At 66.1% G+C, this 42992-nt stretch carries 37 protein-coding genes, 1 other RNA gene and 2 pseudogenes; 13 read left to right on the forward strand and 27 right to left on the reverse strand.

The features are described 5' to 3' along the window. Both AC1RVW_RS08040 and AC1RVW_RS08045 read left to right on the forward strand, forming a co-directional pair. Positions 1-420 (forward strand): hydroxyacylglutathione hydrolase C-terminal domain-containing protein (locus AC1RVW_RS08040; protein WP_493199170.1); only part of this gene is annotated, 420 nt, incomplete at its 5' end. Then, positions 417-2006: a transglycosylase SLT domain-containing protein gene (locus AC1RVW_RS08045; RefSeq protein WP_493199172.1), complete on the forward strand. Its 1590-nt coding sequence runs from the start codon at positions 417-419 to the stop codon at positions 2004-2006. The genes AC1RVW_RS08040 and AC1RVW_RS08045, both read left to right, overlap by 4 nt. 12 nt (positions 2007-2018) lie before the next feature. Here the strand turns inward: AC1RVW_RS08045 and AC1RVW_RS08050 are convergent, their stop codons facing one another. The 8 genes from AC1RVW_RS08050 to dnaX all read right to left on the reverse strand — a co-directional run bounded on the left by AC1RVW_RS08050 (position 2019) and on the right by dnaX (position 9429). Beyond that, the gene (locus AC1RVW_RS08050; RefSeq protein ID WP_106934289.1) at positions 2019-3203 is read right to left on the reverse strand and encodes a low temperature requirement protein A; all 1185 of its coding nucleotides are present in this window, start codon (positions 3201-3203) and stop codon (positions 2019-2021) included. A gap of 75 nt (positions 3204-3278) precedes the next feature. Then, the gene (locus AC1RVW_RS08055; RefSeq protein WP_493199174.1) at positions 3279-4121 is read right to left on the reverse strand and encodes an ABC transporter permease; all 843 of its coding nucleotides are present in this window, start codon (positions 4119-4121) and stop codon (positions 3279-3281) included. Next, complete coding sequence (locus AC1RVW_RS08060) at positions 4121-4936, reverse strand: ABC transporter ATP-binding protein (RefSeq protein ID WP_081266268.1); 816 nt, start codon at positions 4934-4936, stop codon at positions 4121-4123. The genes AC1RVW_RS08055 and AC1RVW_RS08060 overlap by 1 nt, the downstream gene beginning before the upstream one ends. Before the next feature lie 55 nt (positions 4937-4991). Then, entirely contained in the window at positions 4992-6029 is a 1038-nt protein-coding gene (locus AC1RVW_RS08065; RefSeq protein WP_081266267.1) for an ABC transporter substrate-binding protein, read from the reverse strand. Positions 6030-6165: 136 nt separating this feature from the next. Next, a complete protein-coding gene (locus AC1RVW_RS08070; RefSeq protein WP_081266266.1) occupies positions 6166-6558 on the reverse strand; it encodes an MAPEG family protein in 393 nt (130 codons plus the stop codon). 27 nt (positions 6559-6585) lie between these two features. Further along, positions 6586-7176 carry a recombination mediator RecR gene (gene recR, locus AC1RVW_RS08075; RefSeq protein ID WP_493199178.1) on the reverse strand — a complete coding sequence of 197 codons (591 nt, stop codon included), beginning with the start codon at positions 7174-7176 and terminating at the stop codon, positions 6586-6588. A gap of 7 nt (positions 7177-7183) precedes the next feature. After that, positions 7184-7516 (reverse strand): YbaB/EbfC family nucleoid-associated protein, encoded by a 333-nt coding sequence (locus AC1RVW_RS08080; RefSeq protein WP_007836669.1) that lies wholly within the window; start codon positions 7514-7516, stop codon positions 7184-7186. 56 nt (positions 7517-7572) lie between these two features. Then, a complete protein-coding gene (gene dnaX / locus AC1RVW_RS08085) occupies positions 7573-9429 on the reverse strand; it encodes a DNA polymerase III subunit gamma/tau (protein ID WP_493199180.1) in 1857 nt (618 codons plus the stop codon). A gap of 184 nt (positions 9430-9613) precedes the next feature. Here dnaX and ffs point away from each other — a divergent pair. Then, positions 9614-9710: signal recognition particle sRNA small type (ffs, locus tag AC1RVW_RS08090), an RNA gene on the forward strand. 87 nt (positions 9711-9797) lie between these two features. On the opposite strand, the gene AC1RVW_RS08095 is transcribed toward ffs, so the two are convergent. The 3 genes from AC1RVW_RS08095 to AC1RVW_RS08105 are packed head-to-tail and all read right to left on the reverse strand — an operon-like array spanning position 9798 to position 16845. Beyond that, positions 9798-11036, reverse strand: coding sequence for a TIGR03862 family flavoprotein (locus AC1RVW_RS08095; protein ID WP_493199182.1), 1239 nt, complete (start codon positions 11034-11036; stop codon positions 9798-9800). Next, positions 11033-14293 (reverse strand): UvrD-helicase domain-containing protein, encoded by a 3261-nt coding sequence (locus AC1RVW_RS08100; RefSeq protein ID WP_493199184.1) that lies wholly within the window; start codon positions 14291-14293, stop codon positions 11033-11035. The genes AC1RVW_RS08095 and AC1RVW_RS08100 overlap by 4 nt, the downstream gene beginning before the upstream one ends. Beyond that, positions 14290-16845, reverse strand: coding sequence for a PD-(D/E)XK nuclease family protein (locus tag AC1RVW_RS08105; RefSeq protein WP_493199186.1), 2556 nt, complete (start codon positions 16843-16845; stop codon positions 14290-14292). Before AC1RVW_RS08105 ends, AC1RVW_RS08100 begins: the two co-directional genes overlap by 4 nt. A gap of 157 nt (positions 16846-17002) precedes the next feature. Between AC1RVW_RS08105 and trxA the strand changes: the two genes are divergently transcribed. Both trxA and rho read left to right on the forward strand, forming a co-directional pair. Continuing rightward, on the forward strand, positions 17003-17335 hold the full coding sequence (gene trxA / locus AC1RVW_RS08110) for a thioredoxin TrxA (protein WP_042578306.1): 333 nt from the start codon (positions 17003-17005) through the stop codon (positions 17333-17335). A gap of 183 nt (positions 17336-17518) precedes the next feature. Beyond that, positions 17519-18784 (forward strand): transcription termination factor Rho, encoded by a 1266-nt coding sequence (rho, locus tag AC1RVW_RS08115; protein ID WP_081266259.1) that lies wholly within the window; start codon positions 17519-17521, stop codon positions 18782-18784. 58 nt (positions 18785-18842) lie between these two features. On the opposite strand, the gene AC1RVW_RS08120 is transcribed toward rho, so the two are convergent. Further along, positions 18843-19910, reverse strand: a complete 1068-nt coding sequence (locus AC1RVW_RS08120) for an oxidoreductase (RefSeq protein ID WP_493199188.1) — start codon at positions 19908-19910, stop codon at positions 18843-18845. A gap of 176 nt (positions 19911-20086) precedes the next feature. Between AC1RVW_RS08120 and AC1RVW_RS08125 the strand changes: the two genes are divergently transcribed. The 3 genes from AC1RVW_RS08125 (at position 20087) to AC1RVW_RS08135 (ending at position 23520) form a co-directional block, all read left to right on the forward strand. Beyond that, positions 20087-20356, forward strand: coding sequence for a type B 50S ribosomal protein L31 (locus tag AC1RVW_RS08125; RefSeq protein WP_019653042.1), 270 nt, complete (start codon positions 20087-20089; stop codon positions 20354-20356). Between the two features lie 78 nt (positions 20357-20434). Next, positions 20435-22171 carry a DUF2339 domain-containing protein gene (locus AC1RVW_RS08130; RefSeq protein WP_081271680.1) on the forward strand — a complete coding sequence of 579 codons (1737 nt, stop codon included), beginning with the start codon at positions 20435-20437 and terminating at the stop codon, positions 22169-22171. Next, positions 22168-23520 carry an MATE family efflux transporter gene (locus tag AC1RVW_RS08135; protein WP_253820070.1) on the forward strand — a complete coding sequence of 451 codons (1353 nt, stop codon included), beginning with the start codon at positions 22168-22170 and terminating at the stop codon, positions 23518-23520. The genes AC1RVW_RS08130 and AC1RVW_RS08135 overlap by 4 nt, the downstream gene beginning before the upstream one ends. Positions 23521-23539: 19 nt before the next feature. Here the strand turns inward: AC1RVW_RS08135 and phoR are convergent, their stop codons facing one another. The 7 genes from phoR to pstS are packed head-to-tail and all read right to left on the reverse strand — an operon-like array spanning position 23540 to position 30188. Beyond that, positions 23540-24880, reverse strand: a complete 1341-nt coding sequence (gene phoR / locus AC1RVW_RS08140; protein WP_199851911.1) for a phosphate regulon sensor histidine kinase PhoR — start codon at positions 24878-24880, stop codon at positions 23540-23542. Positions 24881-24924: 44 nt separating this feature from the next. Further along, complete coding sequence (phoB, locus tag AC1RVW_RS08145; protein WP_007836652.1) at positions 24925-25617, reverse strand: phosphate regulon transcriptional regulator PhoB; 693 nt, start codon at positions 25615-25617, stop codon at positions 24925-24927. Between the two features lie 27 nt (positions 25618-25644). After that, positions 25645-26346 carry a phosphate signaling complex protein PhoU gene (phoU, locus tag AC1RVW_RS08150; protein ID WP_081271677.1) on the reverse strand — a complete coding sequence of 234 codons (702 nt, stop codon included), beginning with the start codon at positions 26344-26346 and terminating at the stop codon, positions 25645-25647. Between the two features lie 16 nt (positions 26347-26362). After that, on the reverse strand, positions 26363-27142 hold the full coding sequence (gene pstB / locus AC1RVW_RS08155; RefSeq protein ID WP_021007056.1) for a phosphate ABC transporter ATP-binding protein PstB: 780 nt from the start codon (positions 27140-27142) through the stop codon (positions 26363-26365). A gap of 17 nt (positions 27143-27159) precedes the next feature. Then, complete coding sequence (gene pstA, locus AC1RVW_RS08160; protein WP_081271676.1) at positions 27160-28044, reverse strand: phosphate ABC transporter permease PstA; 885 nt, start codon at positions 28042-28044, stop codon at positions 27160-27162. Further along, entirely contained in the window at positions 28041-29123 is a 1083-nt protein-coding gene (gene pstC, locus AC1RVW_RS08165) for a phosphate ABC transporter permease subunit PstC (protein ID WP_081271675.1), read from the reverse strand. The genes pstA and pstC overlap by 4 nt, the downstream gene beginning before the upstream one ends. Positions 29124-29153: 30 nt before the next feature. Continuing rightward, positions 29154-30188, reverse strand: coding sequence for a phosphate ABC transporter substrate-binding protein PstS (pstS, locus tag AC1RVW_RS08170; protein ID WP_081271674.1), 1035 nt, complete (start codon positions 30186-30188; stop codon positions 29154-29156). 248 nt (positions 30189-30436) lie between these two features. On the opposite strand from pstS, the gene AC1RVW_RS08175 reads away from it, so the two are divergent. Further along, positions 30437-31957 carry a Ppx/GppA phosphatase family protein gene (locus AC1RVW_RS08175; protein WP_493199194.1) on the forward strand — a complete coding sequence of 507 codons (1521 nt, stop codon included), beginning with the start codon at positions 30437-30439 and terminating at the stop codon, positions 31955-31957. Positions 31958-31975: 18 nt separating this feature from the next. Here the strand turns inward: AC1RVW_RS08175 and AC1RVW_RS08180 are convergent, their stop codons facing one another. From AC1RVW_RS08180 to AC1RVW_RS08190, 3 genes are all read right to left on the reverse strand, one after another. Further along, positions 31976-32437: a SixA phosphatase family protein gene (locus tag AC1RVW_RS08180; protein ID WP_172839987.1), complete on the reverse strand. Its 462-nt coding sequence runs from the start codon at positions 32435-32437 to the stop codon at positions 31976-31978. 19 nt (positions 32438-32456) lie between these two features. Further along, positions 32457-34595, reverse strand: coding sequence for a polyphosphate kinase 1 (ppk1, locus tag AC1RVW_RS08185; protein WP_493199196.1), 2139 nt, complete (start codon positions 34593-34595; stop codon positions 32457-32459). A gap of 179 nt (positions 34596-34774) precedes the next feature. Then, positions 34775-35662, reverse strand: coding sequence for a GNAT family N-acetyltransferase (locus AC1RVW_RS08190; RefSeq protein ID WP_493199198.1), 888 nt, complete (start codon positions 35660-35662; stop codon positions 34775-34777). Positions 35663-35806: 144 nt separating this feature from the next. Between AC1RVW_RS08190 and AC1RVW_RS08195 the strand changes: the two genes are divergently transcribed. Both AC1RVW_RS08195 and AC1RVW_RS08200 read left to right on the forward strand, forming a co-directional pair. Continuing rightward, a complete protein-coding gene (locus AC1RVW_RS08195) occupies positions 35807-37486 on the forward strand; it encodes an FAD-dependent oxidoreductase (protein ID WP_106934277.1) in 1680 nt (559 codons plus the stop codon). 29 nt (positions 37487-37515) lie between these two features. Then, positions 37516-37779 (forward strand): UBP-type zinc finger domain-containing protein, encoded by a 264-nt coding sequence (locus AC1RVW_RS08200; RefSeq protein WP_285410878.1) that lies wholly within the window; start codon positions 37516-37518, stop codon positions 37777-37779. A 182-nt stretch (positions 37780-37961) separates the two neighbouring features. Here AC1RVW_RS08200 and AC1RVW_RS08205 read toward each other — a convergent pair whose 3' ends face one another. Further along, positions 37962-38507, reverse strand: a complete 546-nt coding sequence (locus AC1RVW_RS08205; protein WP_493199201.1) for a hypothetical protein — start codon at positions 38505-38507, stop codon at positions 37962-37964. Positions 38508-38675: 168 nt separating this feature from the next. On the opposite strand from AC1RVW_RS08205, the gene AC1RVW_RS08210 reads away from it, so the two are divergent. Both AC1RVW_RS08210 and AC1RVW_RS08215 read left to right on the forward strand, forming a co-directional pair. Continuing rightward, the gene (locus AC1RVW_RS08210; protein WP_493199203.1) at positions 38676-38888 is read left to right on the forward strand and encodes a hypothetical protein; all 213 of its coding nucleotides are present in this window, start codon (positions 38676-38678) and stop codon (positions 38886-38888) included. A 20-nt stretch (positions 38889-38908) separates the two neighbouring features. Continuing rightward, entirely contained in the window at positions 38909-39694 is a 786-nt protein-coding gene (locus AC1RVW_RS08215; protein WP_493199205.1) for a contractile injection system protein, VgrG/Pvc8 family, read from the forward strand. Positions 39695-39732: 38 nt separating this feature from the next. On the opposite strand, the gene AC1RVW_RS08220 is transcribed toward AC1RVW_RS08215, so the two are convergent. From AC1RVW_RS08220 to AC1RVW_RS08235, 4 genes and pseudogenes are all read right to left on the reverse strand, one after another. Then, positions 39733-40281 carry a hypothetical protein gene (locus tag AC1RVW_RS08220; protein ID WP_493199207.1) on the reverse strand — a complete coding sequence of 183 codons (549 nt, stop codon included), beginning with the start codon at positions 40279-40281 and terminating at the stop codon, positions 39733-39735. A 47-nt stretch (positions 40282-40328) separates the two neighbouring features. After that, the gene (locus tag AC1RVW_RS08225) at positions 40329-41168 is read right to left on the reverse strand and encodes a hypothetical protein (protein WP_493199209.1); all 840 of its coding nucleotides are present in this window, start codon (positions 41166-41168) and stop codon (positions 40329-40331) included. A 120-nt stretch (positions 41169-41288) separates the two neighbouring features. Then, positions 41289-41441: pseudogene (locus AC1RVW_RS08230) on the reverse strand (HNH endonuclease); the annotation flags it as partial. 106 nt (positions 41442-41547) lie between these two features. Then, positions 41548-42909, reverse strand: a pseudogene (locus tag AC1RVW_RS08235) (AAA family ATPase); the annotation flags it as partial. Positions 42910-42992: the final 83 nt, after the last annotated feature.

Raw genomic sequence — 42992 nt, forward strand, 5'->3', positions numbered from 1 at the left:
CCCCCCCCGCCCCCGCTTCTCTTCTGTGGCGACACACTTTTCTCGGGCGGCTGCGGCCGCCTCTTCGAGGGAACGCCCACGCAGATGCTGGCCTCGCTCGACAAGCTCGCGGCGCTGCCCGGCGAAACGCGCGTGTGCTGCGCCCACGAGTACACACTTTCTAACCTGCGTTTCGCCCTTGCGGTGGAACCGGCCAACGCCGATCTGACTCACTACAACGCGCGCTGCGAAAGCCTGCGCGCACAGGGGCAGCCCACGCTGCCTTCGCAACTGGCGACCGAACGCCTGATCAACCCCTTTCTTCGCAGCCGCGAAGCCACTGTCCTTCGAGCGGTGCGTGCCCACGCCGAGCTGGCTGCAGATGCAGCCGAGGCCGACGTGTTCGCCGCACTGCGCCAATGGAAAAACGACTTCCGATGAAACTGATTGCTGCCACCTGCCTTGCAGGTTCACTGGTGCTCGCGGGCTGCGCGGGCACGAACAACAGCTCCACACCGTCTTCCTCCTCCCCCAGAGCCGGCGCCACCGCCGGCGGCAGCGCAAGCCCCGTCTACCCGCGCGACGCCCTCTCCCCGCTTGCCACCAGCCAGGCCCATTCGCAGAGCGTCGTCACGCTCGCCCCGCCCGCCGACATGTGGGACCGCATCCGCCGCGGTTTCAAGATGCCCAACCTGGACAACGACCTCGTGCGCGACCGCGAGCAGTGGTACGCCAGCCGGCCCGACTACATCCAGCGCATGACCGAGCGCTCTAACAAGTACATCTTCCACATCGTCGAGGAGCTCGAGCGCCGCAACATGCCGACCGAGCTCGCGCTGCTGCCCTACATCGAGAGCGCGTTCAACCCGCAGGCCATCTCCAGCGCGCGCGCCGCGGGCATGTGGCAGTTCATGCCGGCCACCGGCACAGACTTCGACCTGAAGCAGAACATCTTCCGCGACGACCGCCGCGACGTGGTGGCCTCCACCCGCGCCGCGCTCGACTACCTGCAGAAGCTCTACGGCATGTTCGGCGACTGGCAGCTGGCCCTGGCCGCCTACAACTGGGGCGAAGGCAGCGTGAGCCGCGCCATCGCCAAGAACCAGCGCCTGGGCCTGCCCACCACCTACAGCGACCTCACCATGCCCGCCGAGACGCGCATGTACGTGCCCAAGCTGCAGGCCGTGAAGAACATCGTGGCCAACCCGCAGGCGTTCAACACCGAGCTGCCGCTGATCGCCAACCACCCGTACTTCCAGACCGTCACGCTCACGCGCGACCTCGACGTGGAGCTGGCCGCCAAGCTGGCAGACGTTCGCCTGGAGGACTTCCGCGCGCTGAACCCGGCCGCGCACAAGCCTGTGCTCATTGCCGCCGGCACGCCGCAGATCCTGCTGCCGTGGGACAACGCGGCCGTGTTCCAGCGCAACTTCGACGCCTACGCGCAAGGCCAGTACGCCAGCTGGACCGCCTGGGTCGTGCCCAACACGATGACCGTGGCCGACGCCGCGCAACGCTCGGGCATGAGCGAAGCCGACCTGCGCGCCATCAACAACGTGCCGCCGCGCATGCTCATCAAGGCCGGCTCGACGCTGATCGTGCCGCGCGGCGCCCGCGTGAAGGAAGACGTGGCCGCCGTGGTGGCCGATGGCGGACACCTGAGCTTCCAGCCCGAGATCGTCACCCGCCGCACCACCGTGAAGGCGGGCCGCGCCGACAACGTGGCCTCCATTGCGCGGCGCTACAACCTCAAGCCCGCCGCCGTCGCCGAATGGAACGACGTGAAGCCCAACCACGCGTTCAAGCGCGGCTACAGCGTGGTGGTGTACCTGCCGATCCGCGCGACCGTCGCGGCGCGAGTGGGCACCGGCATTCCGCCCGCGCGCGGCCATGTGGCGGCATCGTCGAAGCAGGCAGCAAGGCCCACGGCGGCTCGCGGCGCCAACATCGCCAAGGTGCCCGCGAGCAGCAAGCAACAGGTGGTGCGCGAGAAGCGCGGCGGCGCGCCGGCAAAGAAGAAGCGCTGAGAAGCCCTCTCTTCAGTGCGTGGGCGTCGCGGCCCACGCCCTGCGGCGCACCACGGCTTCGAGCGCGGCCACGGCAATCATCACGAGCGTGGTGAGCGTGCCCACCACGATCACCGACAGGTGCGGCGCAAACACCGCGAGCACGGCCAGCAGGCCCAGCCCGTACAGGTGCGACTGCGGCAAGAAGCCGCGCACCACGCGCTTGAACAGCGCATTGCCGAACAGGTAGAGCGCCGGCCCGCCGATCAGCGCGCCGAGGTACTTGAGCTCGGCGTGGTGCGAGCCCTCGTTGATCGTCAGCTCGTCGGCCACCGCGCACACGATGATGCCCGCCACCAGGATCACGTGCGTGTAGTGGAACTTGGCGCCGATGCCGCCGGGGTCGGCCGAATGCTCGATGGCATGGGTCGCCTCTTTGGCGCTGGTGTCGAAGTACATCCACCACATCGCCAGGCTGCCCGAGAAGCCCACCATCAGCGCGAACAGGTCTGCGCCGTGCCATTCGGCGTGGTGCCCGAAGGCGATGCCGGTGGCCAGCACCGATTCGCCCAGCGCCACGATTACGAAGAGCTGGCAGCGCTCCGCCAGGTGGCCGCCGTCGATGGTCCAGTCGCTCGTCAGCGAACGGCCCAGGCCCGGAAAGCGCAGGCCGATCATCGGTGCGACGTACTCGCACAGCACGCCGCAGAACCAGAGCGCAAGGCGCGCCTCGCCTTGCGCGAAACCGCCCGCGATCCAGAACACGCCGGCCACGCAGTTCCATGCCAGCAGGCGGCGGAAGTTGGGCGTGAGCGGGTCGTTGGGGCCGATGGCGATCAACATGCACAGCGTGCGCCCCGCCTGGATCCCCACGAAGCACAGCGCGAACACCAGCCCCCGCTCCGCGAAGGCGCCCGGCAGCGCCGAGGCCATCACCATGGCCAGCAGCATGATCGCGAACAGCACGCCGCGGATGCGCAGCGCGCCGGGGTTGAACCAGTTGGTGGTCCAGGCCGTGTACTGCCAGCCCAGCCATACAGCGAACCACATCACCAGCGTCTGCAGCGCCCCCGGCAGCGTGAGGTGGTCGAGCAGGTAGTGGGACAGCTGGGTGACGGAAAACGCGTAGACCAGGTCGAAGAACAGTTCTTCGTTCGAGACCCTGGCGGCCTCGCTGCGCGAGCGCAAGGTCGTGGCCCGCTTGTTGTCGTGGCTCATGCTCTACCCCTGTGAAGTCGTTGCGGCGCTCCTTGTCGCTGCGGCGCGCCGCGCGGGATCATCGCACGAGGGGTGCTAGAGCTTCTCGGTTTCGCCCGTCTTGGGCTGCCACTTCATGAGGCGCCTCTCGATCAGCCCGACGATGCCGTCGAGCACCAGCGCAAAGGCCGTGAGCACCACGATGCCCGCGAACACCGTGTTGACGTCGAAGGTGCCCTCCGCCTGCAGGATGAGATAGCCCACGCCCCGCGCCGAGCCCAGGTACTCCCCCACCACCGCCCCGACGAAAGCCAGCCCGACCGAGGTGTGCAGGCTGGAAAACACCCAGCTGGTCGCGCTCGGCAGGTACACGGTACGCAGCAGCTGCCGCTGGTTGGCGCCCAGCATCTTCGCGTTGGCCAGCACCACGGGGCTCACCTCGCGCACGCCCTGGTACACGTTGAAGAACACGATGAAGAACACCAGCGTGACGGCCAGCGCCACCTTGCTCCAGATGCCCAGGCCGAACCACAGCGCGAAGATGGGCGCGAGGATCACGCGCGGCATCGAGTTGGCGGCCTTGATGTAGGGGTCGAGTATCAGGCTCGCGGTCGGCGCCAGCGCGAGCCACAGCCCGCACGCCAGGCCCAGCACCGTGCCGATGCCGAAGGCCAGCACCGTCTCCAGCAGCGTGGTGCCCAGGTGCAGGTAGATGTCGGCGTTGCCCTTGAGCCCTTCAGGAAAGAGCACATTGGCCGGCACATCGAACGGCAGGAACCAGCTCCAGATGCGCCCCGCCACCTGGATCGGCTCGCCCACGAAGAAAGCGAACTGCTGGTTGCGCGACGCCAGGTGCCACGCGACAAGAATCATTACCAGCAGCGCCAGTTGCCAGAAGCGCGCATTGCGCTCGTTGAGGCCGAAGTGAGCGCGCGACATCAGGCGGCCTTCCTCAGTTGCTGCGCATAGCCCTTGAGCACCTCGTCGCGCAGCACCTCCCAGATCTGCGTGTGCAGCTCGACGAAGCGCGGCTGCGTGCGCACCTCGGCCACGTCGCGCGGGCGCGGCAGGTCAATGGCGAATTCGCCGATGGGGCGCGTCGCCGGCCCGGCCGAAAGCACCACCACGCGGTCGCTCATCGCAATCGCTTCGTCGAGGTCGTGCGTGATGAACAGCACCGCCTTCTTCTTCGCGCTCCAGAGGTCGAGCACCTCGTTCTCCATCAGCTGGCGCGTCTGGATGTCGAGCGCGCTGAAGGGCTCGTCCATGAGGATGATGTCGGGGTCGAGCACCAGCGTCTGCGCCAGCGCCACCCGCTTGCGCATGCCGCCGGAGAGCTGGTGCGGATAGCGATCGCCGAAGCCCGACAGGCCCACGCGCGCCAACCAGGCGTCGGCCTGCCGGCGCGCGTCGGCGTCGGGCACGCCGCGGTACTGCAGCCCGACCATCACGTTGTCGATGGCGCTGCGCCAGGGCATGAGCGCCTCGGTCTGGAACATGTAGCCCGCGCGCGCGTTGACGCCCTCCAGCGTCTTGCCGAACACCTTGACCGTGCCCGACGAGGGCTGCAGCAGCCCCGCGCCCACGTTCAGCAGCGTCGACTTGCCGCAGCCCGTGGGGCCAACCACCGACACGAACTCCCCGGCCTTGATGCGCAGCGTGGTGTCGGCCACCGCCGTGTAGCGCTGGCCCGGATCGTCCTTCGAATGGAAGGTGCAGCTGATGGAGAGGAGTTCGAGTGCGTGGTCGGACATGGTCGGACGGGGCAGAAAAAACCCGGCCTGAGCCGGGTCGCGGGGACGTTCGGAATCAGGCTTTGAACCTGTCTTTCGCGCGCCTTGCAAAATCGTTGGTGTAGGTCTTGGCGAGGTCGATCTTGTCGGCCTTCACCGTGGTGTCGAAGCTGGCGATGGCGGTGAGCGCGGTCTTGGGGCCGTCGGCCGGCACGAGGCCGTCGGTCGCGATCGACTCGCGCACCTTGTCGAAGGACGCGAGGTACAGCGCGCGGTCGCCGAGCAGGTAGGTCTCCGGCACCGTCTTGATGATGTCGCCCGGCCCTGCCGTCTGCAGCCACTTGAGCCCGTGCACGATGGCGTTCGCCAGCGCCTGGCAGGTGTTGGGATTCTTCTGGATGAAATCGGCCGACGCGTACAGGCAGGCCGCCGGCATCGTGCCGCCGAACACCTGTTGCGTGCCCTTGAGCGTGCGCGTGTCGCTGATGATCTTCACATCGCCCTTCTGCTCGAGCATCGTCATCACCGGGTCGGTGTTGCTGATGGCGTCGATCTGGCCCGAGCGCAGCGCGGTGAGCGCGCCGGCCGCCACGCCCACGCCGATGTAGCTCACGTCGCTGGCCTTGAGCCCGCCGCGCGACAGCACGAGGTTGGCCACCATGTTGGTCGACGAGCCCGGTGCCGAGACGCCGATCTTCTTCCCCTTGAGATCCTGGATGCCGGTGTAGCCGGCCATGTTCCTGGTCGACACGCCCACCGCGATCTGCGGTGCGCGGCCCTGCAGCACGAAGGCCTGGAAGAACTGGTTCTTGGCCTGGAGGTTGATGGTGTGTTCGTACGCGCCGGAGCACACGTCGGCCGAGCCGCCGACCACGGCCTGCAGCGCACGCGCGCCGCCGGCGAAGTCGGAGATTTCCACGTCCAGCCCCTCGGCCTTGAAGTAGCCGAGCTGCTCGGAGATGGTCAGCGGCAGGTAGTAGAACGCCGCCTTGCCGCCCACCGCGATGGAGACCTTGGTCTTCTCCAGCTTCGCCTGTTGCGCAAAGACACGCGGCAACGCGATGGTTGCGGCGGCAATGGCGGAGGCGGAAATGAGGGCGCGGCGATGGAGCATGAAACGGTGCCTGGAGGCTCTGTGATTCGTCTGGACTGAATCGAGCTTAGGGGCCGCATCACGCGACTGCATCGGGGTCATCCCGTGCGGGTTTTCACGTAAGCATGAAGGCCTCCAGAAGGCCCTGCGCACGGGGCTATCGACCGATGAAAAGGATCGCCGCGTTAACGAGGAAACCGAGCGCCCAGACCGCGCTGCGCGCGCCGCCGATGCCCTTGATGTAGAGGCCGATATAGATCACGCGCAGCACCACGTAGGCCATGGCGAGCATGTCGAGCCGCCCCTGCGCCGCGCCAAGCTGGTGCGCGATGATGACGGCGCCGATGAAGAACGGCAGTCCTTCGAAGCTGTTGGCCTGGGCGCTGTTGGCACGCGCGCGCCAGCCGCTCTGCTTGGCGGCCCATTCGCGCGGCTGCATGTTGTCGCGCGGACCGAAGCTGCCCGCCTTGGCGATCCATGCGGCCAGGTACGGCAGGCCGCAGGCGATGAACACGCACCAGTAGGCAACCGTGAGCAGTGAAAAAGTCATGTCGTCTTGTCTCCGGCGACGGCGTGGCTACCGCCGGTCCACCAGCGCGTGCGCGATGGTGCCGAGGTCCACGTATTCGAGTTCGCTGCCGGCCGGCACGCCGCGCGCCAGACGCGTCACCGTCAGCCCACGCTGCTTGAGCGCTTCGCCGATCACGTGCGCGGTGGCCTCGCCCTCGGCGGTGAAGTTGGTGGCGAGGATGACTTCGCTCACCGTGCCGTCGAGCGCGCGGTTGAACAACTTCTGCAGCCCGATGTCGTTGGGCCCGATGCCGTCGAGCGGGCTGAGCTTGCCCATCAGCACGAAGTAGTAGCCGCGGAATGCGCCTGTGCGCTCCAGCGCGGCCTGGTCGGCGGGCGTCTCGACCACGCAGAGCTTGCTCACGTCGCGCCGCGAGTCCATGCAGACGCTGCAGATCGGCGCTTCGGTGAATGTGTTGCAGAGTTCGCAGTGCCGCACGTTGCCCGCGGCCTGCTGCAGTGCGCGCGCGAGCAGCTGCGCGCCGTCGCGGTCGTGCTGCAGCAGATGAAAAGCCATGCGCGAGGCCGACTTGGCGCCGACACCGGGCAGGCGGCGCAGCGCATCGACCAGGGCGTCGAGCGAACTGGCGTCGGCCATGTACCGCTTAGAACGGCAGCTTCATGCCGGGCGGCAGACCCGGCATGCCGGCCGTGAGCTTGCCCATCTTCTGCTCGCTGGTTTCCTCGGCCTTGCGCACGGCGGCGTTGAAGGCTGCGGCCACCAGGTCTTCCAGCATGTCCTTGTCGTCGGCCAGCAGGCTCGGGTCGATGGTGATGCGCTTGACGTCGTGCTTGCAGGTCATGACGACCTTGACGAGGCCGGCGCCCGATTCGCCTTCGACCTCGATATGGGCCAGTTCTTCCTGGGCCTTCTTGAGGTTGTCCTGCATTGCCTGCGCCTGCTTCATGAGGCCGGCCAGTTGTCCTTTGTTGAACATCGTTGGTCCTGATTGTTGGGTTGGAAAAATGGGAGAAGGATAAGAGAGACGAAAGCTCAGGCCGGTTTCAGGGTTCCTGGGACGATCTTCGCATCGAAGTCGCGCATCAGCGCCTGCACTTCGGGGTCGTTGTAGATGGCCTCCTCGGCCACGCGCTGGCGCTCGTCGGCGGCCTGCCTGTTGCGGCGGGCCGGGCTGTCGACCACGGCGCCGATCTCGATCGTGAGCTTGACCTCGTGGCCGAGGCCGTTGAGCGCGGCCGTCAGCTTTTCGCGGCTGGAGGGCTGGTTGAGCGTCTCGCGCTCGATGCGCAGCATCCACTGGTCGGTGTCGCGGCCCACCAGCTGCGACTGCAGCGCCAGTTCGCGCGTGAGGGCGTTGATGGCTTCGGATGCAACCAGTTGAGTGACCGTGGCGTGCCAGAAATCGCCGTCTTCGCTCTGGGGAATGGGCGTGTAGGGAACGCGCTGCGAGCCTTCGGCGGGAGGAACATCGCGCGCACTGGGCGGAGGCTGCACACGGATGGGCACGCCGACGACCTTGGCGGGTGTTTCGGGCGGCTCGGGGCGCTGCTCGGGCTGGCGGCGGGGTTCGTCGACCACGGCGAGGCGCTGCCCTGCCGGTGCCGTTGGCGATGTCGGGGCTGCCGCTGGCGCCATGGCAGCCGGCGTTTCGGTCGGCGGGCGCACGACCGGCGCAGGGACTGGAGCGGGCGCCGGGGCACGTGCCGGCGCCTGCGGCGCGGCAGCCGCGGCTTCATTCAGAGTTTTTTTTTCCGTGGAGGCTGTCGAAGCAGCCGCGTTGGAAGGCTTGAAGGCCAGGAGCCGCAACAGCACCATGGTCAGCGCCGCGTACTCGTCGGGCGCCAGGCCCAGCTCGCCACGGCCGTGCAGGCAGAGGCTGTAGAGCAGTTGCGTCTCGTCGGCAGGCATCAGCGCGGCGAGGCGCGCGGTGTCGGCGGCATCGGGGTCGGTGGCGGCATCGGCCGACTCGGCGCGCGAGGGCACGGCCTGCAATACGGCCATGGCCTGCAGGACGGCCGTCATTTCTTCCAGCGTGGACGCGGCCGACATGCCGTCGACGCGCAGCGCCTCGGACGTCTCGACCACCGTCTTGCCGTCGCCCTGTGCCAGGGCCTCGATAAGGCGGAACACATGGCCGCGATCGACGCTGCCGAGCATCTGCCGCACGCCGGCCTCGACAAGCTCGCCATTGCCGAATGCGATGGCCTGGTCGGTGAGCGACAGCGCGTCGCGCATCGAGCCGCGCGCCGCGCGCGCCAGCAGGCGCAGCGCCTGCGGCTCGGCCGGAACGTTTTCGGTCTGCAGCACGCTCGTGAGGTGTTCGAGCACCGTCTCGGGCGCCATCGGCCGCAGGTTGAACTGCAGGCAGCGCGACAGCACCGTGACCGGCACCTTCTGCGGATCGGTCGTGGCCAGCACGAACTTGAGGTACTCGGGCGGCTCCTCGAGCGTCTTCAGCATCGCGTTGAACGCGGTGTTGGTGAGCATGTGCACTTCGTCGATCATGAAGACCTTGAAGCGTCCCTGCACCGGCTTGTACACGGCTTGCTCGAGCAGCGACTGCACCTCGTCGACACCGCGGTTAGAGGCCGCGTCGAGCTCGGTGTAGTCGACGAAGCGGCCGGAATCGATGTCGCGGCAAGCCTGGCAGACACCGCACGGCGTGGCCGTGATGCCGCCCTGCCCGTCAGGGCCCTGGCAGTTGAGCGACTTCGCCAGGATCCGCGAGACCGTGGTCTTGCCGACCCCCCGGGTGCCGGTGAAAAGATAGGCGTGATGCAGGCGCTGCGTCGTCAACGCGTTCTCGAGCGCCTGCACCACATGCCCCTGGCCGACCATCTCACCGAAGGTTTTCGGGCGGAACTTGCGAGCGAGCACGAGATAAGACATTGCGGGCATTCTAAAAGGCGCAGCGTCGCTCCCAAGCCCGCGTCACCCCCGCAAACAAAAAAGCCCCTGTCTTTTCGCGGGACACCGAGGAACCGGCTTCGCCGGGCCTCAGGTGTCGCCCCCAGCAGGGGGGAAGGAGAAGCGACACGAAGTGCGCGCATCCTGGGGGGTTACAATACGAGCTGACGGGCCTCCCTGCATGGTGAAGTGGCCAACCGGGTCAGGTGGGGAACCAAGCAGCCCTAACTGCGTAGTCAGTGCCAGGGGTAAGGCTCGTCAACCTCTTCCGCAGCTTCGTTTCATTCCACGCGAAATGAAACGGAGCCTGCAAATTCACTCAGCGAAAACTCCGATGCGGCGCAGGGCTTCTACAGCCCCAGCCGCTGAATGGCGCCCCGCGCCGCGGCCGCACCGCTCGCCATCGACGCCGTGAGCAAATAGCCGCCGGTCGGCGCCTCCCAGTCCAGCATCTCCCCCGCAGCGAACACACCGGGCAGCGCATTCGCCATCAGCGAAGAATCCAGCGCATCGAATCGCACCCCGCCCGCCGTGCTGATTGCCTCGTCCACGGGCCGCGTCGCGACAAGCTTCAGCGGCACCGCCTTGATCGTGGCCGCCAGTTGCACGGGGTCGTGCATCGCGTCCTTGCTCAATGCCTCATGCAGCACGCCGGCCTTGATGCCTTCGATGCCGAGCCGGCTCTTGAGGTGGCTGCTCAGCGAGCGGGCGCCGCGCGGGTGCTTCACCGCCGCCAGCACCTGCTCGGCACTGCGGTCGGGCAGCAGGTCGAGCAGCAGCGTCGCGCTGCCGTTCGCTGCAATCTCGTCGCGTAGCAGCGCCGATGCCGCGTAGACCAGGCTGCCCTCGATGCCTGTGGCCGTCGCGACGAACTCGCCCTTGCGCGCGAAGTGGCGGCCCTGGCTGTCAGTGAACGAAATCGCGACCGACTTGAAAGGCTGCCCCGCGAAACGGCTCGAAAAGTGTTCGCTCCATCCCTCGCCGTCGAAGCCGCTGTTGGCGGGTAGCAGCGGGGCCACCTCCACGCCCCTAACCTGCAGCCACGGCGCCCACGCCCCGTCGGAACCCAGACGCGCCCAGCTCGCACCGCCCAGCGCCAGCACCACGGCATCGGCTTTCACGACGGCCTCCCCGGCCGGCGTCGCGAACCGCAGCGCGCCAAGGTCGATCGTGCCGTCGCCCAGCCAGCGATGCCGCATATGAAACTGCACGCCCGCAGCGCGCAGCCGATGCAGCCATGCCCGCAGCAGCGGCGCGGCCTTCATGTCGGTCGGGAACACGCGGCCCGACGTGCCGACGAAGGTCTCGATGCCCAGCCCCGCTGCCCACTCGCGCACCTGCTGCGGGCCGAACTTCCCAAGCATGGGTTCGAGCTGCGCGCGACGCTCGCCGAAGCGGCTCATGAACACATCGAAGGGTTCCGAGTGGGTGAGGTTCAAGCCGCCGCGCCCGGCCAGCAGGAACTTGCGCCCCACCGAGGGCATTGCGTCATACACATGCACCTGCGCACCGGATGCGCTCAGTACTTCGGCCGCCATGAGCCCGGCGGGTCCGCCGCCGATCACGGCAACGGCAGGAGAAACATTCATTCGAGAGTTACCAGTTCGCCCTGCCCGGTCAGGAACGCGACGCGCACCGTGGCACCGGGATAGGCATGTTGCACTGCCGCGCGGTAGCGCTGCATCTGTGCGATCAGCGCGGCGTCCCGTTCGGGGCGCGCCGCGGATTTGTAGTCGAGGATCCACCAGGCGCCGCCGTCGCGCTCGCGCACCAGACGGTCGATGCGCAAGGTCTCGCCTTCATGCACCAGCGTGACTTCGTTGCCATGCCAGTCGACCCTGCGATCGTCCCACACCCAGGCACCCGCCCCCGCGCGGATGCGTTGGGCCAGCGCGGCGGCGCCGCGTGCCTGCTGTGCATCGAGCATGAATTCTCGAGCGGCCGCACGCACATGGGCAGCGGGCAAAGGCTCGCCCGGCACGGCCCATTCGAGCAGGCGGTGCATGGCCTGGCCGAAGGCCGCTGCGCGTGCGTCGACGGTGGCGTTCGCAGCCGCCTTTTTTGTCGAAGGCTCTTCGGCCGACACGGGCGCCTCGGGCATTTTCTTCATCGAGAAACTGGCCGCGCCGCTCTCGGCCGGCGGCGCGACCAGCGGCTCGTCTGCCTCCGTGGGCTCGCACAGCGGCTCCAGCCGAGCCCACCAGCTGCCCTCGTTGGCGCGCGCCGGGCGAACCGATGACAGCACCAGCCGCTCGCGTGCCCGCGTGGTCGCGACGTAGAGGCCGTTCAGTTCCTCGCGATGGCGGGCGCGCTGCTCTTCTTCGAGCAAGGCCGCGGCGCAGGCCGGCGGCGTCTTCTCGCTCGCGAGGAACACGAAGCGCGTCGGTGCGCTGTCGCTGCCCTTCCATTCGACCAGCACGCCCATGGTCTGGGCGCGCGGCGGCGGGGCGTCGCAATCGAGCATGAGCACGGTGTCGGCCTCGAGGCCCTTGGCGCCGTGCACGGTCAGCAGCTGCACGGCGTCAGGCGCGGCGACGGACGGCGCCCGCACGCCGCCGGCACGCAGCGAACGCACCAGCGCATAGGGCGTGGTGAAGCGGGCGCCGTCGATATCGAGCGACGCGGTCAGCACGCCGCGCAGGTTGGCCAGCGCACCCTGGCGCATCGGCGCCGGCACGGCCGCGCCGAACTTCGCGAGCAGATCGCCGTCGTTGAAGATCGCATCCAGCGCGTCGTGCGGCGGCAGCGTCATCAGCCAGCGCTGCCACTTGCGCAGCTTGACGCCGGCCTCCGTCAGCTCCGCCGGCAGGTCTTCGCACTTCTGGATCAGCGAGAACCAGTTGAGCGACGGGCGCTCCCGCTGGCGCAACGCCAGTTGCACCAACGCGTCGTCGCCGATGCCGAAAGCAGGCGATTTCAGCGCTCGCGCCAGGGAAAGGTCGTGCGCGGGCGACACCAGCGCGTCGATCAGCGCGACCACGTCCTGCACCTCGGGTGCGTCGTGCAGTTCGTTCTTCTCTGGCTGCTGCACGGGAATGTGCCGCTGGCGCAGCGCGTCCTGCATGGCGGACAAGCGGCTGCGACGGCGCGCCAGCACCATGATCTGACGCGGCGGCGTGCCGTCGGCAATGCGCTGCGCGACCCACTGCGCGGCCTGCTCGCATTCTTTCTGCAGCAACTGCTCCTCGGGCAGCACGCGCGGCGTGACGAGGCTGTCGCGCCAGTGCAGCATGCCGTCGTCGGCGGGTTCGGCCTCGGCGGCGCCGAGCGCATCGCGGTCGATGGCCGGCAGCTTGAGCAGTTCGCCCGCGTCGTTGCGCTCGGTGGTGTGGGCGCGGTAGCCGTCGAACTCGCCGGCTTCCTGCGCGGCCAGCATCGCCGAGTTGACCAGCCCGACCACGGCGCGCGCGTTGCGGTGCGTGTGGTCGCAGTTCAGCAGCTCGCCGTCCAGGCCCTCGCGCACGAACTTCTTGGCGGCGATGAACACCTGCGGCTCGGCGCGGCGGAAACGGTAGATGCTCTGCTTCGGGTCGCCCACGATGAACACGCGCGGCGCCCGGCCCTGCGCGCCGGTATAGGCGCTGAGCCAGCCGTAGAGCGCCTGCCACTGCAGCGGGTTGGTGTCCTGGAACTCGTCGATCAGCAGGTGCGCGATGCGCGCGTCGAGCCGCTCCTGCACCCAGCCAGACAAGGCCGATTGGCCAAGCAACAGCTGGGCGGCCTGTTCGACGTCGTTCATGTCGACCCAGCCGTGGGCGCGCTTCACGTCGGCAAAGGCCGCGATGAGGATGCGCGTGAGCCGCGTCATGCGCTGCTGGTAGAGCCACGCGGCATGCTGGGCCTGCGCGCCGCACAACACCTGCAATTCGGCCTCGGCCTCCTGGGCGGCCGGGAATTTCTGCAGGTTCTTGTTGAGCCGGTCTTCGGTGGCCACGAAGAAGTTCTTGCGCAGGTGCGCCAGCGCGGCCTGCAGCGCGCCCGCTTCGGGTTCGCCCGTGCCGAAGACGTCGATGATGGCCTCGGCGGCCTTCTGCGGCGTCTTGTTGGATTCCTTGCCCAGTGCGGCTGCGCGACCCAGCCAGCGCTGGCGCACTTCGCTGCCGCGCAAGGCGTCGGTCGGCTCCTCCAGCCCGCCGAGCGATGGATAGAACGCGCTGAAGTGCTGCACCGCGTTCTCCGCATCGGCCAGAGAGAACTCGACGCGCTTGGACAGCGCCTCGCTCAGCGCCTTGGCGGTCTGCGAGCGGCCGTGGGTGGCGACGACTGCGTAGTAGTCGGCCAGCGCATTCCGGTCGGCGGTGACCGCTTCGAAGAACGGGCGCCAGGTGTGGCTGCGCGCTTCGGCATCGTCCTCGAGCAGTTCGTAGTTCGAAGGCAGGCCCAGTTCGCGCAGCACCGCCAACGGCGCGTTGCGCAGCAGGCCCGCAAACCAGGCGTGGAAGGTGCGGAACTGCACCGGCCGGCCACCTTCGAGCAGGCGCCGGTAGAGGCCCTTCAGGCGCGGAACCGCAGCCAGTGCGGCGGCGGGCTCGACGCCGCGCATCACGAGCTGGGCGACCAGTTCGTCGGGCGAGCGCTCGGCAAAATCCTCGAGCCACTGGTCGAGCCGCTCGCGCATTTCGCCGGCGGCTTTTTTGGTGAAGGTGATGGCTAGGATCTCGTGCGGCTCGCAGGCGGAATCGCCTTCTTCGAGCAGCGCGCGCAGGATGCGCGACACCAGCATCCATGTCTTGCCTGCGCCCGCGCAGGCCTCGACCGCTACCGAACGGCGCGGATCGCAAGCGACGACGTAGAAGGCTTCGCGCGTGACATGCTGGCCGTTGTGTTCGTAGGCTGCGCCGTTCATTGCGCCACCTCCCAGAAGTCCTTGCGGCAGAGGCCGCGCGCCGCGCAGTAGTCGCAGACGGCGCCCTCTCCCAATGGCGGCAGCGGCGCCCCCTGGGCGATGCGCGTGAAGTCGTGGATGATGCCGGCGACCAGTGCGTCACGCGCCTCCACCACGGCCGGCTGCTCGACGGTCTGCGTCCCCGAGGACTTCTCCCCCACGTTCACGTAGGCCGCGCGCAGGGTGTCGTCGGCCACCAGCGCCGCGTAGAAGGCCAGCTGGGTGTCTTCGGTCGGGTCTTTCACGCGCTCCTTGCTGACGAAGGCGGACTCGGTCTTGTAGTCGATCACGAAGGGCTGGCCGTCGGGCATGCGGTCGATGCGGTCGAGCCGGCCGATCAGGCGCAGGTCGCCCAGCGGCTGCTCCTTCCAGGGCTCGGACTCGACGAACACCGCGCCGCTGGCTTCGTGGCCCGTCAGCCAATGGAGGTAGCCGTCGCGCACCGCGGGCCAAGCCGCCGCGAACGGCAGGAACTCGGCATCGGACAAGCCGAGCTCCCGCGTGGCCCGGCGCGCGGCTTCCTCGATGAACGCGGCGCGCTCCTGCGCGTCCTGCGTCGGGGCTTCGGTCAGCGCCTGGTGGAAGTGGCCGAGCACGGCGTGCAGCCAGTTGCCGAAGTCGCGCTTGTCGACCTCGGCATCGAGCTCGTCGGCGCTGCGCAGGCCGAGCTGCCGCAGCGCGAAGAAGCGATAGGGGCAGCGGCGCAGGTCTTCGTACACGCTGGTCGAGATGTTCTGCAGCGGCAGCAGCGCGCCTGAAGGCTTGGGGTATTCGGTCGGCTGCACGGCCACCTCGCGCGGGGAGCGCGGGTCGGTGGCGGGCCGCAAGGCGTGGTCGAGCTGCAAGGCCTGCACCAGCGGGCTCGGGCGCACGGGCTCGCCGTTGGCGTCGGACTGGCGCCAGAGCAGCTCGCACGACGGGTTGTGCAGCGCCATCGCCCAGGCCGCGCGCTGCGCGGCCTCGAGTGTTTCACGCGAAGGCAGGCCGAGATCGGCGCGCTGCGCGGCGCTCCAGTTGCCGGGTGGCTCCGGCGATGCAGGCAGGCGCCGGTCGTCGCAGCCCGGGATGACGACCGCGCCGAAGGCACGGCCCAGCAGCTGGTAGAGCGGCAGCACGACGACCTTCGGCGCCTGGTCGCCGGCGGGCGGCACGAAGCTCGCGTCTTCGAGCACGTCGCGGACCCAGGCGGTGAACTCGGCGAGCGTATGGCGGCCACCCGGGAATTCTTCGTCGTCGCCGTGGGCGCCGGCGTCGAGCCACAGTGCGGCAATGACCTTGCCGCCGGCCATGTCCTCGCTGAGCGGCTCCCACTGGTCGCCCGCCTCCAGCAGCTCGCGCAGCGCGCGCAGCCATTCGGCCAGGGGCCTGGATCGCATCATCGGTGCGCGGCGTTCCTCGATGGCTTCGGTGAAGCTCAGCAGCGTGGCGTCGTGCGGCTTCTCGCTGCGCGCCACCAGCGCGCACCACGCGGACCAGTCGCGCACGCCTTCGCGGCGCAGGCGGGCCTCGAGCGACTGGACGACCAGCGCATCACCGTCGGCGCCGCTCTTGAGCCATTCGAGCACCTGGTCGCTGCTGGCGTCATGGGCGCAGGCGCGCAGCGAACTCATCAGCGTGGCGGCGGCGCGCGTGGTCGAAAGTTTCCATCCGGTCTCGTCGTGGGTGATGACGCCCTGCGCCTTGAGCTGTGCGCTGATGCGGCGTGTGAGCGCGCGGTCGGTCGCCACCAGCGCGACCGGCGCACGGTCTTCGGCCAGGTGGCGCAGCACGCAGGCGGCCGCGAGTTCGGCTTCGTCCTCGGGGTCAAGTGCCACGTGCGAGGCCGCGGCTTCAGGCCGCGTATCGGCAGGTACCAGCGACAGGCGCAGCGCCCGGTCACCCCACAGGGCGCACAGGGCTTGCGTGAGCGGATCGGTCTGGAAGCCCTCGAGCACGAGGAGTGCATCGACCTGCGCGCGAGTGCTGTCGCGCTGGAGCACGTCCGTGGCATAGCCGGAGGTGGCGACCCACGCCACGGCAATGCGGATCAGCGCGCTCTCGGTACGGAACCACTCGGACTCGCTGCCCGCCTCCGCGACCAGCGCCGCGCGCGCGGCCCATTCGCCCACGCGCTCGTCCGGCGACACGGCGGCCGCGAGCGGCACCAGTTGGTAGGCCAGTTCGACCAGGCGGCCGGCCAGTGCGAAGCGCTCGGCGCTGAAACCGGCCTGCGACAGCAGGGCCTGCGCGGTGACGAGGTCGCGCGCCATGTCGTGCGCGATGTCGTAGCCGGAAGGCACGAAGCCGCCGGCGCTGCGGGCCCAGTTGTGCGTGGTCTCGAAGCGCGGCACGAAGCCGGGGCTGCCGCAACGGGCCCACATGGCGCGCGCCACGCCCATCAGCTGTGCATAGGGCACCAGCACCACCGTGCGGGCCGCGTGCACCTGGCGCTCGGCGAGCGCGCGGACGATCCGCGCGACGATGCCGCCGGCGGGGTCGCACCACAGGGCCTGGACGGGGTGGCCTTCGTTCATGTTCTATCGAGGGGTTGAGAGCGTGGGAAGCGTGGCGAGCAAGGGCTTTGGCTATCGCCGCCATAGCGGCCGCGCATGGCACGCCACCCCTTGGTTTCTGTCACAATGACCTGAACTTTAGCTGCACCGAAACTCTCTGCGCACAAGGATCCATCACATGGCCAGCGAACTCATCAAACACATCTCCGATTCCTCCTTCGAGGCCGACGTGCTCAAGTCCAGTCAGCCCGTTCTGGTCGACTACTGGGCCGAATGGTGCGGCCCCTGCAAGATGATCGCCCCGATCCTCGACGAAGTCTCGGCCACCTATGAAGGCAAGCTGCAGATCGCCAAGCTGAACGTGGACGAGAACCGCGACATCCCCGCCAAGTTCGGCATCCGCGGCATCCCCACGCTGATGCTGTTCAAGGACGGCCAGCTGGCCGCCACCAAGGTCGGCGCCATGAGCAAGGCGCAACTCACGGCCTTCATCGACCAGCAACTCGCCTGAGCGACATTTCACCCGGCCAGCGCGCAATGCGTTGGCCGGCGCGTTTTTCCTGTCATAATCTCCAACAGATCACCGGCCCTTACCTAGGCAACCGGTTCGAGTTCCCCGGTTGGTGAAGCAACTCTCGCTTCACACCCAACCTCCCCCCGTTTTCCGTTCGATTACCCCGCGAGGGGTCATTCCATGCACTTAAACGAACTCAAGGCACTCCACGTGTCTGAAGTCCTCAAGCAAGCCGAAGCGCTTGAGATCGAAAACGTCGGCCGCATGCGCAAGCAGGAGCTGATGTTCGCGATCATCAAGAAGCGCGCCAAGGCCGGCGAGCAGGTCTTCGCCGACGGCGTGCTCGAAATCCTGCCGGACGGCTTCGGCTTCCTGCGCAGCCCCGACACCAGCTTCACGGCCAGCACGGACGACATCTACATCTCGCCCAGCCAGGTGCGCCGCTTCAACCTGCACACCGGCGACATGATCGAAGGCGAAGTGCGCACGCCCAAGGACGGCGAGCGCTATTTCGCGCTGACCAAGCTCGACAAGGTCAACGACGGTCCGCCCGAGCAGAACAAGCACAAGGTGATGTTCGAAAACCTGACGCCGCTGTTCCCCAAGGAACAGATGAAGCTCGAGCGCGACGGTATCAAGGGCGAAGAGAACATCACCGGCCGCATCATCGACATCATCGCCCCCATCGGCAAAGGCCAGCGCGCCCTGCTCGTGGCACCGCCCAAGAGCGGCAAGACGGTGATGATGCAGCACATCGCCCACGCCATCAGCGCCAACTACCCCGACGTCCACATGATGGTGCTGCTCGTCGACGAGCGCCCTGAAGAAGTGACCGAAATGCAGCGCACCGTGAAGGGCGAGGTCATTGCCTCGACCTTCGACGAACCCGCCGCGCGCCACGTGCACGTCGCCGAAATGGTGATCGAGCGCGCAAAGCGCCTGGTCGAGCTCAAGAAGGACGTTGTGATCCTGCTCGACTCGATCACCCGCCTCGCCCGCGCCTACAACAACGTCGTGCCCTCGTCGGGCAAGGTGCTGACCGGCGGTGTCGACTCCAACGCCCTGCAGCGCCCCAAGCGCTTCCTGGGCGCCGCGCGCAACGTGGAAGAAGGCGGCTCGCTGACCATCATCGGCACCGCGCTGATCGACACCGGCAGCCGCATGGACGAAGTGATCTTCGAAGAGTTCAAGGGCACCGGCAACTCCGAAATCCACCTCGACCGCCGCCTGTACGAAAAGCGCGTGTTCCCCTCGATCCAGCTCAACCGCAGCGGCACCCGCCGCGAAGAACTGCTGCTGGCACCCGAGATCCTCCAGAAGACCCGCATCCTGCGCCAGCTCATGTACAACATGGACGAGATCGAGTCGATGGAGCTGATGCTCAAGAACATGAAGGCGACGAAGACCAATGTCGAGTTCTTCGACATGATGCGTCGCGGCGGCTGAGCACCTTTTCGCTCTGTCCGCAAAAGCGCGTCGACCCATTCGGGCCAACGCGCTTTTTTCATGGGCGAGCCACAGGGAGCGCGCGGCCTTCGAGAGCACTCTGGCGGCCGAGGTCGAGCAGTTCCATCAGCGCCACGGCCTGCTCGGGCGGCACGGGATTCGGCCCCTTGCCCAGGATGGCGTCGCGCACCGCGGCGTAGTAGTCGACGTAGTTGCCCGCGCGCGTGGGAACACTGCGTTTGCTGGCCGTGCCGTCGCTGCCGACCAGGGTGAGTTCGCCGTCGAGTGGATCGGCACCCCACCCTTGGGCCGGCGGCCTTCGCCCCGCGCGCAACGCATCTTCCTGCCTATCCACGCCATGCTTGACGTAGCTGCCGCGGGTGCCATGCACGATGTAGCGCGGCGCCGCATCGGCTGCCAGAGTTGTCGAATGCAGCACCACACGAAGCGGCGCATGCGGTCCGCTCTCGTAGCGCAGCACGGCGTGGAAGTAATCTTCGACCACGGCGCCGTCACGCAAGACGGCCGTGTCGAGCTGGATCGTGTCGGGTAGCCCGAACAGTTGCACCGACTGGTCGACCAGGTGCGCGCCCAGGTCCACCCAAAGGCCGGACCCCGGCACAGCCTGCTCTCGCCACCGCACCTTCACCTCGGGCCGGAACCGGTCGAAATGCGACTCCAGGTACACGGGGCGGCCCAGTGCGCCGCTTGCCAGGACGTCCTTGAGCGTCAGGAAATCGGCGTCGAAGCGTCGGTTCTGGTAGACCGCCAGCACGCGCTTGTTGCGCTGAGCCAACGCCTCCAGCGCCATGGCCTCGGCCACGTCGAGGGTGAAAGGCTTGTCGACCACCACATGCTTGCCAGCCTCCAGCGCTGCCTTGGCGACCGGAAAATGCTGCGCATTGGGTGTCGCAACCACGACAAGATCGATGTCCGATCGGGCCGCCAGCGCCGCCACATCGGAAACCACCGGCACGCCGGGCCAGTCCTTGCGGACCTTCTCGGGCTGCGAACTAGCCACCGCGGCCAGTTCGAGCCCTGGCACCGCGGAAAGCACGGGCGCATGGAAAGTCTGGCCGGCAAAGCCATAGCCGACCAGGCCGGCGCGCAAGGTTGTAACAGTCATGGGAGGCTGCTCGCAAAAGCGGCAGTATGCGATAATCGTGGGCTCCGCGAAAAGTGCGGCCGGGCAGCGTCGCCCGGCTTCCCAGGCCTGCCCTGGGGCAGCGTGCCAAATGAATGGTGCACTGGTGGCTCTCGCATCGACCGCGCATTGATTCCAACAGCGCAAAAGGAAATACCATGGCAAAAGAAGGCATTCACCCGAATTACCGCGAAGTCCTGTTCGTCGACATGTCGAACGGCTTCAAGTTCGTGACCCGTTCGTGCGCGAACACCAAGGAAATGGGCAAGACCGACGACGGCCGCGAGCTCCCCCTGTTCAAGCTGGACACCACGAGCGAATCGCACCCCTTCTACACCGGCACCCAGAAGTCGGTCGACAACATGGGCGGTCGCGTCGAGAAGTTCCGCAACCGCTTCGGCAAGACCACCGGCGCCGCTTCGAAGTAAAGCACGCGCTTTGGCGTCGAGGGCAGCCCGGTTTACCGCGCTGCCCTTTTTGTTTCCGAAACCTGCCTCCCGCCACTCTTGAACCAGCCCACCCCAGCGATCGTTGCCCAGAGCGCCGTGCGCCGACTGCCGCGCATCGCGCTGCTGCTGCTATGCGCGGCCTACCTGCTGCCAGGCCTGGTCGGCCGGGGTCCATGGAAAAGCGCGGATATCACCGCCTTCGGCTACATGGCCGAACTGGCCCGCAATACCGAAGGCATCTCGCGCTGGTTCGACCCATTGCTGCTGGGCATTCGCCCCGAAACACCCGCGCTGGTTCCCTACTGGATCGGCGCCTGGGCCATCAAGATCGCCCCCTCGTGGCTGAATCCCGACCTGGCGGTGCGCATCGCCTTCGCGTTCCTTCTCTGGGGTACGTTCACGGCGACCTGGTACGCCGTCTACTACCTGGCTCGCACATCGCGCGCCCAGCCCGTGGCCTTCGCTTTCGGCGGTGAAGCACGCCCGACCGACTACGCACGCGCCATCGCCGACGGCGGCCTGCTGGCGCTGATCGCCTGTCTCGGCCTGGCGCAGCTCGGTCACGAGACCACACCCGCGCTGGCGCAGCTGTTCTTCGCCTCGTGCCTGTTCTACGGCGTCGCCGCGCTGCCCTACCGCCGTGCCGGCCCGGTGATCGCACTGATCATGGGCACTTTCGGCATCACGCTGAGCGGCGCGCCCACGGTCGGCCTGGCGCTGGCGATCGGAAGCACGCTCTACATCGCCTACGAACGTCGAACCGCGGCAAAGGCCCGGACCGAATTCGACACCGGAAGCGATGACGGTCCCGGCTACACCCTGGGCGCCTTCGCGACGATGGCAAGCGTCACCGCAGTGGCCGCAGTGCTGGTGTTCGCGCTGGGCCTGCCCCAATGGAAGATCACGCTGATCGGCGGCTCGCTGTTCGGTGACATCCGTGGCCAGGCCAAGCTGCTGCTGTGGTTTACCTGGCCGGTCTGGCCGCTGGCCATCTGGACGCTCTGGCGCTGGCGCCGCCAGCTCAATGCGCGCCACGTGGCGCTGCCGTTCTGGTTCGCGCTGGTGCCGCTGGCCGCCACCTGGACCACCGATTTCTCCGACCGTTCGCTCATGCTGGCGCTGCCCGCCTTCGCCACGCTGGCTGCATTTGCCCTGCCGACCTTCCGCCGCAGCGCCGCGGCACTGGTCGACTGGTTCAACGTGCTTTTCTTCAGCGGCCTGGCGCTGCTCGGCTGGATCTACTGGATCGCCATGCAGACCGGCGTGCCGCCCAAGCCCGCTGCCAGCGTGACCCGCCTGGTGCCGGGCTTCGTGCCCGAGTTCTCGCCCATCGCCGTGGTCCTGGCGGCGGCCGCGACCATTGCCTGGTGCTGGCTGGTGCGCTGGCGCACCGGGCGGCATCGTGCAGCCCTCTGGAAGACGCTGGTGCTGCCGGCCGGCGGCACGGCGCTGTGCTGGATGCTGCTGATGACGCTGTGGCTGCCGCCCATCGACTACGCGCGCAGCTATGTGCCGCAGGTGCGTGCCGTGGCCGAGCGCGTCGGCCAGCCGAGCTGCATTGCGGAGCTTGCACTGAGCCGCCCGCACATCGCCGCCCTGCGCTACCACGGCCAGTTCAACCTGCAGCCGCTGCTGCTGGGCACCGATTGCCCCTGGCTGCTTGTCAGCCCCGAGACCATCGAGCGCCTGCACACGATCATCCCGTTCGATCAATGGCGCTTCAGCGGCACCCTTCGCCGCCCCAGCAGCCCGGCCGACGACCTGCTGCTCTACCAGAAGATCAAGCCCCAGTGAGCGCACAAAGCGGCGAAAGGGGCCTGATCGCGCGGCATGCCGGCACGGTGCTGGTCGGGCAGCTAGCCGTGATGGCCTTCGGCGTGACCGACACCATCATCGCCGGCCGCTACTCAGAGGGCGCGCTGGCCGCGCTGTCGGTGGGCGCGGCGATCTTCATCAGCGTGTATGTGTCGCTGATGGGCGTGCTGCAGGCGCTGCTGCCTGTGTGGGCCGAACTGCACGGCGGCGGCCGCGGCAGCGAAGTAGGCCGCTCGGTCCGGCAATCGCTGTATCTCGCCGCCATTGCCATCGTGGTCGGCATGGCGGCGCTGCTCGCACCTGCCGCCGTGCTGCGTCTCACGCAGGTACCGCCCGAAATGCGCGGCGACGTGGAGATGTACCTGCGCGTGCTGGCCTTTGCACTGGCTCCCGCACTGCTCTTTCGCCTGTTCAGCACGTTGAACCAGAGCCTGGGCAAGCCGCAACTGGTTACCTGGCTGCAGCTCGGCTCGCTGGTGGTGAAGCTGCCGCTCTCGATCTGGTTCACGTTCGGCGGCGCGGGCCTGCCGGCGATGGGACTGGTGGGCTGCGGCTGGGCCACGCTGTGCGTGAACTGGGCCATGCTCGCCTGCGCGGTCTGGCTGTTGCGCAGCAGCCCTTTCTATCGCGGCTACAGGCTCTGGGAGCGCCTCGAGAAGCCCGACTGGCAACAGATTCGCCTGTTCGCACGGATGGGCGTGCCCGGCGGGCTGGCCGTGCTGGTCGAAGTGACCTCGTTCACGCTGATGGCACTGTTCATCGCGCGCCTTGGCACGGCCGCCGCCGCGGCGCACCAGATCGCCGCGAACCTGATGGCGGTGGCATACATGGTGCCGCTGTCGCTCTCGATCGCGACCAGCGCGCGCGTGAGTTTCTGGCTGGGCGCGGGCGATGTCGCCAGGGCGCGCCATGCATGCAGGCTGGGTTTCGAGCAGACCGTGTTGTGCGCCATGCTTTTCTCCACCGCGCTGGTCACGCTGCGCCATCAGTTGGCCAACGTGTACTCGGACAACCCCGCCGTGGTCGGGCTGGCCGCGGCGCTGATGGTGGCCGTAGCTGCATACCACCTGGCCGACGCCGTTCAGACGCTGTGCGTGTTCCTGCTGCGGTGCTACCGGGTGACGCTCGCGCCGCTGGTCATCTACTGCACGATGCTCTGGGGCCTGGGGCTCGGTGGCAGCTACATGCTGGCGTATCACGGCCTGGGTCCGTGGGCAGCCATGCAATCGCCGCTGGCGTTCTGGATCATGAGCGCGGGCGCGTTGGCCGTGACGGCACTGTTCTTCATCACCCTGCTGCGCTGGACGATGAACAAGCGCTCGGCCTGAAAGCCGGGCCGGCTGCCTGCTACTGCTTGGCCAGCAGCCGCGCTTCCCTGACACGCGCCGCCGGGAACACCAGGGCGAATCGCGAGCCCTTGCCCACGGTGCTTTCGATGCGCAACTCGGCCCCATGACGCTGCGCAATGTGCTTCACGATCGCAAGGCCCAGCCCGGTGCCGCCCGTCTCGCGCGACCGGCTGCGGTCGATGCGGTAGAAGCGCTCGGTCAGCCGGGGGATGTGCTCGGCCGCGATGCCGGGTCCCGTGTCTTTCACCGCGTATTCGCCGCGCCCGTCGGGCAGTACCCGCCAGCTCACGGCCACCTCGCCACCGCCCGGCGTGTAGCGGATGGCATTGCTCAGCAGGTTCGACATTGCGCTCTGCAATTCGGTCGGCGCGCCCGACACCTCGGATTCCGCGTCGATGGTGAACGAAAGGCGGTGGCCCAGCGGCGCCAATCGGCCCGACAGACCCCGGCCCTCGTCCTCGCAGTGCGCGAGCAGAGCCCTGATTCGGATCCACTGGTTGCCAGAGGGCGCAGCGCTGCCCTCCAGCCGCGACAGCGTCAGCAGGTCGTTCACCAGCGTTTCCATGCGGTGCGACTGCTGCCCCATCAGCGACAGGTAACGCGTGCGCTCGTCCGCATCGAGCGGCAGGTTCTGCAGCGTCTCGACGAAGCCCGCGAGCACTGTCAGCGGCGTGCGGATCTCATGGGACACGTTCGCCACGAAATCGCGGCGCATGGCTTCGGCCTGCTCCAGTGCCGTGATGTCGCGCGTCAGCAGCATGCGGCGGTTGCCCGCATAGGGGTGAACCTGCACCGACAGCCGCACCAGGTGGCTGCGCTGGTGCGCATGGCCCGGGCCGAAGGCGTCGATGATGACGTCCCGGCTGTAGTTCCAGGAAGCCAGATAGGCCACGAAGGCCGGGTCGCGCACGAGGTTGGCCAGGTGCTGCGCGAGGTCACGCTCCGCGTCGATGCCGAACTGGCTGGCAGCCGTCTGGTTGCACCATTCGATGCGGCCCTGCTCGTCGAGCAGCACCACGCCGTTCGGCGATGCCTGAATGGCCGCGAGGAACTCCTGCAGCCTGTCTTCGGCCTGCCGAGTCTGCTGCTCGCGGTCTCGCAGCAGCTTGCGGATACGCTCCGCCAACTCGCCCCACACACCGGGTCCGCGCGCCGGCAGGCCCATTGCGTCGTTGCGCAGTACCTGCAGCAGCCGCTCGGCACGCCAGGCATCAAGCCCGAGCCACAGCACCGCGCCCAGCCAGGCACCCAGCCAACCGAATTTCCAGCCGAACGCAGCGACAGCGCCCCCTCCAATTGCAAGGGACGCTATTAAAAATGTAGCAATGCGAAAAGGCATGGCGGGCGATTATCCGCGCCCGCAGCCGAGGGAAGCCACGGCGCTCAAACCGTGACTTGGGCTGTCAGGCGATAGCCCGCTCCGCGCACGGTTTCCACCATGGGCGCAGCCGCGCCCAGCGACTCGCGCAGGCGCTTGACGTGCACGTCGACCGTGCGTTCCTCGATGTAGACGTGGTCGCCCCACACCTTGTCGAGCAGTTGCGCCCGGCTGTGCACGCGCTCGGCGTGCTGCATCAGGTACGCCAGCAGCTTGAACTCGGTCGGGCCGACCTTCAGTGCGCCGCCCTGCCAGGTCACGCGGTGGGTGGAGGTGTCGAGCGCCAGTTCGCCGATCTCGACACGCTCCGTCACCACTTCCGGCGCCCGGCGGCGCAGCACCGCACGGATGCGGGCCAGCATTTCCTGGGTCGAGAAAGGCTTGGTGATGTAGTCGTCGGCACCGGCGTCGAGGCCGGCAACCTTGTCGGGCTCGTCGCCGCGCGCCGTCAGCATCAGGATCGGGATGGCCTTGGTGCGCGGGTCCTTGCGCCACTGGCGCGCAAGCTGCAGGCCGCTCTGGCCGGGCAGCATCCAGTCGAGCAGGATCAGATCCGGCAGGAAGGCGTCAATCTCGCGCTGGGCCGCGGCGCCATCTTCCGACCAGATCGGCTCGAAGCCGTTGTGGCGCAGGTTGACGGCGATCAGCTCGGCGATCGAGGACTCGTCTTCGACAATCAGGACTCGGGGTTTCTTCATTGCTTTCTTGGAGTCTTGCCGCGGTAGTTACTGCAGCGCGGACTCGATTTCCTGCATCGAAGTGTGCCGCACATCGGCACCCTTGACGATGTAGATGATGAACTCGGCGATGTTCTTGGCATGGTCGCCGATACGCTCGATGGCCTTGGCCAGGAACAGCAGGTCGAGGCTGGCGGAAATCGTGCGCGGGTCTTCCATCATGTAGGTGACCAGCTTGCGTACGAAGCCGTCGAACTCGCGATCGATCAGGTCGTCGTCCTTCAGGATCGACAGCGCGGCGGCCGTGTCCAGGCGCGCGAACGCATCCAGCGCGGTGCGCAGCAGGCCGGAAGCAAGGTCTGCAGCGATGCGCAGTTCGGTCGTCGGCAACTGGCGGGCCGAACCGCTCTCGATGATCGACTTGACCATGCGCGCGATCTTGTTGGCCTCGTCGCCCACGCGTTCGAGGTTGGCGGTGGTCTTGCTGATGGCGATCAGCAGGCGCAGGTCGCGGGCCGTGGGCTGGCGGCGCGCGATGATCGACGACAGTTCGCGGTCGATGTCGATCTCCATCGCGTTGACGCGATGCTCGGTCTCCATCACGCGGTCGGCGGCGTCGGAGTCGAACTGCAGCAGCGCGTACACAGCCTGGTGGATCTGCGACTCGACCATGCCGCCGAGCTCCATCACGCGCGACGAGACGCCGTTGAGTTCGCTGTCGAACTGGCTGGAAAGGTGTTTCTCGGTCATGTTGTCTCCTTTGACTTCAACCGAAGCGGCCGGTGATGTAGTCCTCGGTCTCCTTGCGCTGCGGCTTGAAGAACATCTGTTCGGTGGCGCCGAATTCGATCAGGTCGCCGAGGTACATGTACGCGGTGTAGTCGCTGCAGCGGGCGGCCTGCTGCATGTTATGCGTCACGATGACCACCGTGTACTCGTTTTTCAGCTCGGCGATCAGTTCCTCGATCTTCGCTGTGGAGATCGGGTCGAGCGCCGAGCAGGGCTCGTCAAGCAGCAGCACTTCGGGCTTGATGGCAATGCCGCGTGCAATGCACAGGCGCTGCTGCTGGCCGCCGGAGAGGCCCGAGCCGCTTTGCTGCAGCTTGTCGCGCACTTCGGTCCACAGGGCGGCCTTCTTCAGCGCCCATTCCACGCGGTCGTCCATTTCGCTGGCCGAGAGGTTCTCGAACAGCTTCACGCCGAAGGCGATGTTGTCGTAGATCGACATCGGGAACGGCGTCGGCTTCTGGAACACCATGCCGACCTTGGCGCGGATCAGCGCCACGTCCTGCTTGGAGGTGAGCAGGTTCTCGCCGTCCAGGGCGATGGTGCCTTCGGCGCGCTGTTCGGGATAGAGCTCGAACATGCGGTTGAAGGTGCGCAGCAAGGTCGACTTGCCGCAGCCCGACGGACCGATGAAGGCCGTGACCTTGTTCTCGGGGATCTCGAGGTTGATGCCCTTGAGCGCGTGGAACTTGCCGTAGTAGAAGTTCAGGTCCTTGACCGAGATCTTCGAGCGCGACGGTTGTGCGACGGTATTTGGCATGTTGGCGTCTTCTTGATTTAGTGTTTGTTGCGCGTCAGGACCCGCGCCAGGATATTGAGGGCGAGCACGGCGACGGTGATCAGGAACACGCCGGCCCAGGCCAGCTGTTGCCAGTTCTCGTACGGGCTCATTGCGAACTTGAAGATCGTGACCGGGAGGCTGGCCATCGGCTGGCTCACGTCGGCGGTCCAGAACTGGTTGTTCAGCGCGGTGAAGAGCAGCGGTGCGGTTTCGCCGGCGATGCGGGCCACAGCCAGCAGCACACCGGTGACCACACCGGCACGGGCGGCACGCAGCGTGATGCTGAGAATGACCTTCCACTTGGGCGTGCCCAGAGCGTAGGCCGCCTCGCGCAGGCCCGGCGGCACCAGCTGCAGCATGTTCTCGGTCGTGCGGATCACCACCGGAATCACGATCAGCGCCAGCGCAAGGGCGCCGGCCAGACCCGAGAAGGTCTTGAAGTAGGCCACCACCACGGCATAGACGAACAGGCCGATCACGATCGACGGCGCCGACAGCAGGATGTCGTTGACGAAGCGCGTGACCGAGGCCAGCCAGCCCTTGGGGTTGTACTCGGCCAGGTAGATGCCGGCCATGATGCCGATGGGCGTGCCCACGAAGGTGGCGAGCATCACCATCACGAACGAACCGAAGATCGCATTCGCGATACCGCCCGCTTCGTTCGGCGGCGGGGTCATTTCGGTGAAGGTGGCAATGGCCAGGCCGCCGACGCCCTGGCGCAGCGTTTCCCACAGGATCCAGACCAGCCAGAACACGCCGAAGGCCATGGCTGCGAGCGACAGCGTCAGCGCGATCTTGTTGACGCGGTTGCGCGAGGCGAACTTGGCCTGGCGCGTTTCGGCGAGCGCCTTGGCGCTCAGGAGGTTTTGCGCGGTGCTCACGACTTGGTTCCTTCGCTCTTCTTCATCTTGGCAAGCAGCATCTTCGACAGCGACAGCACGACGAAGGTGATGAAGAACAGCACGAGGCCGAGGTACATCAGCGCGGCCTGGTGCAGGCCGGCGCCGGCCTCGGCGAATTCGTTGGCGAGTGCCGAGGTGATGCTGTTGGCAGCCTCGAACACGGAAAGGGAGTTGAGCTGGTTCATGTTGCCGATCACGAACGTGACCGCCATCGTTTCACCCAGCGCGCGGCCGAGGCCGAGCATGATGCCGCCGATGACGCCGGCCTTGGTGTACGGCAGCACGACCTTGGACACGACTTCCCAGGTGGTGGAGCCCAGGCCGTAGGCCGATTCCTTGAGCAGCGGGGGCGTCACCTCGAACACGTCGCGCATCACCGAGGCGATGAACGGAATGATCATGATCGCGAGGATGATGCCGGCCGACAGGATGCCGATGCCCACGGGCGGGCCGGACACCAGGGCGCCGAGGTACGGCACGCCGGTGAGCAGCTTCTGCAGCGGCTGCTGCACCCAGGTCGACAGGATCGGGCCGAACACCAGAAGGCCCCACATGCCGTAGACGATGGAAGGCACCGCCGCCAGCAATTCGATGGCCGTACCCAGCGGGCGCTTGAGCCAGTTGGGCGAAAGTTCGGTAAGGAACAGCGCGATGCCGAAGCTCACGGGCACGGCGATCACCAGCGCGATGATCGAGGTGGCCAGCGTGCCGTAGATCATGACCAGGCCGCCGTACTCGTCCTTCACCGGGTCCCACACGCTGCTCGTGAGGAAGCCGAGGCCGTACTTGGAAATGGCGGGCCATGCGCCGACGATCAGCGACAGCAGGATGCCGATGAGCATCGCGAGCGTCAGCAGCGCGGCGCCCTTGGCAGCCCAGCCGAACAAGCGATCGGCCATCGGGCCGGAGCGCGGAGCCTTGACGGGGGGCGGAGGGGCGGTAACGCGGCCGCGCTCGGCCGCGAGGTCGAGTGAGGCGCCTGCGGCGGGGAAAGTGGATGACACGGGTCGCTCCGGCAAAGACGAAAGCGGCGCGTCCTCGAGCGAAGAATTGCTCATGGGCGCGCCGTTCTGGACTGATGGGTTGTTTTACTTGTAAGCGACGGCCTTGCCCGACGCATCCTTCACATCACCCCATGCCTTGGCGATGGATGCCTTCACGGCGTCGGGCATCGGCACGTAATCGAGGTCGTCGGCCGTCTTGTCGCCGCTCTTGTAGGCCCAGTCGAAGAACTTCAGCACGGTGGTCGCGTTGGCGGGCTTGTCCTGCACCTTGTGCATCAGGATGAAGGTCGCGCCGGTGATCGGCCATGCGCCCTTGTCGGCCTGGTTGGTCAGCACCTGGTAGAAGCTCTTGTTCCAGTCGGCGCCGGCAGCGGCGGCCTTGAAGGCGGAGTCGTCGGGCGACACGAAGTTGCCGGCGGCGTTCTGCATTTGTGCGTACGTCATCTTGTTCTGCTTGACGTAGGCGTATTCGACGTAGCCGATCGAATTGGGCAGGCGGTTCACGAAAGCGGCAACGCCTTCGTTACCCTTGCCGCCCGCGCCGGTGGGCCAGTTCACGGCAGTGCCTTCGCCGACCTTGGTCTTCCACTCGGCGTTGACCTTGCTCAGGTAGTTGGTGAACAGGAAGCTGGTGCCCGAACCGTCTGCGCGGCGAACCGGGGCGATGGCGGCGTCAGGCAGAGCCAGCGAACCGTTCAGGGCCTTGATGGCGGGGTCGTTCCACTTGGTGATCTTGCCGAGGTAGATGTCGCCCAGGACCTGGCCGTTGAGCTTCAGTTCACCGGGCTTGATGCCCTGGATGTTGACCACGGGGATCACGCCGCCGATGACGGTGGGGAACTGCATCAGGCCCTTGGCTTGCAGCTCGTCGTCCTTCAGGGGAGCGTCCGAAGCGCCGAAATCGACGGTCTTGGCTTCGATCTGCTTGATGCCGGCACCCGAGCCGACCGACTGGTAGTTGATCTTGACGCCGGTGGCCTTGTTGAAATCGGAAGCCCACTTGGCGTACAGCGGTGCCGGGAAGCTGGCGCCAGCGCCGGTAACGTCTTGTGCGAAGGCGGGAATGGTGAACATCGCGGCCAGGAGGCCAGCGGTTGCAAATTTGAACGTCGTTTTCATGAAGCTTCCTTTAGAAGTAAGAAGTAGTCCCTTTCGGGCTTGGGACGGACTCTAAAAAGCTTCTGTGACATCAATATGACACCCCTCTGTCGAGGGAAAATGACTGCAATCCCGCAGTGACTTGTGTGACGCTGTCACATAACCGTCATGCACTGCGCCTAGCCTCCAACCCCTGCCGTGATGAGACTCGAGGGCGGCGCGTTCTGTCACGGCGCTACGATTCAGAGAACCGCCCTCTCCACTACAAAATGCAAAACGGCACCCGCCTCGCAGCGGTCGATCTGGGTTCGAACAGCTTCAGGCTGGAAATCGGACAGGTCGACCATGGTCAGATTCATCGCACCGAATATCTCAAGGAGACGGTGCGCCAGGGCAACGGCCTCGACAGCGCGCGCAACCTCACCACCGAGGCCATGCAGCGCGGCTGGGATGCGCTTGCCCGCTTCGGCGAGCGCCTCGCGGGCTTCAAGCGCTCGCAGGTCCGTGCCGTCGCCACGCAGACATTGCGCGAGGCACGCAACCGCGAAGAGTTCTTGCTGCGTGCGCGCACCATTCTGGGTTTCGGCATCGACGTGATCCCCGGGCGCGAAGAAGCCCGCCTGATCTACCAGGGCGTGGCGCACATGCTGCCGCACACCGATGCATCAGACAGCGAACGCCGCCTGGTCGTCGACATCGGCGGGCGCTCCACCGAAATGATCATCGGCCACGCGCTGGAGGCCGACCGCATGGAGTCGTATCGCGTCGGCAGCGTGGCCTGGTCGATGAAGCATTTCGGCGAAGGCCTGTTCACCCCCACGGCCTTCCGCGCGGCCGAGGTGGCGGCAAAGGCCGTGCTGGACGACGCGCTCGCCACCTACACCCGCGACCAATGGGACGTGGCGTATGGCGCCTCCGGCACCATCGGCGCGGTCGGCGACGTGCTGGCCGCGGCGGGAGGCGAACCCGGGCTCGTCACGCGCGAAGGCCTCGACTGGCTGCTCGACCGCCTTCTGAAAGCCGGCAGCGCCGAAAAGCTGCGCATGGACGGCATGCGCGAAGACCGCAAGGCCGTCATCGGCGGTGGCGTGAGCGTTCTGCGTGCGGTGTTCGATCTGCTCGACATTCAGGAAATGAAGGTCGCCCAAGGCGCACTGCGCCACGGCGTGCTCTACGAATTGCTGGAACGCGACGAAAGCGTGGCCGACATGCGCACCGCCACGGTCGCACGGCTGGCCAACCGCTTCACCGTCGATGCGGCACAGGCCAAGCGCGTGGGCGACACGGCAGCCAGCCTCTTCCTTCAACTCGCCCCGGCGGCCCGCGGAGGAAACAGCTCGAACCGTGCCGGCCGTGCGTTGCGCAAGCTGGGCTGGGCGGCGCAATTGCACGAGATCGGCACCCAGATCTCGCACAGCGATTACCACAAGCACGGCGCCTACATCCTCGACAACGCCGACGCGCCCGGCTTCGCAGTGAACGAAATGCACGCGCTGGGCCAGTTGGTGCTGGGTCAACGCGGCAAACTGCGCAAGCTAGAGGTGGCACTGGACGACGAGACCTTCGTGATGCAGCTGCTGTCGCTGCGGCTCGCGATCATCCTGTGCCATGCGCGGCGCGATCCCGATCCCCAGGCACTGCACCTGGCGGCGCTGGGCGCCCGCGCCTTCACGATCGCCTGCGCGCCTGACTGGGCCGAGGCCTATCCGCAGTCGGCCCACCTGTTGCGCGAAGAAGTGCTGGCCTGGCAGAAGACCAGCAGCTGGCGCGTCGAACTCAGCGGCTGCTGAGCCGCGCCAGCGCCACGTTCAGAGCAGTTCCGGCGACTGCACCGTCACCACGACGGTCTGCACGTCGCCGTCACGCTCGCGCGTGCGGATCCACCAGAGCGAACCCTTGCGCACCGGGCAGCTGTCCTGCTTGAGGCCCAGCAGCAGCGAAATCGCCTGCCCCACGGACGGCTGGTGGCCGATCATCAGCACCACCGACTTGCCGTTGGGCCAGCCGGCCGCACCGAGCAACGCCTCGGTCGTGGTGTCGGGTGCCAGCTCGGCGCGGAGCTTGTACTTTCGGCCCAGCGCAAGAGCCGTCTGCTCGCAGCGCCGCGCGGGGCTGCAGATGATCCGCGTGCCGTCCGGCAACTGACGGTCGAGCCAGGTCGCCATGCGCTTGGCCTGCTTCTCGCCGCGCGCAGTGAGGGAGCGTTGCATGTCGTCGCAACCCTCGGTCCAGTCCTCGGCTTCGGCGTGGCGCCAGAAGATCAAGTCCATGGTCATCGTCTTTCGGTCTTCAGTTGCCGGATGCATCCCGGATGTGCGCTCGGGATGCATAGCGATTCATGAGCGCAGCTTGTGCGCCGTGCGCCTCGATCGCTCGGGAAGCACCCGCCTCGCCCGCATGCGTGTCGTGGTCGACGCGGGTATAGATGCCATCGCCGCCCAGATCCCAGGCGTCGCGTCCATCGTGCAGATAGGCCACCAGGCATTCGTCGATCAGGCGCTGGCGCAGGCCCGGGTCGGTCACGGGCCAGGCGAGCTCGATGCGACGCATCATGTTGCGGTTCATCCAGTCGGCGCTCGACAGGTAGAGCGACTCGTCTTCGCCGTTGCGGAAGTAGAAGACCCGCGAATGCTCGAGGAAGCGCCCGATCACCGAGCGCACCCGGATGTTGTCGGTCACCCCCGGCACCTGCGCCGGCAGCGTGCAGGCGCCGCGCACGATCAGGTCGATCTTCACGCCCTTCTGCCCCGCGCGAATCAGCGCGGCGATGATCTCCTCGTCGGTCAGCGCGTTCATCTTGGCGACGATGCGCGTCGCATGTCCAGCCGCAGCCGCCACGCCGAGCGCGTCGATCTGGGTGACGAGGTTCTTGTGCAGGTCGAACGGCGCCAGCCACATGCGGTTGAGCTTGGGCAACCGGCTCTGGCTCGCGAGGTGGACGAACACGGTCTCCATGTCGGCCGTCAGCAGCGGGTCGGCCGTGAGGTGGCTGATGTCCGTATAGAGCTTGGCGGTGCGCGGGTTGTAGTTGCCGGTGGAAAGATGGCCATAGCGGCGCATCTGCTTGCCCTCGCGGCGAGTCACCAGCAGCATCTTGGCGTGGGTCTTCAGGCCGACCACGCCGTACACCACCTGCGCGCCGATCGACTCGAGCATTTCAGCCCAGTTGATGTTGGCCTCTTCGTCGAAGCGTGCCTTCAGCTCCACCACCACCGTGACTTCCTTGCCGCGGCGCACCGCTTCACGCAGGAGGTCCATCAGCACCGAGTCGGCGCCGGTGCGGTAGATGGTCTGCTTGATCGCCAGAACCTGCGGGTCGAGCACCGCCTCGCGCAGGAACGCCAGCACGCCGTCGAAGCTCTCGAAAGGCTGGTGAATGAGTACGTCGCTGCGCTGCAGCCTTTCGAAGAACGACTGCGACGGCGACAGCGTGACCGGGTAGGACGCCGGATACGGCGGAAAGCGCAGCTTGGGTTCGTCGAGCAGATCCGCGAGTTGCGTGAACCGGGCCAGGTTCACCGGCCCGTGCACTCGGTAGAGGGCCTGCGGCGGCAGATTGAACTGCGCCAGCAGGAAGCTCGCCAGCGACTCCGCGCAGCTCGCCGACACCTCGAGACGCACAGCCTGGCCGTAGTGCCGGTGCTGCAGTCCCTGGCGCAAGGCGGTGCGCAGGTTCTTGACGTCTTCCTCGTCCACCGCAAGGTCGGAATGCCGCGTGACGCGGAATTGGGAGAAGTCGCCCACCTCGCGGCCGGGGAACATGCTCGACAGGTGCGCCCGCACCACGCTCGACAGCGCCACGAACAGCGTCTTGCCATCCGACACCTTGGCAGGCATCTTGATCAGGCGCGGCAGCACACGGGGCACCTTCACGATCTGGATGGGGTTTTCGCGCCCGAAGGCGTCCTTGCCGCCCAGCCTCACGATGAAGTTGAGCGACTTGTTCGCCACCTGCGGGAACGGATGAGCGGGGTCCAGCCCCACGGGAATCAGCAGCGGACGCACTTCACGCTCGAAATACTCGCTGACCCACTTGCGCTGCGCCGGATTGCGTTCACCGTGCGAAATGATGTGGATGCCGTGCGTGGCGAAAGTCGGCATCAGCTCGTCGTTGTACAGCGCGTACTGCCGCGCCACGAGCGTGTGGGCCGCGTCGGCCAGCCGCTCGAACGATTCGACGGTGTAGGTGCCCTTGTGGTCGCCGGCGCTGCCCGCGATCAGGTGCGGCGCGGCACGGACTTCGAAGAACTCGTCGAGATTCGACGAAACAATACAAAGATAGCGCAGCCGTTCGATGAGCGGCACTTCGGTCCGATGCGCCCAGTCGAGCACGCGCTCGTTGAATGACAGGATGCTGTGATCGCGGTCCAGCAGCGTGAACGTGGGCGCAGCGACGTCGAGCGACGGATCTGCGGGGTCGGATTGCATAGGCACTGATTCTGGAGCAAGCGGCACAGGAGAACGTGTAGGCGGAAATATGACAGTGTCATCCGCGCTTGTGTCATTTGCATGACATTCCCGTGACGCCTCCAGCGCACCTGCTCCAGACCCTGGAGGCGTGTTGGAAGAAGCGAGCGGCCCCGGTTCGGGCCGGGCGACCGCCGGCTTCATGCGCCCAGGAAGTGCTTGCGGTAACGCGCTGGCAGATCGTCGATGCGCATCATCATCGGCAGGTCAGCGGCGTTGAAGTCCGGGTCCCAGGCCGGCGCACCGAGCACCTTGGCACCCAGGCGCAGGTAGCCCTTGATGAGCGCTGGCGGCTCCACGTCGAGCGTGCTGTCCAGCCGCTCGACCGGCAGCGGCAGGCGCGGCTGCACCTGGTATTGGATCGGCGCCATGTGGCTGGTCGACACCTGGCGCCAGATGCTGGCGGCAGCGTCGCCGTTGGTCACGCCGTTGTGCGACATGGGAATGCTCGCGCAGCCGATCATGGTGTCGAGCTTGTTGCGGTGCATGAAGCCGGCCAAGGCCCCCCACAGCGCGAGGATCACGCCGCCCTGGCGGTGTTCGGGGTGCACGCAGCTGCGGCCAAGCTCGACCATGCGCTCGCGCAGATCGCGCAGGCGGGTGAGGTCGAATTCAGTATCGCTGTAGGTGCTGCCCACGCGGCGGGCCTGTGCCGGCGTCAGCACGCGATAGGTGCCGATGACTTGCTGCGTCAGTTCGTCGCGGACCAGCAGGTGTTCGCAGAAATCGTCGAACAGGTCGATGTCGTGGCCGGCCAGCGGCGACGACACGCGAGCGCCCATCTCGCCGACGAACACGTCGTAACGCAGGCGTTGCGCGGCACGCACGTCGTCGAGGTGGCGAGCCCAACCCACGGTGATGCCCTGGCGGGCTTCGGGAACCGGAGGAAGAATGACTGCGGGCGCCTGGGGCACCGAGGAGCGGGCAGTGATGGTGGTGGTCGAACCAACGGCAACAGGAGCGGGCCACAAGGCCGCGCGCAGCCCGATCTGCGAAAGCGGAAATGTCGGGTTGGGCAGTTCTTTCATGGGGAACCCTTTCTGCCGAGGGAGTCTCCGCACCTGCCATGAAGCCGGCATGTCAGGAACATTTCAGACACATGACGGCGACGCAGGCCCTTCCGTGCACTTCGTCGTCTAATGCGGGAGACTCGCGAAAAGGAGCTTTCACGCATGGCCACCGACGTACGCGGCACCGACAACGGCCGCCTCCAGCAGACCTTTCCCGTGCTGAGTGACACGGAGATTGCGCGTATTGCGCGTTTCGGCACCGTGCAACAGTTCGCGCGCGGTGCCCGGCTCTTCACCGCCGGAGAAACCGGCCCCGGGATGTACGTTCTGCTCAAGGGCGTCGTGGCGGTCACGCAACGCGATGGGCTCGGCCACGTCGTGCCCATCGTGCGGCAGGGCCCGGGAGAGTTCCTGGCCGAGGTCGGCCAGCTGAGCGGCCGCCCTGCCCTGGTCGACGGACATGCCGATGAAGATGTCGAAGTGCTGCTCGTGCCGCCGGCGCAACTGCGCGCGCTGTTGGTCGCCGAAGCCGACCTGGGCGAACGCATTACGCGCGCGCTCATCCTGCGACGCGTGGCGCTGATCGAATCCGGCGCCAGCGGACCGGTGCTGATCGGCCCGCCGCAGTCGCCCGACATGGCCCGGCTGGAGAACTTTCTTCGCCGCAATGGCTACCCCTATCACCTGGTCGACGCCGACGACGACCCCGACGCCGCCGCGCTCATCGCGCAGTACGGTGCCGGCAAGCTGCTGGCGGTGTGTCCGGACGGCTCCGTGCTGGTGAACCCCACCGACGATGCGCTCGCGCGCTGCCTGGGCATGGTCGACACCGCCGAGCGCGACGAGTTGTATGACGTGGCCGTGGTGGGCGCCGGGCCGGCGGGCCTGGCCACCGCCGTGTATGCGGCCTCCGAAGGCCTGCGCGTGATCGTGCTCGATTGCCGGGCCTTCGGCGGACAGGCCGGGGCCAGCGCACGCATCGAGAATTACCTCGGCTTTCCGACCGGCATCTCCGGCCAGGCGCTCGCGGGCCGCGCCTTCGTGCAGGCACAGAAGTTCGGCGTCGAGATGCTGATTCCCGCCAAGGTGACATCGCTGGACTGCTCGCGCGACAACCCGCAAGAAAGCCTGCGCGTTTCGCTGGCCGACGGCCGCACCATCAATGCGCGCACCGTGGTGATTGCAAGCGGCGCGCGCTACCGGCGACCCGCGGTGCCGCGCCTCGCCGAATTCGAGGGGCGCGGCATCTGGTACTGGGCTTCGGCCATCGAAGCGAAGATTTGCGCGCGGCAGGAAGTGGCGCTGGTCGGCGGCGGCAACTCTGCCGGACAGGCCGCGGTGTTCCTGTCACGCCATGCGGCCAAGGTCAACGTGCTGGTGCGCGGGCCGTCGCTCGCGGCCAGCATGTCGCGCTACCTCATCGACCGCATCGAAGCCACTCCCAACATCTCGCTGCAGCCGCACACGGAACTGGTGCGCCTGCACGGCGGACCGGACGAAGGCCTCACGGGTGCGACGTGGCGCTGCCACACGTCGGGCGACGAGCACGACTGCCCTGCCCGCAATATCTTCCTCTTCGTGGGCGCGGAGCCCGAGACTTCGTGGCTCGAAGGATGCGGCGTGTCGGTCGACAAGCATGGCTTCGTGCTGACCGGCGCGGCCGCGAGCAGCGGCTTTCCAGCTCGGCCGGCGACCGCGCTCGAGTCCAGCGTGCCCGGCGTGTTCGCCGTGGGCGATGTGCGCTCGGGCTCCGTCAAGCGCGTCGGCGGCGCCATCGGCGAAGGCGCTGCTGCGGTGGCGCTGATTCATCAACACCTGTCGCAGTCATCGACTACGGCCTGATCAGTCTCGAATTACAAAGGAGTTGCCTCGTGCCCATCAAACCCTGCGACCACGTTCCCGCCGACATCGCGCAGCCGCACACTCTGCGCGGCTGTGAAGACTGCTTGAAGACCGGCGATACCTGGGTTCACTTGCGCCTGTGCGTTCAATGCGGCCACGTGGGTTGCTGCGATTCGTCGAAGAACCGGCACGCGACGAAGCATTCGCATGCGCAGCAACATCCGGTGATCCAGTCGATGGAGCCCGGGGAGGATTGGATGTGGTGCAACCTGCATGAGAGGCAGGTTGGGTGATCGGGAGGAATTTACTTGCTGGCTGCAACCTGAGTCACTGAAATGGCCTACCCGGTAGAGATCGAATTTCGGCCAAAAAGCGCTCTACATTAAGAATTCTCAGCAGCCTTCCCGCGAAGTACGCAGCGCTTGTACATACGACGAGCCGCAATTTTCAATACGCCTTGCTTTACCTTCTGCTTCTATTTCCAGATCGCTTCCCAGCCCCCATCAGCGATCCTGAGCGCGACGAAAACTAGCAAGACAGAGAGAAGCAGGTTTGAGGCCATTCCGAACAAGCATTTAGTCCGAGATGGACGGGTGGGTGAGAGCACGGAATCGTAAGCGAACGTGAGGTTGTACATGAGTCCGGTGGTGAGCGCGGCTGGCCCCCAAGGACGCAAAGACCATGTCGCCAAACACACAGCCATGAGAACCCCGCAGAGAACATACGAAGCGCCAAGCAGAACGTCGGCTGACTGCCGCACCACTGCAAAGAACTTAGGACCGGGAGGAAAAGCGAGGCGCCACATCCAAGCAAATGCTAGTACGCTGGTACACGCGATCAAACCCAGCAATGCCCAGAACGGCGCACGACTCTCCGCTAGCGCCTCCTTAAACAGCGAGCCCATAGGGCCGGGGATATGCGAGAGCAGAGCAAGGCAAAGCGCAATGGCAAATGCGATATAGGCCGCCTTGGAGAGCGCATTGCCGATGCTGGGCGCTGGCGGCGCTTTGTTGTCGCTCATTTTATCTTCCTTGCTGCTGCGATATTTCTCGCTCTTTCGATAGCCGAGTTCAGCCAACCTGCTGTGGATCGAAGCTCGTTAAACCGGCACCATCTGCCGGGCTATTTCTCTTGGCGTCATGCCGCGCTTGACCTACTCCACAAGCTTGGCAATTTCGGCGTAATCGAAATGCCGGTTTCCTTTGCCGTGTATTTGACCATCACCGACGACAGGCAGAACGACTCCGACGAAATCGAACTCGTCGTGAGCGATCATGACGGCGCCGTGGAGCTGCCCAACTCCGGCGACACAGTCGAAGTGGCCATCGGCTGGCTCGCCGAGCCCAACGCGGCGCCCTACAGGCAGCTCACGACAGAAGAAATGGGCTTTCCGTCGGCCTGATCGACAAGGGCAAATACACCGTGCAGGCAGTGCAGCACGCGGGCACGCCCGACGAGATCACCATTCGCGCCCGCGCGGCCAATCTGCTCGACAGCCTGCGCTCATTGCGCGACCAGTCGTGGCACGACACCACCGTCGGCGCCATCGTGAAGAGCGTGGCCAAGCGCAACCGCATCGAGGCCATCGTCGCCAAGGAAATTGCGACACGCAAGGTCAAGCACGCCGACCAGCTCGGCGAGTCGGATGCGTCGTTCCTGCGACGCCTGGCGCAGACCTACGACTGCCTGTGCACCGTGAAGAACGGCAAGCTGCTCTTCAGCCAGGCGCGCGCCGCGCGCACACCCAGCGGCAAGGTGCTGGCGCCGTTCGTCATCACCAGGCAAGACGGCGACCAGCACCGATGGAGCCGCGCCGACCGCGACGCCTACAGCGGCGTGAAGGCCTGGTGGAACAACATCAAGACCGGCAAGCGCAGCAGCGTGCTCGCGGGCATCAGCGGCCGGGCCAAAGAGCTGCGCACCACCTTCGCGAGCAAGGAAGACGCGCTGGCCGCCGCGCGCGCCGAGTGGCTGCGCATTCAGCGCGGGATCTTCGACTTTGAAATCACCCTCGCCTACGGCCGCGCCGACATCACGGCGCAGCGCCCGGGCCGGGTGGCGGGCTTCAAGCGGCAGATAGACGAGACGCCGTGGATCGTTGCGAGCGTGAGGCACACGCTCGACGGCAGCGGCTTTGTGAGCCAGCTCACGTTCGAAACCGAGCAGGCCGAGGGGGTCGAAGGTCAGGAAGGGAGTACCGAAGAGTGAAAAGCAGATACGTCTTCAAACCAAGATCAGTAGGCCCGTCAATCTGGTGGCTGATATCGCACGGCAATAAGCTCAGCCAGCCGAGACGCCCGTTCGCTGGTGAACTCGAGTTCCGCCATGCGTTGCTCTGTGAGCCTGATGCGCCCGTGCGCGCGCGCGAGGTCGCCCTCATTCATGATCTCGAACTGCCTGCGCTGGAGCGCCAGGAACTCGTCCACAACAGGATCGTCCACGAGGGATCTGCGGATGTTGTCGACCTGCGAGCCGCCATAGCGTGCAGCCGGATCCGACACGAAAGTGATCCACTCCACGGCAAACGGCCGAGGCGTGAGATCGAGCCACACCCCAGAGCGGCTCTGCCAGACAGCGTGAAATTCAGCCTCGATGATCGGGACCCTGTACCAGATCGCCCAGCCTAGCACTAGCGAGCCGCCTGCCTTGGCGATCTGTCTCTCAACGATTCCGAAGCAATCGCGCTCCGCGGCACCAGCGACCGGGAGGCACCACACCGACAGCGGCGACTTGCCGGGCACTACCTCGGATGCGAATGTGCGCACTATCGCGTGCTCTGTTTCCGATGACTGCATCGTTCGAATCCCCTTCACCTTCGGCCTGGACGACCTTCGGACCCCGCCTAGCGCTTCATCAGTTTCGATTGGTACTGCACGATCTGCGCGGCCATGGACTCTGTGACTTTGCGGAGATGCTCATCGGTAAGCATCTCGCCTTCACTCGCTCCGCATTCACGAAACGCCCTCTCGACAATTTCGGCGATCGCTCGATTGGTCTCTTGTTGGCTCAACTTTTCGAGCATGGCCTCGATAATTGGCGCTGCCGAGGCGGTGACCTGGTCCGGCAGGGAATGCTTGTAGTCGAAGATCGATGCCACCGTCGCATGGTCAAAGCGAAGGTCGACATCAAGCTCCAGAACCTCGCTCGTGCGGGGGTCGATAAAGTGACTTGCGTGGACAGCGGGGCCGCTGTATTCCCTCGCAAGCTGAACAACCATTCTCCGCCAGCCGAAGAACTCGACGTAGCCTAGCAACTGCCCTGCTGTGCCAATACTGCTTACTGCGACGCAGTGCAGAGGAACACCTTTAGGTCTGTTCGATACCGGGTCAGGTTCATTTATGAACCCAAAGCAAGCTTCAGCCGCAGTATTAGTTAGGTACTCACGGGCTTCATGACATGCAGTCGCTGGCACACCCTGCAAGGCCGCCCAGCACAGTGCACTTTTTACAATTGACCGGCCCGCTAGTTCTCCGGCGAATTCTGTTGATACGTGAATGTACCCATCAAGCAGCTCGTTGCTGATCTGCGCACTGGCGAGGGCAGCCTCAACATCGAGATCGGCATGCTTCCGCGCAAGCTTTTTGACCATCGCTTTCGCTTCGTCCATCGATCTCGCCTGAATCTCATAGGCGATGCGTCCTGGCAGCCGTGTGGACTTAAACACCGGACTGACTTGCGTCATGGGCTTACCTGGGTGGAGGAGAAGCTCTCTCCCGTTCGACGTCGTAACCTTCTCCGGTGGCGCCGGGCCTCGTTCGCGATTGATATCGAACGTCACGCAAAAGAAGTTCAGCTGCCTAGCAAGATCCGAGTCCCAGTCTTCGCCAGCGGTGTTGTTGCACGACCTACATAGCACGCCTCGTTTCTTGAGCCTTCCCCCCACCGACGCAGGGATGATGTGCTCTAGCGAATCATTGCTGGGAACGAGTTCCGTCAAACAAATTACACAGTTCATGGCCTATGGTCTCCTCGCAGCGAACTTGCGCTCGGCAAGCGTATCAGGCCGCACGGGCCGAAGGAATAGAAGGCCAATAGGTCCGGTTCTGGCCAATTGATGCCTTCTACTTCCGCCTCGCCTGGACGATGTCGGCACGGGCCGTCACAGACGCCCGCCAAGTTTCGAGCTTGTTGATGTCCTCCAACAGTTCGTCTGGATGAGGGGTGGGAATCTGAGCGGACATTGCGGGGTCGTGACCCGAAAATTTCGAACTTTTCGTCATGCCAGCGTTGATCGCGTCCACGTCTCCATCCTCCACGACGACTCCCTTAAGTCGCTGAGTCGAGACCCCTTCATCAAACCGAGTCACTGTGCTTTGCAGGAGTACTTCTTCGACACCTCGCTCCCATGCCATACGCAAATGCGAGTAGGCCTCGCGCGTGAGCCGCATCGCCTCAGCTGCATTCCCCTCCTTGTGCACCTTTGCCAGATGATCGCGCATACCTCTTAGCGCCTTGACACGCTTCGAAGTGCTCAGGGTGTCAAAGGGCAAACGATCGGCTTGGACTCCAAAACCGGCAGGTCCGCGCCCGATGCACTGCGTCGACGCAGTCGCATGCGCTAAGCCAGCTTGCTGCTGGATGATGCATAAGAAGTAGATGTCATGTGTAAAGACAATCACCTGTCGCGTCTTGGACTCCTCGACCAGGCGTGCGGCGACATGCCAACGGTGGCGATGATCCAGAGACGAGACTGGATCGTCGAAGACGACGCCTCCGCGCCCCTTCCCAAGCTTCACCTCCGCCAAGAAAGATGCGATGGCAATTCCGCGCTGCTCACCCTCGCTGAGAATGGCCGACGGCGTGCCACCTCCGGGCAGTTGTAGCCTCAGCTTGTACTGAGTCTTGCCTTTGGGCGATTCCGGTTTCATCGCCACTTGAAGTTCATGAACATTCAAGGCAAGCAGCTCGGCGTTCAGGGCGTCCACGACCTCTTGAGTCGCCATTTTTTCCGACAGATCGGTCGACTTGCGGGAGATGCCGGTTACGGAGATGCTGTCCGCACACGCCTTCAGTTTGGCGTTATGGGCTAGCTTGGTAACAGCCTCCAAGACCGAGTCCTTAGTTTCGGAGAGCTTCACGCGCGCATTGAGCTCGTCTTGTTGCAAGACCATCTCTGCTCGTGCCTTGACGTCCATGGATTCCTCAAAGGCTTTTGCTTCGGCAGTAAGCGCCCCTGCTTTGTCGACGAGTCTCACGCTGGGGTTGTTGGGAAGGGCCTCGATCGAATCCCATGCGACGGCTCCACCCGACGCTTGCATAGCCGTGGCTCGCCGATTCTGCGTCGCGTTCTGAAACGCTGCGAATTCGCTTGAAGCCTGGGGAAAGGCGTTTTCCAGTTCCTCTGACAACGCCTCGTCTATAGAAAAATTCAGGGGTGCCTGCTCGATCGCACGATAGGCTTCAGCTGCCTTCGCTCTCGCGGCCTTAGCTGAATCGCCCCGGCTTTCATGGAGGCCAGTTGGTTTAAGTCATGCCGCCGTCTTGGCGGACTGACTGGCGAGTTGCC

The organism is Variovorax sp. MPBD4-3 (assembly GCF_058809745.1).

Bases quoted from the DNA above. Each gene is read 5' to 3' on its own strand.
- AC1RVW_RS08045 (WP_493199172.1), top strand. From the start codon at position 417: ATGAAACTGATTGCTGCCACCTGCCTTGCAGGTTCACTGGTGCTCGCG.
- AC1RVW_RS08050 (WP_106934289.1), bottom strand. From the start codon at position 3,203: ATGAGCCACGACAACAAGCGGGCCACGACCTTGCGCTCGCGCAGCGAG.
- AC1RVW_RS08055 (WP_493199174.1), bottom strand. From the start codon at position 4,121: ATGTCGCGCGCTCACTTCGGCCTCAACGAGCGCAATGCGCGCTTCTGG.
- AC1RVW_RS08060 (WP_081266268.1), bottom strand. From the start codon at position 4,936: ATGTCCGACCACGCACTCGAACTCCTCTCCATCAGCTGCACCTTCCAT.
- AC1RVW_RS08065 (WP_081266267.1), bottom strand. From the start codon at position 6,029: ATGCTCCATCGCCGCGCCCTCATTTCCGCCTCCGCCATTGCCGCCGCA.
- AC1RVW_RS08070 (WP_081266266.1), bottom strand. From the start codon at position 6,558: ATGACTTTTTCACTGCTCACGGTTGCCTACTGGTGCGTGTTCATCGCC.
- recR (WP_493199178.1), bottom strand. From the start codon at position 7,176: ATGGCCGACGCCAGTTCGCTCGACGCCCTGGTCGATGCGCTGCGCCGC.
- AC1RVW_RS08080 (WP_007836669.1), bottom strand. From the start codon at position 7,516: ATGTTCAACAAAGGACAACTGGCCGGCCTCATGAAGCAGGCGCAGGCA.
- dnaX (WP_493199180.1), bottom strand. From the start codon at position 9,429: ATGTCTTATCTCGTGCTCGCTCGCAAGTTCCGCCCGAAAACCTTCGGT.
- AC1RVW_RS08095 (WP_493199182.1), bottom strand. From the start codon at position 11,036: ATGAATGTTTCTCCTGCCGTTGCCGTGATCGGCGGCGGACCCGCCGGG.
- AC1RVW_RS08100 (WP_493199184.1), bottom strand. From the start codon at position 14,293: ATGAACGGCGCAGCCTACGAACACAACGGCCAGCATGTCACGCGCGAA.
- AC1RVW_RS08105 (WP_493199186.1), bottom strand. From the start codon at position 16,845: ATGAACGAAGGCCACCCCGTCCAGGCCCTGTGGTGCGACCCCGCCGGC.
- trxA (WP_042578306.1), top strand. From the start codon at position 17,003: ATGGCCAGCGAACTCATCAAACACATCTCCGATTCCTCCTTCGAGGCC.
- rho (WP_081266259.1), top strand. From the start codon at position 17,519: ATGCACTTAAACGAACTCAAGGCACTCCACGTGTCTGAAGTCCTCAAG.
- AC1RVW_RS08120 (WP_493199188.1), bottom strand. From the start codon at position 19,910: ATGACTGTTACAACCTTGCGCGCCGGCCTGGTCGGCTATGGCTTTGCC.
- AC1RVW_RS08125 (WP_019653042.1), top strand. From the start codon at position 20,087: ATGGCAAAAGAAGGCATTCACCCGAATTACCGCGAAGTCCTGTTCGTC.
- phoR (WP_199851911.1), bottom strand. From the start codon at position 24,880: ATGCCTTTTCGCATTGCTACATTTTTAATAGCGTCCCTTGCAATTGGA.
- phoB (WP_007836652.1), bottom strand. From the start codon at position 25,617: ATGAAGAAACCCCGAGTCCTGATTGTCGAAGACGAGTCCTCGATCGCC.
- phoU (WP_081271677.1), bottom strand. From the start codon at position 26,346: ATGACCGAGAAACACCTTTCCAGCCAGTTCGACAGCGAACTCAACGGC.
- pstB (WP_021007056.1), bottom strand. From the start codon at position 27,142: ATGCCAAATACCGTCGCACAACCGTCGCGCTCGAAGATCTCGGTCAAG.
- pstC (WP_081271675.1), bottom strand. From the start codon at position 29,123: ATGAGCAATTCTTCGCTCGAGGACGCGCCGCTTTCGTCTTTGCCGGAG.
- pstS (WP_081271674.1), bottom strand. From the start codon at position 30,188: ATGAAAACGACGTTCAAATTTGCAACCGCTGGCCTCCTGGCCGCGATG.
- AC1RVW_RS08175 (WP_493199194.1), top strand. From the start codon at position 30,437: ATGCAAAACGGCACCCGCCTCGCAGCGGTCGATCTGGGTTCGAACAGC.
- AC1RVW_RS08180 (WP_172839987.1), bottom strand. From the start codon at position 32,437: ATGGACTTGATCTTCTGGCGCCACGCCGAAGCCGAGGACTGGACCGAG.
- ppk1 (WP_493199196.1), bottom strand. From the start codon at position 34,595: ATGCAATCCGACCCCGCAGATCCGTCGCTCGACGTCGCTGCGCCCACG.
- AC1RVW_RS08190 (WP_493199198.1), bottom strand. From the start codon at position 35,662: ATGAAAGAACTGCCCAACCCGACATTTCCGCTTTCGCAGATCGGGCTG.
- AC1RVW_RS08195 (WP_106934277.1), top strand. From the start codon at position 35,807: ATGGCCACCGACGTACGCGGCACCGACAACGGCCGCCTCCAGCAGACC.
- AC1RVW_RS08205 (WP_493199201.1), bottom strand. From the start codon at position 38,507: ATGAGCGACAACAAAGCGCCGCCAGCGCCCAGCATCGGCAATGCGCTC.
- AC1RVW_RS08210 (WP_493199203.1), top strand. From the start codon at position 38,676: ATGCCGGTTTCCTTTGCCGTGTATTTGACCATCACCGACGACAGGCAG.
- AC1RVW_RS08220 (WP_493199207.1), bottom strand. From the start codon at position 40,281: ATGCAGTCATCGGAAACAGAGCACGCGATAGTGCGCACATTCGCATCC.
- AC1RVW_RS08225 (WP_493199209.1), bottom strand. From the start codon at position 41,168: ATGACGCAAGTCAGTCCGGTGTTTAAGTCCACACGGCTGCCAGGACGC.